Raw genomic sequence first — 56,793 nt, forward strand, 5'->3', positions numbered from 1 at the left:
AAGCCACCACAACAGCAACCCGCCGACGCTCCACAGCACCACACCCACAACCACCGCGCCCAAGCCCAAGCCCGCGCCCACGCCCGCGCCCAAGCCCGCGCCCAAGCCCAAGCCCACGCCCACGCCCACGCCCACGCCCAACCGCAGCGTGAACCGACCCCCGAAGACCGACCCGACGCTGCACCAGTAAGCCGATCGCGAGTTGCGCCGACACCACGTGAGTCGACTTCCGCGTCACCGCACACGTAGCGCCGGTGCGAGTCGTCGGATCGGCGGTGGCGAATCTCGCAGGCAGGTTACTGGACGGCGACCGGCACGGCCTCGGCCACGTCCACCCCTGCCTCCGGGGCGGGAGCCGCCTCCTTGACCCGCGGCTGCCACGCGCGGGCCACGCCGGCGGCGACCAGCATCGGCGCGGCGGCGACGGCGAAGCACCAGCCCAGCGGCAGCCGGGCGAGAGCGGTGCCCATGGCCGCGTAGCCGCCGGAGGAGCCGGCGTTGAAGGCGTTGTTGACCCACGCGCCGGCGGCGGTGCGGGCGTCCTCGGCGGCGAGTTCGTCGGCGACCAGGTAGGCGCAGGCCATCAGGGGTGACATGAACAGGCCGGTGACGGTCGTGGCGGTGGTCAGGGCCCAGACGTTCGGGGCCAGGCCCGTGGCGGCGACGCACAGGCCGAGGGCGGCGGTCAGGAGCGGAAGTCGTGTCCGGGCCGGCGCCGACCAGGTCACGGCTCCGTAGACCAGGCCGCCCACGATGCTGCCGACCGACATGCCCGCCTCGGCCCAGGCGATCGCCGACGTCTGGTGCCGCTGCACCGCGAAGGCCACGATCACCAGGTTCTGCGCCCCCAGGCCCAGGCCCACGCCGGTGGCGGCGACCACGGGCTCGAGGATGCGGGCGAGGGGGCGCTGGGAGGCGGTCCGGTCGGTGCGGAGGCCGCGCCTGCGGAACAGGCCGGCACGCGGCGCCGGGGCCGGCTGCTCCCGTCGTTCCTGCGGCTCTTGCGGCTCTTGCTGCTCGGCCGAGCCACGCGGCCGGCCCGCCGCCGCCGTCCCGACCACCGGCGACGCCATCATCGCGACCGTCCCGACCGCGACCAGTCCGGCGCTGAGCACCAGGCCCAGCGCCGGATCCACGACCAGCACCAGGAGGCCGACCAGCAGCGGACCGCTGACCCCGATCACCTCCTCGGCGACCGTGTCCAGGCTGAACGCCCGCTGCATCAGGGCCCGATCCCGGCCGCACATCGCGCGCCACAGAGTCCGCATCGTCGGCCCCAGCGGCGGGGCCGTCGCCCCCGCCGCCACCGCGGCCCCCTCCAGCACCCACAGTGGGGTCCCGGGCCGCCACGTCGCCGCCGCGAGGCCCAGCAGCGAACCGGAGTAGGCCAGCGACAGCGGGATCAGCACGCGGCGTGCGCCGTGCCGATCGATCAACCGTGCCCGCAGCGGCGCCAACCCGGCGATCACGAGCGCGAACACCGCGACCACCGCACCAGTCCGCCCCACCGAGCCGGTGGCGCTGGTCAACGCGAGGGTCAGGGACAGGAAGACGGTGCCGTACGACAGCCGCCCGACAAGAGCCGCGGCGAAAGTGCGCGCGGCGAAGGGAAGGCGGAGTACCGCCATATACGAAGACACGGGAGTTGTTCCTCACCATAAGAGGCCTGCGGGGACACCGATGGACCGTCACTCGGCCGACGGCCGGTGCGGTCAACGCTGTGTCCCTACGCAAGAGAGGTGACGAACATGGTGCTCAGGGTAGCGGTTCGAGAGGCACTGGGAAACTCCTGCGATAACAGGCCCCAGAGCATGCGATCATCGCCCCATGGACGAGCAGCAGCTGACCGGCGGTGTGAACACCGTGACGCGGATCGGAGACCGGGTCCACCGGCCGGCGGGAGAGTGGACCCCGGCCGTGCACGCGCTGCTGGAGCACCTTGAGGCGAAGGGCTTCGCGGGCGCCCCGCGTGTCCACGGCTTCGACGCCGAGGGCCGCGAGATCGTGGACTTCGTCGCGGGCGACGTCCCGGGCTCCGAGGCGCAGGTCTCGGACGAGGCCCTCACCGAAGTCGCCGTCCTGCTCCGCAACCTTCACGATGCGACCCTGGATTTCACGCCACCGCCGGCCGCCGTCTGGTACCTCCCGCCCCGCGCATCCGCCGAGGTGATCTGCCACGGCGACATCGCGCCCTACAACACCGTCTTCCGCGACGGCCGGCCAGTGGCGTTCATCGACTTCGACACCGCGCATCCCGCGCCGCGTGTCTGGGACGTCGCCTACGCCGCCTACCGCTTCGTGCAGCTCGTCGAGGACGGCGCGCCGGCCGGGGAACAGGCCCGGCGTCTTGCGCTGTTCGCCGACGGCTACGATCTCGCCACCGCCGACCGCGAAGCCCTGGTGGACACGGTGATCGCGCGTCTGCACCAGCTCGTGGACTTCATGCGGGCCCAGGCCGCCGCCGGGCACCCCGCCTTCTCCCGCCACGTCGCCGAAGGCCACGACGCCTATTACCTCCGCAACGCCGACCATGTCACGCGGCATCGGGCGCGGTTCGACGCCCTGATTCAGAGCCCGAAGTGAGCCGCGGCGAGCTTGGCGACGTCCTCCGGCTCCAGATGCGTGTTGTCGACGCGCAGATGGGTCTCGGGAGCGTGCGCGAAGTCGTCGATCGAGTTGAGGCGGTGCGCGGCGTCGGACTTCCGCAGGTTCTCGGCCGACCATTCCAGGTCGCGTTTGGAGGGCTTCTCGGCCAGCCGGGTGGCCCCGCCGTTGCGGATCAGGCGGACGTCCTGGTCGGCGGCGAGTTCCAGGAAGAGCACGCGGCCGCCGCGCTCGGCGAACGGACGCGAGTACTGCTCGACGAGCTTGCCGTCCTCGGGGTCGTCGAAGTCCCACACGAGGGTGAAGATCAGGCCCGGAAGATCGCTGCCCGCCGCCTCGCGCAGGATCTGCTCGCGGAATCCGTGGTTCAGACGCTGGAACTGCGGCGATTCGTAGGAGAACAGGCGTAGCAGGGGTTCGATCGTCATGTGGTTGTGCAGCAGCTTGAAGCCGGTGTGCGCGGCGAGCGCGGCGCCCACGGTCATCTTGCCGACGGCCGGGGGGCCGATGACGAACAGCAGCGTCGGCGCGGCGGGCGCGGCGGGATTCGGATCGGCGGCGGTCGGCTCGGTCATCGAGTCAGCTTAGGCCCGCGCGATCATCGTCGACGAGAGGGGGGCGAGGTGCGCCCCTGTACTCCCCGCTGCTCCCCGTGCTCCCCGTGTCTCGGTGTCTCAGTGTGGAGCTGTGGGCCTGGGTCGGCCTGGGCCGGCCTGGGTCGGCCTGGGTCGGCTGTGGCGGCCGACCGGCCCGCGCGACGTCGGCTCTCAGGCCGCGGCCTGGTCCGTCGGCCGGTGCGGCGCGATGGCGCGGCCGTCCGGGAGCAGCTCGCCGGTGTCGTCGAACAGGACGATCCCGTTGCAGAGCAGGGACCAGCCCTGCTCCGGGTGGGCGACCAGCACCAGCGCCGCGTCCCGGTCCGGGGCGGCGGCGCCCGGGCAACTGGGGTGGTGGTGGCAGCTGTGCGCGGAACTCGGCCGGAGAGCGGTCGTCGTCGTCATGGTCGTACTTCTTCGCGGTCGGGGCGGTCGCCCTTGCGTCCGCCGAGTGGTCTGAACCAGTGCTCCAAGTGTCGCGCGTCACACGCCCCGGCGCAGGGAATTCCGCTCATGTGACTCGGACATTCGGGGAAGGTAGTGCTCTGGTGCGTCGCCGGGGCCCCTTTTCGTAGTCACTACTGACTAGACGTGTCGCGGACAGTGTGGGTTCGTCGCTCAGAGTTCTACTAGGGATTACCCGGAGTCCGCGGCTCCTTAGGTGAGGCTTACCGGCTCGGGGGGCGAGCCGGCAAGCTCCAGCGTGCTCAGTGGTCCGTCAGCCGCCCGGCGAACCCGGCGATCACCGCGTTGCCGATGTCGGCCGGCGTCTCGGCGTGCAGGGCCTGGCCGTTGGCGGCGGCCGTGATCCTCGAGAGCGTCGACAGGTCCACGCCGCTGCCCAGCGCGACCACCATGACCCGGACGGTGTGCCCGGGGTTGGCCGCCTTGAGCGCGTTGAGCTTGCCGATCAGCGCGTCGGCGGACATGCTGTTCAGCCCGTCGTCCTTGCCGTCGGTGAACACGACGATCGCGTTGGACTTGTTCTCGGCCCAGCCGTTGAGCACCGTCTTGTACGCGTCCAGGATCGTGTCGTACAGCCCGTTGCGGCTGCCCGGCTGCACCGACAGCTGCTGCAGCGCGGCGTTCAGCGCGGCGCGCCGGTCGGGATACTGCCCGGTCGGGGCGGACAGCGGCCCCATCGGGACCACCTCCTGGTGCACCGTCCCCCCGCCGTCGGCCTTCGACTTGGTGGTGAACGTCCACAGCCCCAGCTCGGAGTTGTTGCCGAACAGCGGCAGACCGGCCAGGCACGCGGCCGAGGTGATCTGCAGCCGGGTGAGCGGGGTCTTGGTGGCCGGGTCGGTCTGGCCCGGCACGCTCAGCCCCATGGACCCGGACACGTCCATCACGACCAGGCCGCGGGTCTGCTCGCTGGTGGTGTTCCAGATCGCCAGCGACGTGCTGGCCGCGGTGTGCGTGGTGTCCGCGGGCGCCAGGGCCGGCAGCGCCGGGTTGACGCCGTCGGCGGGCGTGAGGATCCCGGCGGCGGCGCCCCTCGGGTCGCGGAACCCGGCCTTCTGCAGCGTGTTCACCGCCGAGGGGCTGTGCAGCAGCGTTTGGAAGTCGGCCGCGGCCTTGGCGTGCGCGGCGTCCAGACCCGAGCGGATCGAGAACGGGTAGTCCATCATCATCGTGCCCTCGGACGGGTAGAGCGCGACGAGCGGCGTGCTGGGGCTCGCGGTGTTGTACGCGGCGACCTTCTGCTCGGTGGCCGGGAACGCGGCGATGCCGCCGGAGGACGCCGCCGTGGCGCCCTTGCTCGGCAGATCGGTCAGCAGGGAGCTCATGCTGCTGGCCACCGTGTTGCTCATGACCCGGTAGACCAGCGTCAGGTTCTGCAGCGCCTGCTGCTGCTTGGCCTTGTCGGTGCCGGCCGGCGTGAGCACCGCCCCGCGCAGCATCGTGATCGCGGCCAGGCCCGGCCCGGAGTTGCTCGGATCCGGCACCGCGGTCTGCATCTTGTTGCTCTTGAAGTTCGCCAGCAGGTCGGCCCAGCCGAACGGCTTGCCCGGCCACCCGTTGGCGTCCGCCACCGGCTTCGGCACACCGATCACCAGAGGGCTGACGGCGACCGGTGTCGGATTGTCCACCAGGGTCTTGACGCCCTGGGCGCGGGCCAGGTCGAGCCACATGCCGGTGTCGGGTATCCAGACGTCCGGCGCGCTGGTGACGTCGCCGCCCTTGGCGGTGCCGGCCAGGAACGCCCCCACGGCCGCGGACTCCGCACTCGTGACGTTGACGTGCACACAGCCGGTCATCCCGTCGGCGACGGTCTTGACCGCGCTGTAGATGTCCGGGCTGGCGTCCACGTTGAGCGTCGTGCTCCCGCCGGGGCACGACGCGCTGTCCACGCTGGTCGAGCTCTGGCCGGTCGAGGCGGTGCCGGCCTCGTGTTTCTTGGTGTAGAACACGTAGCCGCCGCCGGCGGCCAGCACGAGGACGGCTCCCACGGCGACGAGTCCGGTGGGGAACGAGGAGCCGCTGGAGCCGCTGGTGTTGCGACGCGGAGTGTTGCTGGGTCCGTCATAGGACCGATGCCGGCCTGCCACGGTGGTCACGATCCCTTTCGTCGGTGAATGTCCGACAGTAATGTGAGTTGGAGTGTCGGCCCGGGGCCCGCGCCTCGTCCCCTGATCAGGGGTCGCAGGACCCGGGCCGCGGGTCGGTAGGGTCGGGCTTCCCGCGGATGGGCCGCGGGTGAGGATGAGGGGGCGCGCCTGTGGGCGAGCGTGTGGTCGCGACCGAGTTCACCGGGGCGGACCGGACGCGGTTCCGGGAACGGCTGCGCGCGGGGTTCGAGGTGTTCCGGCGGATGCTCGCCGAGGACCGGTTCGAGCGCGGTCGCACCCTGATGGGCGTGGAGCTGGAGCTGGACCTGGTGGGTCCGACGGGCCGCCCGGTCATGGTGAACCAGGACGTGCTGTCGCGGATCGCGAGCCGGGACTTCCAGACCGAGCTGGGCCAGTTCAACCTCGAGGTGAACATCGCCCCGCACAAGCTGGTCGGCACGGTGTTCTCCGAGCTCGCCGAGGAGCTGCGCACCTCGCTGGCCTACGCCGACCGGCAGGCTCGCGCGGCCGGGGCCCGGATCCTGATGATCGGGATCCTGCCGACGCTGGACGAGGAGCACATGGTCGTCGAGAACTTCTCGCACGAGGACCGCTACTTCCTGCTCAACGACGAGATCGCGCAGGTCCGCGGCGAGGACTTCCTGGTCGAGATCGACGGCGTTGAGCACCTGCGCACCACCTTCGGCTCGATCATGCCCGAGGCCTGCAACACCTCGGTGCAGTTCCACCTGCAGGTCTCCCCGGAGACCTTCGCGCCGGCCTGGAACGCCGCTCAGGCGGTGGCCGGGGTGCAGGTCGCCCTGGGCGCCAACTCGCCGTTCCTGTTCGGCCGGCAGCTGTGGGCCGAGACCCGGATCCCGCTGTTCGAGCAGGCCACCGACTTCCGGGTGCAGGAGCTGGCCGCGCAGGGCGTGCGCCCGCGGGTCTGGTTCGGCGAGCGCTGGATCGCCTCCCCGGTGGACCTGTTCGAGGAGAACCTGAAGTACTTCACGGCCCTGCTGCCGGTCTCCTCGGAGGAGGACCCGGAGAAGGTGCTGGCCGAGGGCGGTGTGCCGCACCTGCCGGAGCTGCGGCTGCACAACGGCACCGTCTACCGCTGGAACCGCCCGGTCTACGACGTGGCCCGCGGCAAGCCGCACCTGCGGGTGGAGAACCGGGTGCTGCCCGCCGGGCCCACGGTCGTCGACGTCCTGGCCAACGCGGCCTTCTTCTACGGCTGCGTGAAGTCGATGATGGACGACCCCGACCCGGTCTGGCGGCACCTGCTGTTCGCCGACGCGGCCCGCAACCTGCACACCGCGGCCCGGTTCGGCCTGCGGGCCGACCTGGCCTGGCGTGCGGACCGCCACCCCGGCCCGGTGCCGGTGCGCGACCTGGTGCTGCGGGACCTGCTGCCGGCCGCGCGCCGGGGCCTGGACGCCCTGGGCATCGACCCGCGTGACCGGGACGACTTCCTCGGCGTGATCGAGGGCCGCTGCGTGACCGGGCGCAACGGCTCGACCTGGCTGTCCGGGGCCTTCCACCGGCTGGTCGACGGCGAGGGCCTGGACCGCGCCGAGGCGCTGGAGCGGCTCACGGTCGAGTACGCGGACCTGATGCTCACCGGGGCGCCCGCGCACACCTGGCCGCAGGGCTGAGCCCGCGTCGGGGTGCCGGTTCATTCCTGGTGCCTCTCGTCGAACTGGTTGTCGGCAGAATTGACGTTCGCCGTGGTCGGGACTGGTCAAGGGGTGTGCGCGCGGGACCGCTGGCGCGACAGTAGTTCGCGGTGGATCGCCCCGACAAGAGACCACCGGGTTTGCCCGGGGGTCCGCGTCCAGTTTGTTACCGCATGGTAACTCAGGGTCCGTCCGTGGTGACGCCCGGTGGATCGATCATGGTGCCGCGGCCCTGTTCACAGGGAGGTCACAGGTGCGGCTGGAATGATGCGGTGCGGCGAGTGTGCCGAGCGCCGATCGACGTCCGGTTGACGACCGGTGCGCCGAGCGGTTGACGATCAGTGCGGCGAGGGTGAGGAGCCGGCGTGGCGGTGGTGGACGAGGGCGCGGTGCCGTCGGCGGGGGGACTGGGCGGCGATCCGGCCCGGTGGCGGACGCTGCTGCGGTTCGAGGTGCTGGTCGTGCTGGCGCTGTCGTTCGGGCAGTCCGCGGTGTACTCGTTCGTGTCGATCATCGCGAAGCTGACCGCGAAGCAGGCGCTGAGCAGCCAGAAGGCCGGGCTGAACGCGCCGCAGTCGGCGCGGCCCTGGCTGGACTTCACCTACCAGGTGCTGGACCTGGGCTTCAGCGTGGCGATCGTGGCGCTGGTGGCGTACCTGCTGCTGCGCGAGGGCGCCTCGCTGCGCACGATCGGGTTCGACTTCGCCGACCCGGCCCGGGACTGGATCCGCGGCGCGCTGCTGGCGGCCGGGATCGGGACGGCCGGGCTCGGGCTCTACCTGGCGGCGCACGCGCTCGGCGTCAACGCCACCGTGGTCCCGACGACCATGCCGCCCTCGTGGTACCGGGACGGGATCCTGCTGCTGGACGCCTTCCGCAACGGCGTCACCGAGGAGGTCGTGGTCCTCGGCTACCTGCTGCGGCGCTTCGACCAGCTCGGCCTGTCGCCGCTCAAGGCCGACCTCGCCTCCTCGCTGGTGCGCGGCTCCTACCACCTGTATCAGGGCTTCGGCGGCTTCGCCGGCAACTTCGTGATGGGCATGATCTTCTGCCGGGCCTACCGGCGCTGGGGCCGGGTGATGCCGCTGGTGGTGGCGCACGGGCTGATCGACGCCGTGACCTTCCTCGGCTGGATCCACATCGCCCAGCACCTGTCATGGGTACCGAAGTGAGCCGCGCCGCACTAATCTGACGCACCGTCAGATCAGGGGAGCGTGGAGGTCGCGATGACGGACGGCGAGAAGGCGTTGGGGCTGGCGGCGGTGTTCCCGACCGCGGACATGGGCGGCGGGGTGCGGTTCGTCTCGGCGGTGCTCGGACTCGAGCCCACCTTCGTGGACGGGGAGCGCTGGGCCCAGTTCGACCTGGGCGGCGCGCGCCTGGCGCTGGCCTCCGGGGCCGAGTCCTCCGGGGCGGCGCAGGTCATGGTGAAGGTCGCGGATCTCGCGGCGGCGGCCGGACGGCTCGCGGCGGCCGGCTATGACGTCGCCGGCCCGGTCACCGGTCCGCATGAGGTGCGGGTGTCGGTGGCCGGGCCGGATGGGTGGTCGGTGGTCTTGTACGAGCCCCGGTGAGCCCGTCGCCGGTTCTTCTTTCTCGCCCGGGGCTTCCCGGGTCTTCGGATGCTAAGCCGCCGGGATGGCTGGCGCTTGTACTACGGGGCCGGCCTCGACCGGCGCCCCGGCGGCCGTCTCCAGCACCGCCGTCGACTCCAGGTGCAGCGGCTGCACCAGGTGCGGGTCGACGCGCACCGGCTCCAGGGCGGGCTCCAAGGCGGCCATGGCGGCGCGGTCCAGGTAGCGCTGGAGCCGGGCCTCCAGGTTGGCCTTGGCGGCCGGCCACTCGGCGCGGACGATGGAGAACAGGGCGCTGTCCCGCACCCCGCCGTCGGCCGCCGGGAAGTGGGCGCGGCGGATGCCCTCGAACTGGGCCCCCAGCGCGCTGATCGCGGCGCGGCTGCGGGTGTTCCGCACGTCGGTCTTGAGGCTGACCCGGTGCACGTCCCACGCCTCGAAAGCGTAGGTCAGCATCATCAGCTTGGCCTCGGTGTTGATGCCGGTGCGCTGTGCCGACGGGTGCAGCCAGGTGGAGCCGATCTCGCAGGCGTCCGGGCGCCCGTCGGGGTTGAGGTGGCCGTGCCGCGGGGGCCAGACCCCGGCCCGCCAGTACTCGAGTTCGCGCAGGCGGCTGGTGCCCACGATGCGTTCCTCGCCGGTGACGGGGTCGATCATGATGGTGGTGAACGGGAGGGCGACGCCGGCGGCGTGATCCGAGGTCGCCAGGGCCACGTACCGGACCACCGCGTCGTAGTCCTTGGGCACGTAGGTGTAGTCGTAGGTGGACCGGTCGGCGGTGGCCGCGAACAGCAAACCGTCGAGGTGGTCCGGTCGCATGAGCTCCAGGCGGCACAGGCGGCCGTGGAGCGTGACGGGGGAACGCATGCGCATATCATCCACGACCTGAGGGTTTTGGGCGCGCGACACGGCGACTTGGCACTCTTGTGGGGAACAGCCGCAGGTCAGAGCCATGGTATCCGGGTGGCGCGCGACCGTCGGAGGGCTCGCGGCGGCCTCCCACGGCCCGTATTCACCCCCGATTCACCGGCGCTTCACCGCCGGGCGGCGGGTTTCAACACCCTCAACGCCGGAGAGGCGCTCACGAGACCTTCCACGGAGTGGTGACTGGCGTGCGGCGGGGGTGGTGCCGGATACTCCCGTTGTCGTCCGGTGTGATTTTCTTTGGTGGTTCCTCGGCGAGGGTCGTCGGGTGGGGATAGTGGCGCGGATTGGGAGAGGTTGGCGTGTCCGAGGGTGAGCAGCAGTTCGGCGGGCGTGATGAGGCCGGCGGGCTCGAGGTCGGCGGGGCCGACGCGGTGACGGAGCTGGAGACCAACAAGGGGCCGCAGGCGTCCTTCGACGCCGACCCCGAGGTCGCCGCGGGCTTCACCGCCTTCGAGGCCGGCGAGCTGGACGAGGCCGAGGCGGTCTTCACCCCCGCCGCGTCCGCCGGCAACCGCGCCGCGATGTTCGGCCTGGGCCTGGTCTACCAAGCCAAGGACGACTTCGACGCCGCGGTCCGCTGGTACGCCGCCGCCGCCGAACTCGGCGAGGCCGAGGCGGCGAACAACCTGGGCACCCTGCTCGCGGTCCGCGGCGAGACCGACGCCGCAGTGGCCTGGCTCACCCAGGCCGTGGCCCTCGGCTCCTCCGAGGCGGCCGTGAACCTCGGCCGCATGAACCACTGGGACAACCCGGCCGAAGCCGAGTTCTGGTACCGCCGCGGCGCCGAGGCCGAAGTGGGCTCGGCCATGGCCAACATCGGCGTCCTGGCCCAGCGCCGCGGCGACCTGGCCCAGGCCGCCGAGTGGTACCGCAAGGCGGTGGACGCCGGCGAGACCCGCGCGGTGAACAACCTCGGCAACGTCCTGCTCATGCAGGGCGAGGTCGAGGAAGCCATGACCTGCTTCAAGCGCGGCGCCGACGACGGCGACGGCCACGCCCAGGTCAACTACGCCCTCCTCTCCCTGGCCCGCGGCGAGGTCGACGAAGCCCTCCAGGCCGCCGAGAAGGGCCGCGAATCCGACGCCCCCGGCGCCGAGGTGGTCTACGGCCAGGTGCTGCTCGCCACCGGCGACCAGCAGGGCGCCGCCGAGGCCTTCCAGCGCGCGATGAACAACGGCGACCCTTCGGGGGCTTACGCCCTCGGCGTGGTGGCCGCCCAGACCGGCGCCCTGATCGACGCCGAGCGCCTGTTCCTGGCGGCGGCGACCGCCGGGCACGTGCCGGCGATGTGGAACACGGCGGTGCTGCTGCAGCAGAGCGGCCGGGCCGAGGACGCGCTGCCGTGGTTCGAGGCCGCGGCCGCCGCCGGGCACCCGGAGGCGCAGGCGGTGCTGTCGGGCGCGATAACGATTCAGCCGGGCGGGGACGCCGGGGGAGTGGCTACGGCCTGACGGGCCGACGGCCCCACGGGCTGACGACCTTTTCGAACGAGCGGGGCGGGCTTGATGCCCGCCCCGCTCGTTTGCGTGCCCGCCTCCTTCGGGAAGAAGAGTGCGATGCGGGAGTTCACATATGTCGGCCACCCCACGCGGGTCGTCTTCGGCACGCGGACGCTGAACCGGCTGCGCGACGAGGTGGAGCTCTTGGGGCGAAGTCGAGCCCTGATCCTCGGCACGGCGACGCGCACGGAGCTCACCGCGCGGGCCCGGGACGTCCTCGGCCCGCTGGCCGCCGCGGAGTTCGCCGGCGTCGTGCCCCACACCCCGGTCGAGGTCACCGAGGCGGCCTCGGAGGTGCTCCGGGAAGCCGGTGCCGACTGCCTGGTGGCCGTGGGCGGCAGCTCGGCGACCGGCCTGTCCAAGGCGCTCGCGCTGCGGACCGGACTGCCCCAGGTCGTCGTGCCGACCACGTACGCCGGCTCCGAGGCCACGCCAGTGCTGGGCCAGACCCGGGACGGCGTCAAGACGACGCTTCGCGACCCGAGGCTGCGGCCCCAGAGCGTCGTATACGACGTCGACCTGACGCTGAGCCTGCCGGTGGCGTTCTCCGTCACCAGCGGCGTCAACGCCCTGGCTCACGCGGTGGAGGCCCTGTACGCGCCGCAGACCGACCCGGTCACCGACCGGCTGGCCACCGGCGCCGTCGCGCTGCTGGCCTCCGCCCTGCCGCGGATCGCGGCCGACCCGGGGGACCGCGAGGCGCGCGCGGACGCGTTGCAGGCGGCGTGGCTGGCGGGCACATGTCTGGGCACCGTCGGGATGGGGCTGCACCACAAGCTGTGCCACACCCTCGGCGGAACCTTCGGCCTCGAGCACGCGGCGACGCACACCGTGATCCTGCCGCACGCCATGGCCTACAACGCGGCCGCGGCACCGGAGGCCATGGCAGCCGTCGCGCGGGCCCTGGGCGGCGCACCCGACGCCGCGACCGGCGTCCACGACCTGATCCGCTCACTCGGCGGCCCGCTGTCCCTGCGCGAGCTGGGCATGGCGGAGGAGGACCTGGCGCGCGCCGCCGAACTCGCCACCGCCGAACCGTATCCGAACCCGCGCCCGACGACCCGCGACGAAATCAGCGCCCTGCTGCACGACGCCTGGGCGGGACGCCGCCCGGCCCCGGCCGATCCGCTGCGGCAGCACCTGGCCGATCTCCGGGACGAGGTCGTGGCGAGCTTCGCCGGGACACCGGACGCGAGGCTCCGGCAGCTGCTGACGTCGCTGACGGAGCACGCCCACGCGTTCGTCGCGGACAACGGGCTGACCGAGGCCGAGTGGCGGGCGGCCGTCGACTTCCTGACCCGGGTCGGACAGATCAGCGACGCCACCCGCCAGGAAGCCGTGCTGCTGTCGGACACGCTGGGCATCAGCAGCGCGGTGGATCTGCTGACGAACTCACGCGCCGCTGGAGCCACCCCGTCAGCCGTGCTCGGCCCGTTCTTCGTCGAGGGCGCGCCCCGGGCGGAGAACGGCGCGGACCTGGCCGCCAGCCTGCCCGGCACGCCGCTGTACGCCGACCTGGCCGTCGCCGGCGAGCGGGGGGAGCCGTTGCCGGGCGCGTGGGTCGAAGTCTGGCAGGCGGACGACGACGGACTCTACGACGCCCAGGTCGAAGGGCTCGACACGACGCGGCTGCGGGCCCGGTTCACGGCCGACGCCCAGGGGCGCGTGAGGTTCCGGTCCATCGTTCCGCCGTCGTATCCGATCCCTGAGGACGGCCCGGTCGGCCGGTTCCTTCGGAGTGTCGGTCGCCATCCCTACCGGGCGCCGCATGTGCACTTCATGATCGGCGCGCCTGGCCATCGGCGGCTGGTCACGCAGCTGTTCGTCGCCGGCGGCGAGTGGATCGACGCGGACACGGTGTTCGGGGTCAAGGAGCCGCTGGTCGTGGAGTTCAGCCGGCACGAGGGCCCGACGCCGGATGGGCGGCCGGGCGAGGGGACGTGGTGCTCGCTCGATTACGTGTTCCGGTTGGTGAGAGACCGGTGACGGAGGCCCGTTGACGGCCTTCGGCCACGGCGTCGAGAGCCCAGAGGCCTTCCTCCGCAACCTCCTGCTACCGTGAACCGAATGCGTATCCTGATGGTCGGGGGCTCAGGCTATGTCGGCTCCCTGATGCTTCCCGGGCTGGCCGCCCGGCATGAGATCCGCGTCCTGGATCCGGTCGCGCCGCCGGGCGGTGACGGCCACGAGCCCGGCTACGAGCCCGGCTACGAGCCCGGCCACGCGCCCGAGCACGTCGCCGGCAGCGCCCTCGACGCGGCGGCGCTCGCCGTCGCCCTGGACGGCGTCGACGCCGTCGTGCACGCCGCGATGGGCCGCCGCTCCGACGTCGACTGGCCGCACCCGGACCTCGTCCGCTCGTTCGAGGTGAACGTCGCCTCGGTCTACGCCACGCTGGCCGCCGCGCACGAAGCCGGCGTCGATCGCGTGGTCTTGATCAGCAGCCTGTCCGTGTTCGCCGACGCCCCGGTTCCGCTGACCGACCGGTCGATCGACGAGACCAGTGAGCCCGACGCCGCTGACCTCTACGGCGTCACCAAGCGCTTGGCCGAGCAGGTCGCCCGGATCGCCGCCGACACCCACGGCATGACCGTCACCGCTCTGCGCCTGGCGTGGCCCACGCCGGACGACGTCTGGCCCCGCTGGGCCCTCCCGGAGGTCTTCGCCGACCCCGTCCAGATCACCCGCGCCGACGGTGCTCCCTACCCGGCGCTCGCGGCTTCCGACCTGGTCACCGCCGTGGACGCCGCCCTCTCGCGCACCGGCGGCTACGACGTCTTCCACATCCTCGGCGACGACGGCTCGGGACGCTGCCTCAGCACCGCGAAGGCCCGCGACCAGCTGGGCTGGGTGGCGCGGCACCGCTGAACGGCGGGAACGAGCGGCGGGAACGGCGAGAGCCCCGCCCGGGAGACTTCCCGGGCAGGGCTCTCAGACCGTGCCTCTTCTACTGTCCGCCAAGACCTCTACTGGTGCAGGTCGTAGCGGTCCAGCTCCATGACCTTGGCCCACGCCGCCACGAAGTCGCCCACGAACTTCGCCTTCGCGTCGTCGCCGGCGTACACCTCGGCCAGCGCGCGCAGCTCGGAGTTCGAGCCGAACACCAGGTCGGCGCGGGTGCCGGTCCACTTCACGGCGCCGGAGGCGTCGCGCGCCTCGAAGGTCGTGGCCTCCGGGGAGGTCGGCTTCCACTCCGTGCCCAGGTCGAGCAGGTTGACGAAGAAGTCGTTCGTCAGGGTGCCGACCCTGTCGGTGAACACGCCGTGCTCGCTGCCGCCGTGGTTGGCGCCGAGCACGCGCAGGCCGCCGAGCAGGACGGTCATCTCCGGGGCCGACAGGTTCAGCAGGTTGGCCTTGTCCACCAGCAGGAACTCGGCCGGCAGGCGCGAGTCCTTGGCCTCGTAGTTGCGGAAGCCGTCGGCCTTGGGCTCCAGGGCGGAGAACGACTCGATGTCGGTCATCTCCTGGGTGGCGTCGGTGCGGCCGGGGTGGAACGGCACGGTGACGTCGAAGCCGGCGTTCTTCGCCGCCTGCTCCACGCCGGCCGCGCCGGCCAGCACGATCACGTCGGCCAGCGAGACCTTCTTGCCGCCGGACGCCGCCGCGTTGAACGCCTCCTGGACGCCCTCCAGCGCGCGCAGCACCGGGGCGAGCTTGTCGGGCTCGTTGACCGCCCAGCCGGACTGCGGCTCCAGGCGCAGCCGGGCGCCGTTCACGCCGCCGCGCTTGTCGCTGCCGCGGAACGAGGAGGCCGCGGCCCACGCCGTGGACACCAGCTGCGGCACGGTCAGGCCGGCGGCCAGCACCCGGGCCTTGATGTCGGCGGCGTCGGCGGCGTCGATCAGCGGGTGGTCGACGGCCGGCACCGGGTCCTGCCACAGCAGCACCTCGCTGGGCACCTCCGGGCCCAGGTAGCGGGCCAGCGGACCCATGTCGCGGTGCGTCAGCTTGTACCAGGCCCGGGCGAAGGCGTCGGCGAACGCCGCCGGGTCCTCCAGGAAGCGGCGCGAGATCGGCTCGTAGACCGGGTCGAAGCGCAGCGACAGGTCGGTGGTCAGCATGGTCGGCTGGTGCTTCTTCGCCGCGTCGAAGGCGTCCGGCACGGTGCCCGCGCCGGCGTCGTCCTTCGGCTTCCACTGGTTCGCCCCGGCCGGGCTCTGCTCCAGCTCCCACTCGTAGCCGAACAGGATCTCGAAGAAGCTGTTGTCCCAGGCGGTCGGCGTGTTGGTCCAGATGCCCTCCAGCCCGGAGGTGATCGCGTCCTTGCCGACGCCGGTGCCGAAGCTGCTCTTCCAGCCCAGGCCCTGCTGCTCCAGCGGCGCCTGCTCCGGCTCCGGGCCGACGTTGTCCGCCGGGCCCGCGCCGTGCGTCTTGCCGAAGGTGTGGCCGCCGGCGATCAGCGCCACGGTCTCCTCGTCGTTCATCGCCATCCGGCCGAACGTCTCGCGGATGTCGCGCGCCGCCGCCACCGGGTCCGGGTTGCCGTTCGGGCCCTCGGGGTTGACGTAGATCAGGCCCATCTGGACCGCGCCCAGCGGGTCCTCCAGGTTGCGGTCGCCGGTGTAGCGCTCGTCGCCCAGCCAGGTGTGCTCCGGGCCCCAGTAGACGTCCTCGTCCGCCTCCCACACGTCGGGGCGGCCGCCGGCGAAGCCGAAGGTCTGGAAGCCCATCGTCTCCAGCGCCACGTTGCCGGCCAGGATCATCAGGTCGGCCCAGGACAGGGACTGGCCGTACTTCTTCTTCACCGGCCACAGCAGCCGCCGCGCCTTGTCCAGGCTGGCGTTGTCCGGCCAGGAGTTCAGCGGCGCGAACCGCTGCTGGCCGGTCCCGCCCCCGCCGCGGCCGTCGCTGATCCGGTAGGTGCCGGCGCTGTGCCAGGCCATGCGGATCATGAACGGGCCGTAGTTCCCGAAGTCGGCCGGCCACCAGGGCTGCGAGTCGGTCAGCACGGCCGCGATGTCGGCCTTGACCGCGGGCAGGTCCAGCGTGTTGAACGCGGCCGCGTAGTCGAAGTCCGCCCCGTTCGGGTTCGCCACCGCCGGGTTCTTCGCCAGGATCTTCAGGTTCAGGCGCTCGGGCCACCACTGCCGGTTGCCGCCGCCCTGGGTCGGGTGCGCGGCACGACCGTGCGCGACCGGGCATCCGGCGGCCGAGGCACCCTCCATGCCGGGGGCGCTCACGTTCGGATCTTCGCGGTGGTCGATGTCGACGTCGATGTCGCCGTGGTTCTCAGACATCTTCAGCTGTCCTTCCGGATCTGGCGGTTCTCGCGGCTCTGCGATGGGTGATCAGGAACTTGGCGGGCGGGTACTGCGGGCGGAACAGGCGGGGCACAGGCCCCAGTAGACGACCTCGGCCTCGTCGATGGTGAAGCCGTGGTCCTCGGACGGCTCCAGGCACGGGACGGCGCCGACCGCACAGTCGACGTCGACCACCGCACCGCAGCCGCGGCACACCAGGTGGTGGTGGTTGTCCCCGACCCGGCCCTCGTACCGGGCCGGGCTGCCGGCCGGTTCGATGCGCCGGACCAGCCGCGCGGCGGTCAGGGCGTGCAGGGCCTCGTAGACGGCCTGCAGCGAGACGTGGCCGACCCGCTCCCGAACGCCGGCCGCGACCGCGTCGGCGTCCAGGTGGTCACCGGCGCGCACGGTCTCCAGCAGCGCCACACGCGCCGCCGTGACTCGCAGGCCGGCGCCGCGGAGCTCCTCGGCGGGGGTCATGCGATCCAACCTATCCACGTAGACACGAATAGTTCAAGATAACGACTCCTGCAACTTTTCCGGGGTCGGCATCACCCGTCTGGGGGACTCCCACCCGTGTCGGCACGCGTCGGCATAGTGCGCGGACATGGAAGCGGGGATCCGTCACCTTCATCATCGGGCCGCCTTGGAGCACGTGCTCGGGCTGATCGCCGCCGCACCCTGGAGCGACGGGCTGGTCCTGCGGGGCAGCATGCTGATGACGGCGTGGTGCGGACCCGCGGCGCGGGAGCCGGCAGACCTGGACTTCATCGTCGTGGACGAGGGCCGTCCGGTGGACGCGCTGGATCCGTACCCCTATGTGGAGGTGGAGTTCGCCCAGCAGTGGCCCGAAGTGGCCCGAAGTGGCCGACGGGGCGGGGCATGAGATGTGGGCGTACGAGGTGCTCGGCGTCGAGCGGGAGTACGTCGTCTACGACGACCGGCCCGCCGTCGATGGCGGGATGGATCCTCCTTGAGTCCTAAGCCCCCGCCTCCAAGAACGCCAACACCGCCCGTACCCGCCGGTCCCCGGCCTCGTCCGGCGGCAGCCCCAGCTTCTGGAAGATGTTGGTGATGTGCTTGCTCACCGAACGCTCGGTGATCACCAGCGTCGTCGCGATCGTCGTGTTGTCCAGTCCCTGCGCCATCAGGGCCAGGACCTCGCGTTCACGCGGAGTCAGGGAGTCGAGCGGGTCGCGCCGGGTCAGCAGCTGCGACACGACCTCGGGGTCCAACGCCGTGCCCCCGGCGGCGACCCGCTCAAGCGCCTCCTGGAACTCCGATACCCGAGCCACGCGGTCCTTCAGCAGGTAACCGATGCCGGCGGCGCCGTCGCGCAGCAGCTCGGCGGCGTAGGTCTCCTCCACATACTGCGACAGCACCAGGATCGGCAGGCCCGGCAGCAGCTGCCGGGCCTGGATCGCGGCGCGGAGCCCTTCGTCGCGGAATCCCGGGGGGAGGCGCACGTCCAGGATCGCGGCGTCCGGCCGGTGCTCCAGGAGCGTGGGGACCACTTCCGGGCCGCTGCCGGCCACCGCCACGACCTCATGGCCGACCGTGGTCAGCAGCAGTTGCAGACCCTCGCGCAGCAGCACGTTGTCCTCAGCGATCACCAGCCGCACGGCAGCTCCACTCCCACGTTCACCCTGCTTCGCCTGCTCAAGCCGCTCCGCCTGCTCACGCCCCCGCCCCTCACACTCCGCACGGCAGCTCCACTTCCACCGTCGTCCCACTCCCGTCGCTCCGGCTGTCGATCCTCGTCACACCGTCCAGTGCGGCCACCCGCCGCCGGATCCCGGCCAGCCCGCTGCCCCGCGTCGGATCGGCACCGCCCCGCCCGTCGTCCCGAATCCGGATCGTCAAGTACGGCCCGCTGTGCCCCAGCGTCACGATCGCATGCCGGGCACCGCTGTGCTTCGCCACATTCGTCAGCGCCTCCGCGACCACGAAGTACGCCGCCGCCTCGACCGCGGCCGGACAACGCCGGTCCGGATCCGGGATCTCCACCGTCACCGGCATCGGCCGCCCCGCGGCCAGCGCCCGCACCGCGCCGGCCAGTCCCCGATCGCTGAGGATCGGCGGGTGGATGCCGCGGATCACCGTCCGCAGCTCCGACAGCGCGTCCTCGATACCGCTGCGCGCATCCAGGACCAGCTTGCGCGCGCCCTCCGGGTCGGCGTCGAAGGTCTGGTCGGCCAGCCCCAGCCGGAGCGCCGCGCCGACCAGCTGCGCCTGCGTCCCGTCGTGCAGGTCGCGCTCGATGCGGCGCAGCTCCGCCCCGTGGGCCTCCAGGGCCTGCGCACGGGTCTCCGTCAGGGACTCGACGCGCGCCGCGAGCTCGGTCCGCCGCGTCGGCCCCAGCAGACGCTCGGCGTACCAGGCCTGGAACCGGGCGAGCCTCGGCTGGAGCCAGAGCTGGACGACCGTGATCCCGGCGGCCGTCGCGACCGGGTAGACGATCGCCTGCGGCCATGTGTAGATCTGCGCGATCGCCCCGAGCGTGCCCGGCGGCAGCGTCCACCACCAGAACGGAAGCGCCAGATCCCACGGGATGGCGAGCCACATCTCCACCGAGACGATCGCGACGATCAGCCCGAAGAACGCGTGGAAGACCATCCAGGCGATGTCCCGCCACACCGCCGACGAACGCATCAGGGAGAAGTACTGCTGGTACGCGTTCAGCGGCCGCGGCATCGACGGCTCGCGGATCGGGTGGCCGAGCACCTGGGCGGCGCGGCGGCGCTCGATGTTGGTCAGCACCCGGATCCGGCCCGCCACCCACGGCAGCCCCGGCACCCCGAACGCCAGCAGCAGCGCCAGCGGCAGCAGACAGACACCGAGCAGCGCGGGCAGGACCGTGCGCAGGCCCGCGACCAGATACCAGGTCGCGCGCAGGGCTCGGACGAACGCGGCGCGGATCTTCATGACCCCCCAACTCTAAAGCCCAGGTGGTGGGGTGTCGGCCCGGTGGGCCCCACCTCGATGGTGGAGCGTGCTACACCCCCGAGAGGGGACTGCGGCCGCTGGGAGCGGCCGATCTCCGAAACTAGCGTCGAAGGCGTCCTGATCCACCGGATCCGAACCCGCTCGATCCCCCGACAGCAGGAGCGTTTATGACCGCCCCGCGCGCCTCGTCCGCGACACCCATCGCCGCCCGCGCCCACGGCGCCCACCACGGCGAGCACGGCGAGCACGCCGCCCGCACCGACCCCGGCGGCGCCGCCGTGACCCTCGAGCGCGTGACCAAGACCTACGGCCGCGTGACCGCTCTGGACAACGTCAGCTGGACCTTCCGCCGCGGCACCTTCACCGCGATCATGGGGACCTCCGGCTCCGGCAAGAGCACTTTCCTGCACTGTGCCTCCGGCCTGGACCGGCCCACCTCCGGCACCGTCCGCCTGGGCGACACCGAGCTCGGCACGCTGAAGGAGACCGACCTCACGCGCCTGCGCCGCGACCGCGTCGGCTTCGTCTTCCAGGGCTACAACCTCGTCCCGTCCATGGACGTCGAGCGCAACATCACGCTGCCGCTCTTCCTCGGCGGCCGTAAGGCCGACCGGCGCTGGCTGACCGAGGTGGTGCACCGCGTGGGCATGGCCGAGCGGATGGACCACAAGCCCTCCCAGCTCTCCGGCGGCCAGCAGCAGCGGGTCGCCGTCGCGCGGGCCCTGGTCACGCGGCCGGAGATCGTGTTCGCGGACGAGCCCACGGCCGCGCTCGACCCGCGCACCGCCGGCCACGTGCTGCGCCTCCTGCGCGAGGCCGTCGACCAGACCGGCCAGACCGTCGTGCTGGTCACCCACGACCCGGCGGCCGCCGCCTGGGCCGACACCGCCGTGTTCCTGTCCGAGGGCCGCATCGTCGACGAGCTCGCCGCTCCGACCGCCGCCGCGGTCCTGACCCGCTGGGAGACACTGTGAGGAAGGGCATCGCCTTCGGCGTCGCCACCGCGCTCGCGGTGGCGGCCATGGTCCTGGGCGCCTTCGGGGTGCTGATCGAGTCGGGCGCGCGTTCGCACGGCCGGCTGGACCGCTACGCCTCCGCCGCCGCGGTGGTCCACGGCAAGCAGAGCGTCACCGTCGTCAAGGGCAGCGGTGACAGCAAGCAGTCCGAGAGCCGGCCGCTCGTCGAGAAGAACCGGGTGCCGGTGGCCCAGGCCGCGGCGCTGAAGGCGGTGGCCGGGGTCGGGGACGCGGTCGCCGACTTCTCCGTCCCGGTGGTCGTCGCGGGGGGAACGCCCTCCACGCTGACCGGCCACGGCTGGGACTCGGCGAAGCTGACGCCGGCCACGCTCGCCGCGGGCACGGCCCCGGCGTCGGCGCACGACGTGGTGCTCGACACGGGCTCCGCGACCCGCCTCGGAGTGCACCCCGGTTCCGAGATCGCGCTCCAGATCGGTGGCGCGCCGGAGAACTACCGCGTCTGCGGCGTCAGCGACGGCGGCCCCACTTCGACGCTGTATTTCACCCAACAGCAGGCCGGAACGCTCTCGGGCCACCCCGACCGCGCCGACGCGCTCGTCGTCCTGCCCGCTCCCCACGCCCACGTCTCCATCTCCGCCCTGAAGCAGGCGGCACCCGGCCTGGCCGTCGCCACCGGCGCGGCGCGCGGCGACGTCGAGGACCCGCGGATCCAGACCGGCCGCGCGGACGAGCTGGCGATGTACGGCAGCCTCGGCGGCGCGGGGCTGCTGGTGGCGCTGCTCGTCGTCTCCGGGCTTCTGGACCTGTCGGTGCGGGACCGCACGCGGGAGCTGGCGGTGATGCGCGCCGTCGGCGCCACGCCGCGGCAGGTGCGGCGGGTCATCGTGCGCGAGATGGCCGCCATCGCGGTTCCGGCGGCGGCGCTCGGCGGTGTGGCCTCGCTCGGCCTCGGGGCGCTGCTGAAGTCCGTGATGACCGCCCAGGGCGTCCTGCCCGCCGGTTCCTCCTTGTCCCTGAGCCCGATCCCGGTGCTCGGCTCGGCACTGGTCACCGTGGCGGCGGCGGTCGGCACCGCCTGGCTGGCCACCCGGCGGGTGTCGAAGATCCGGCCGGTGCAGGCGCTCGGCGAGACCGCCGTCGAGCCCACCCGGCTCCCGCGGTGGCGGGTCGTCACCGGCCTGGTGTTCGTGGTGCTGGGCGCGGCGATGCTGGTGCTGACCTTCGCCGCCGGCGGCCAGGCGGCGCAGTCCTCGCTGTCCGGCCTGGTGATCTCGCTGATGTGGGCCGTGGCGCTGCTCGGGCCGTGGATCGCCCGCGCCGGCGTCCGGGTGCTGGGCGCGCCGCTGCGCCGCTTCTCGCCGGTCGCCGGCGGCCTGGCCGCCGCCTCGTCGCGCGCCGCCGCGGTGCGGATGGCCGCCGTCATCACGCCGATCGCGCTGGCGCTCTCCTTCGGCGCCGTGCAGCTGTTCGCGCAGACCACCAGCACGAAGGCCACGTCCGCCCAGGCCCGCGACGGGATGCGCGCCGACCGGGTGCTGATGTCCTCCGGCCCCGGCATCCCGCATGCCGCCTACGACGCCGCGAAGGCCGTCCCGGGGGTGCGCGACGTGACCGCGGTGAAGCGGACCACCGTGGTGATGCCGGTGTGGAACCTCGACACGTCCTTGCAGTCGCTGCAGGCTCAGGGCCTGGAGGGCGGGGCGGCCGGGACGCTGGATCCGAAGGTCACCGCCGGCTCGCTGGCCGGGCTGAACGAGCCGGGCACCGTGGCGCTGAGCTCGATGGTCGCGCACGACGTCGAGATCGGCGACACCCAGCAGCTGTGGCTGGGCGACGGTACGCCGGTCACGCTGAAGGTGGTGGCGCTGTACGACCACGGGTTCGGCTTCGGCGACGTGCTGCTGCCCCGCGCGCTGGTGGCGGCGCACGCCACCACCGCGCTGGACGACTACGTGCTCGTCAACGGCGACGGCGATCTCAGCTCCCTGAGCGAACGGTTCGCCGGGCTGCACGCCGCCACGGCGTCCGACTACGGCAGGACCCTGACCGAGCAGGCCCGGCACGACGGCCTGGTCGGCCTGATCGCGGTGGTGGCGATCGCCGGCTTCATCCTGGTCGGCGTGGTGACCACGCTGGGTGTGGCGACGGCCTCCCGCCGCCGCGAGCTGACCCTGCTGCGTCTCGTCGGCGCCACGCGCGGCCAGCTCCTGCGGGCCCTGCGCCTGGAGACCGTGATCATCCTCGGCACCGGCACCGTGGCCGGCGCGGCGGTCGCGGGCCTGACGCTGTTCGCCTTCGCCGCCGGCGTCACGGGCCTGCCGATGCTCTCGATCCCGCCGCTGGCCTGCGCCGCCCTCGTGGCCGCGGTCGCGGTGCCGGGCGCGGCGGCGGTGCTGGTGCCCGGGCGGCGTATCCTGGCCCGGCGCTCGCCTCGGATCGAGTGACGGCGCGGAGTATCACGTCGCAGGGTCCTCACGAATGAGCCCGGATGGAAGAGCCCGGACCGGGTAACGGAAAGCCGGTCCGGGCCGAGGGCGTCGATCACGAACCATCCGGACCCCGCGCCGCGTTACCCCGGTAGCCGCGCCGCGACGACGCGACCCCAGGACCGGCGTGCCCGTCGAGGAGTTCCAGGCTCCGTTTCCTCCCCGGAGGCGGGCACGCCGCCCGGGGACCGGAGGCCCGCGCGGGGCCCGGTGCGACCGGGCCGCGCGCGGGCCTGCCCCATGTCCGCGTCCCCAGCCCGTCAGTCCGGCTTCTTGAGCGTCGCGATCGCCTTCGCCACCGCACGCGGACAGGGGAGTGCGCCGGGGCCTTGACTACCCCGGCGCACTCTGGTGTGTGTGTTCGTCAGCTGCTTTTCAGTGGCCTTTCAGTGGCCTTTCCGCTGCCCGGCGGGTGCTCAGGCGCAGGTGCCGGTCCAGGACGGGTTGCCGTCGGAGACGTGCAGCGTCACGCTCACGGTGGTGCCCGGCACGCAGGTCAGCGTGAGCGCGTAGGGCTGGTAGAGGCTGACGCCGGAGTCGCCGGAGTGGCTCCAGGACTGGAACATCGAGAAGTCGATCAGGTCGTTGGAACAGGCGACCAGCGGCACGCCGGTGGCCGTGCTGCTGGTGCAGTAGATCTTCGTGGGGCCGGGCCAGGCCGACGCGCTGCCGGCCGGGACGGCGGCGACGGCGAGGCCGGCCGCCGCGGACGCGAGCAGGGCCGTGGTGCGCATGCCCTTGCGGCTGATGGACGGTCGCATAGATCTCCTCCTTGGCTCAGAGTGAGCGCGGGGACACCGCGCGTGTTCGAACTCTGTGATACCCAACGGCACCTCCGGGGCCTGCGGAGCCCGCCTTGAGGCCCGCTCCGGTCACCAGGTCGCCGCGGGCGCGCAGATGCCTCTTGAACCCTCACGCCGGCGCACCTACAGTGCAGCGACCTACCGTGATCGCGCGGCCCGGGCCGCGGGAGGGGAACGTCCCATGGCGCAGCGTTCGGTGGCCGGACAGGCCGACTACATCGTCGTCGGGGCCGGCAGCGCCGGCTGCGTGCTGGCCGCCCGGCTGGCCGCCACCGGCGCGCACGTGCTGCTGCTGGAGGCCGGCGGATCCGACCGCACCACGCTGGTGCGCAAACCCGGCCTGATCGCCGCCGTGCACAGCGTGCCGCAGCTGAAGAAGCGCTTGGACTGGGGCTACTACTCGGTGCCGCAGGACGACGCCCTCGGCCGCAGGATCCCGCAGACCCGCGGCAAGGTGCTCGGCGGCTCCGCATCGGTGAACGGGATGCTGTTCGTGCGCGGCAACGCCGCCAACTACGACTCCTGGGCCGCGGAGGGCTGCGACGGCTGGTCGTACGCCGACGTGCTGCCCAGCTTCAAGAAGCTGGAGAGCTGGGAGGAGGGCGACACGGAGTTCCGCGGCGGCTCCGGTCCCATCAAAGTGCGGCGCCAGACCGATGTCACCACCGCGACGCTGGGGTTCATGGAGGCGTTCGCCGACACCGCCGGCGTCAAAGTCCTCGACGACTACAACGCCGAGTCGCAGGAGGGCATCGCGATCGTCCAGCAGAGTGCTGACAGCGGCCTGCGCTACAGCTCCTCGGTCGGCTACCTGGACGACCACGGCATGGCGAACCTCGACGTCGCCATCGGGGTCACGGTCGCGCGCGTCGTGGTGGAGAAGGGCCGCGCGACCGGCGTCGAGATCATCACCGAGGGCGGGCGGCGGCAGGTGGTGCGGGCCGCCCGCGAGGTGGTCCTGTCCGCCGGCGCGTTCGGCTCGCCGCAGCTGCTCCAGCTCTCCGGCATCGGCCCCGCCGGGCACCTGCGTTCCCTGGGCATCGACGTCGTGGCGGACCTGCCGGTCGGCGACAACCTGCACGACCACCTGTTCGTCCCGATGTGCTTCCTGATGCCGGAGGCCCGGAACAAGGGGACGGCGCCCTATTTCGCCCGCGGTTTCGTGAAGGAGATGACGCGCGGCGGCACCTGGGTCGGCCGCACGGTGTTCGAGTCGGTGGGCTTCGTCCGGAGCCCGTCCGCCGACGCCGTGCCCGACCTCCAGATCCACGTGCTGCCGTGGTCCTACCCGGGGCCGAACCAGGACGCGCCGGTCCGGCACAAGGCCGACCCGCGCCGCACCCTGACCGTGATGCCGACCCTGATCTACCCCAAGAGCCGCGGCACGCTGCGCCTGGCGTCCGCGGATCCCACGGCCGCGCCGCTCATCGACCCCGCCTACCTGCGGGATCCCGCCGACACGGCGCTGCTGCTCGACGGCATGGAGCTGGTCCGCGAGGCGATGGCGCACCGCAGCCTGGCCAAGCGGGTCGCGGGGGAGTCGTCGCCGGGAAGGGAGCACGGCGACCGCGCCGCCCTGGCCGCCGAACTGCCCAACCGCGCGACGACGGTGTACCACCCGGTCGGGACGTGCCGCATGGGCGTCGACGAGCGCGCGGTCGTGGATCCGGCGCTGCGGGTGCGCGGGGTGGAGGGGCTGCGGGTGGCGGACGCGTCGGTCATGCCGAGCATCGTCGGGGGGAACACGAACGCCGCGGCGCTGATGATCGGGGAGCACGCGGCGGGAATCATGATCGAGGGCTGATACCCGCCGGGACCGGCCCGGGGCGATCCCGGACCGGTCCCGGCGGGGCCTGGTCAGCGCTTCCAGAACGGGCGCCGCTGCGGCTTGCGGAGCGACTTCAGGAAGCCGGCCGCGGCCTCGGCGCGCGTGGCCGCGTCGGTCTCCTCGGTCTCCAGCGTGCTGATCAGCGTGCTGAGCGCCGCGGTGCGGTCGGCGGGGACGCGCACGATGATCGGGCGCAGCGCCCGCAGCAGGTCGGCCAGCACCTTCTCCGGCTCGTCGGCGGCGGCCAGGCGGTCGAGCCAGGTGGCGGCGAAGGCGTCGAGCTCGTCCGCGGTCAAAGGCGCGGGCGGACGCGGGCCGGCCGAGCGCGGCGTCTCCGGTTCCGCGGCGGGCGCCGGACGCCCCGCCGGAGCCGAGCCCGGAGCCGAGCCCGGAGCCGCGGGCGGCATCGGTGCCCTCGGCGCGGGCTTCGGCGCCACCGCCCGGACGCTCCTCACCGAGTACGTGTCCATGTCCGGCGCGTCCTGCCGACGGGCCCGCTTGGCCATCTTCGGCGCGCTTTCCGCCATCGGGGACACCGGCGCCATCGGGGCCGGGGCGGCGACCGGGGCCGGCGGCGGCGCACCGAGCATCGACATGAGCGGCATCGCCGTGTCCTGCCGCGGCTCCCAGCCGGCCGGGAGGTCCACCGGTTGCGTGACGCGCTTGACCTCGCCGCCCTCGTTCACGACGACGGTGTCGACGGCCACGAAGGCGGTGAAACGGGACAGGACGTTGAAGCGGACCGACGTGTCGACGATGGTCTTCTCCAGGTCGTCCCGGCCGTGCGAGGCCGAGACGTAGCGGTCCTCCAGGTCCCTGATGCGGCCCCGGGCCCAGAACCGGGCGAGGTCGGCGTCGTCGGCCTCGACCGCGGCGACCTGCCGGGTCCATGCCGAGCCGTCGGCGGCGGTGCCGGTGACGGTGATCGCACCCGGCGCGGACCCCTTGGGAGCGGACCCGGCCGTGAACCGGCCGGCCACCACCAGCGGCGCGCCGACGAACAGGTCCGGCAGCCTGGAGGGCGTCACCGAGTCCCGATCGAGGGCGAGGCCGTCGCCGCCCGTCAGGCGCAGCCCGGTCACCAGCGGTGTGCCGATGCGGTGGTGCACCGCGTCCATCGCGTCGTCGAGCCGGTCTTCGGACTCCACCAGCTCGCAGTGCCCGCCGCCGGCGGTTGCCAGGCGCCGGAGGAAGCCGGCGTTCACGGCGGTGTCGATGCCGACGGTGTGCACGCGCAGCTCCGCCAGCGACGCCGACAGGTCCGACAGCAGCGCGTCCTCGTCGCCGACCTGGCCGTCGGTGACCAGGACCAGCACCCGGTCGCGCTCCCCGCCCGCGCCGCGCAGCAGGTCCGCCGCCCGCCTCAGCGGGTGGGCCATCTCGGTGCCGCCGCGTGCCTCGACCGCCGCCAGGTGCTGGACGGCGCGGAAGCGGTGCCGGTCGGTGGCGGAGGCGAGGACGTCGTCCGGGAGGTCCGGGGGAGTGGTGACTTCGTGGTCGAAGGTCAGCACCGCGAACCGGTCGGCCGCGGTCAGGGTGTCGACGATGCGCGCCGCCGCGCGCCGCGCCGCGGTCATCTTCCAGCCGCTCATGCTGCCCGAGCGGTCCAGGACCAGGACGACGTCGCGCGGGCGCACCGCGCCGGTGGGCTCCGGCGGCAGGACGGTGAGCAGGAAGGTGCCGTCCGCGGCATGCGCGGAACCCCGCGCGTCCCGCACCGCATCACGCCCGGCATCCCGTTCGGCGTCCCTCTCAGCGTCCCTTTCAGGGTCCTTCATCGCGTCCCGCGCCACCACCAGCGACGTCGCCGCCGCCTGCCCGCCGTACCCGAGCCGCAGCACGAAGTCCCGGTCGCACCGCGCGCCCGGGTCCAGCCGCACGACGTGCCGCCCGCCGTCCTCGGCCACCGACACCCCGTGCAGGCTCGACGTCAGCCCGCCCAGCGGCAGACCCGCGGCGTCCACCGCCACCTCGATCGACAGCCGGACCGGGTTCGGGAACCCGGGCAGCAGCACCGGCGGGCTGATCCGCGACGCGTCCGGGACCCGGTCGGTGTCCGCCGCGGTCCCGTCGCCCACCGCGTCCCCCGGCAGTGCGCCGCCCGGGATGTATCGGGGCGCGACGACCAGCGGGAAGCGGAACGTGGCCTGTCCGTCCTCGTACGGCAGCCGCCCGGACAGCGTCGTGCGCACCACCACCCGCTCGCCGGGCATGATGTTGCCGACCCGCAGCGTGAACACGCCCGGCCGCTCCTCCTCGGCGATCGAGGCCCGGCGGCCCTCGGCGATGGCCTGGTCGTAGTCGGCGCGCGCCGTCTCCCGTTCCTTGACCACGCCCTCCACCACGCGGTCGGCCGCCTCCATCCGCAGCCGCGTCACCGCTGCGCGGTCCGGCAGCGGGAAGATGTACGTGGCCTCCAACGGCTCGTCGTACGGGTTGCGGAAACCCTGTGCCACCTCGGTGCGCACGGCCAGCCCGACCACCGCCGCCCGCACCTCGACCAGCTCCAGCGGCAGGTTGCCGCGCTCGGTCCGCAGCGCTCCCAGGCCGCCGTCCGGCTCCGGGCGCGGCGCCTCCTCGACGACGTCGACGGCACCGGTTCGAACAGTCATGGTCGGTTCCCCCTCAAGGAAAGTCAGGCTTCGGACAGCCCGAGTCGGTGGAGCAGGTCCAGCAGCGGCCGCGCCGACTCGGCGATCGCGGCCCGGTCGGCGGCGTCCGGCACCCGGCCGGAGGAGGCCGACAACAGCAGCGTCACGTCGTCCGCGAGGCGGACACCGGCCACCAGCGGAGGCACGGCCGCCGCCGGCGGGTGGTCCGCCTCGGCTCCGGCGGCCTGGGCGGCCTCGGCGGAGAGCGGCGCCGGCCGGGCGGACCAGAAGCGCTGACGCCGGGCCGGTGTGCCGTTCACGCCGGCTTCCGCGCCGGCTTCCGCGCCGGAACCCGCGCCGGAACCCGCGCGCGAACCCGCGGTATCGGCAGGGCCGGAGGCCGGCTTCTCCGCCGGTCCGGACGACTCCTCCGAACGGTCGTCCAGTTCCTCCAGCGCGTCCACGTCCGGCGGCAGCAGCGCGATCCGCTCCACCGTCCCCGCGTCCGCCCCGAGCAGCCGCTGCTGCACCTCGGTCAGCGTCAGGCCGGCCGCCTGCAGCCGCTTGATCGCGACCAGCTGCGCCAGGTGCCGCCGCCCGTAGAGCGCCGTCCGCCCGCGCATCGCGGCCGGCCGGTCCAGCAGCCCGATCGAGGTGTAGTAGCGGATGGTCCGCACGTCGGGCACCTCCCTGATCCGGCCGTCGGGCTGCGGCGCGAGGGCCCCCGAGGCCAGCGCCGCCGCGGTCAGCCGCGCCAGCCGGTCGATGGTCCACTCCGCCGGTTCTCCGCTCACGGAGCCCATCGTGACACTGTCATATGACAGTGTCAACGTTGTTCGGGAAAGCCCTGTTGATCAGGGATCCAAAGCCCTGATACGGTCCCGCGTGTGGCGGTCAGCCTGAGCTTCCGTGCCCCCGTGTTCCGCGCCGCCGCCGTCGCCGCGGCCCTGGCCTTGGTCCCGGGGGTGCTCGGCGCGCCGCCCCGCGCGCTCGCCGCCGACAGCGTCCCGGCGCCCCCGGACGTGGACGTGGCCAGCTACGTCGTCGCCGACTACGACACCGGCCAGATCCTCGCCGAGCGGGCTCCGCACCGCGCCCTCTACCCGGCGAGCACCCTCAAGGTCCTGACCGCCGACACCCTCATCCCGCGACTGGCGGCCGACACGCGGGTCACCCCGAAGGCCTCCGACTTCGCCGCCGAGCCCGACGGCAGCGTCGTCGGCATGACCGCCGGCGTCACCTACACCGTGGCCGACCTGTGGCGCGCCACCTTCATCGACTCCGCCAACGACGCCGTCGCCGAACTCGCCCACCTGGCCGGCGGCCCGGACGCCACCGTCGCCCTGATGCGGGAACAGGCCCGCGCGCTCGGCGCCGACGACACGGTCGTCGCCGACGCGGACGGCTACGACGTCGACGGCCAGGTCACCAGCGCCTACGACCTCGCCCTGCTGGCGCGCGCCGGCCTGCGCATCCCGGCCTTCCGTTCCTACTGCGCCCTGCGTCAGGCCACCTTCCCCGGCCCCGGGGGCAAGGACATCGCGCTCAAGAGCCACGACCCGATGCTGATGACCTACCCGGGCATGATCGGCGTCAAGGGCGGCATCACGACGAAGGCCGGCCACACCTACGTCGGGGCCGCGACCCGCGACGGCCACACCGTCATCGAGACCCTGATGCTCGGCGGCACCGACATCTTCGACCAGGCCGCGCGGCTGATGGACTGGGGCTTCGCGGCCGACGGGCACGTGACGCCGGTGGGGACGCTCGGCGGGGCGCAGCCGAAGACCGCGAGCGGATCCCCGAGCCCGACGCCGACCTCGACACCGGCCCCGGCGTCGACGCCGACCTCGACACCGGCCCCGGCGTCGACTCCGACGACTCCCGCCACGCCGCCGGCAGCATCGGCGTCGTCACCGTCGCCGGTGGCGTCCTCGACGCCGATCACGGTCGACCCGGCCGCCTCGACGCCGCCGCCGACGGTGACGACGCCGTCCTCTGCTTCGCCCATCGTCTTGAAATTCGCCGTCACCCTCGCGGCGGGGCGGGGAGGACCTCCGGCCTCGGATCCCGCGGCACCGCACGCACTGTGGTGGGGTCTTCTCGCGGCTGCGGCGGCCTGCGCGATCCCCCTGGGTACCCTGATCGTCAACCGTTCAAAGGGACGCACGCATGCCGGACGACGCCGTTGACCGCTTCCTGGACCGTGTCGTCGAGGTTCTCCGCTCGGACCACCGGGTCCTGGGCGCCTGGCTGACCGGCAGCCACGCTCGCGGCACCGCCGACCGTCACAGCGACATCGACCTCTGGCTCGTGGTCCGTCCCGAGACCCGGGACGAGTTCGTGGCCGACTGGCCGCGGCTGTCCGACGAGATCGCGCCCTCAGTACTGCGGCAACGTGTTTTCGGCAGCACCTTTCTGCACATCACCGCGCAGTGGCGGCGCTGGGACGTCTCGATCGGTGTGCCCGACGACGTGCCCTCCCGTTCCGTCAGCACCCTGAAGCCGCTGCTCGACCGGGCCGGTCTGAACGACCGCGTCGGCCCGCCCGGCGAACCGCGGGCCCCGGACCCGGGCCGGATCTCAGCGCTCACGACGGAGTTCCTGCGGGTGATGGGCCTGCTTCCGGTGGTCCTCGGTCGCCGGGAGTACGTCGTGGGGGTCTCCGGTGCCGGGCTCCTGCGCGGCCTGATCATCCAGCTGTTCGTGGAGGATGCCGCCGTCGAGGACCGCGGCGGCGCGCTCCATCTGAACAGCCTGCTTCCGCCGGAGCGTCTTCGGTTGCTGACCGACCTGCCCACCCCGGCCGCGAACAGCGACAGTGTCACGGAGGCTCACCTGGCTTGCGCCGGTGTCTTCCTTCCGGCCGCCCGGGAGCTGGCTTCCAGAACCGGCGCGGAATGGCCCTCGGAACTGGAGACGGCACTCCGTCGCCGGCTGCGATCCGAACTCGGCATCGCCTTGCCCTGAAAGGAGAACGGGGTCCGGCCCGGAGGCCGGACGCCCGAACCCCGCTTTCTCATATCAGGTCTCTCAATTATTTCCCGTTCGCGTTGAAGGTCATCACGGCCTGGCCCGCGGTGTAGAAGACCCGGCCGTTGCCGGCCGTCAGGGTGATCGGCGACTGGCCGGCCAGCAGCGCGTTGGAGTAGACCCACTTCGTCGCGCCGGTCTTCGCGTCGACCGCGTACAGCGTGCCCTTGTAGTCCACGGCGTAGACGTTGCCGTCGGCGGTCGCGAACGGGTTGGAGATCGAGAACTGGTTCGGCGCCTTGCCCTGCCACAGCACCTTGCCGTTGCCGGCGTCCACCGCCGCCAGGTACTCGTCGGCGGTGACGAACACCCGGCCCTGCCCGTCGACGATGGGCCCGTTGCAGATGCTGGGCGTGCCGTCGGGGTCGCCGATCTTGGTCTGCCACGCCACCTGGCCGGTCGCCATGTCCAGGGCCCTGAGCTTCTCCCCGCCCACGATGACGTACTTGTCCGTGGTCGCGAAGTAGCTGTCGCCGGCCCCGCCGAGGGTGGCGTACTTCTGGTCGTAGTGCCACACCTCCTTGCCCTGCTGGGTGATGTCCAGGGCCGTGACGGTGCCGGAGTTGCTGTCGCCCTGGGTCTCGTGCCCGACGAAGATCAGGTTGCCCTTGGCCGGGACCGTCACCGACCCGATCTTGTTGGTGTTCGCCTTCCACAGGAGTTTGTGGGTGTTCTTGTCGATGGACATGACGCCGTCGCCCTGGACGTTGATGTCCACCGGGCAGATCACCTGGTTGCCCAGCACGCCGGCGGCGCCGCGCGCCGACCAGTTGCGGTCGATCTCCGGCAGCGTCCACAGCACCTTGCCCGAGGCCATGTCGATCGCGAACACCGGGTTGCCGCCCACGCCGTCCAGGCCGCTGCAGTAGACGGTGTTGCCGTCCAGCGCCGTCATGATGCCGACGGTGCCCGACCCGCATGCGATGTCCTGCCACTTGGACTTGCCCTGCATGTCCATGCTGTGGGTCTTCTCGGTGCCGATCAGCATCAGGGTGCCCGCCGCCAGCGCGGTGCCCCAGATCTGGTCCGAGGTCTGCCCGGTCCACGCCGTCGCCGGCTGGCTCCCGCCCAGCGTGACCTGCGCCGCGTTGTCCGGGTCCTGGAGCGGCGCGGAGTTCCCCGACGTGCTCGGGCCGCTGGTCGGGGCGCCGCCCGACGACGAGTTCGCCGAGGTGGGTCCGTCGCCGGAGGTGGTGGGGCCGCTGGACAGCGGCGAGTTCGAGGGCTGTCCGTTCGGCGTCTTCTTGTCGCCGCCGGACAGCGCTATCGCCGCCGCGGTGCCGCCGCCGAGCACCACGGCGCCGCCGCCGATCAGCCCGACCAGCGCCCGCCGGCTCATCCGGCCGGCGCCGGGGCCGCCCGGACCGCCCGGGCCCCCGGGGCCGCCCTGGCCCATCGGGTTCATGGCCATGGCGCCGCTCTGCGCGGTCGGCCCGTACTGCGGTGCGTACGCGCCGTGCGGCGGCGTGGTGGGGTTCTGCCCCGGACCGTAGCCCTGGTACTCCGGCTTGGTCTGGTTCAGGTGCCCGGCCGGCCCCGTGGCGCCGCCCATGTGCGTCATCACGTTGCTGGCGGCGACGATGGCGTCGGTGTAGGCGGGGGGCAGCCAGCCGCCGGTCGTGGGCGCCGGGGCGTTGTGCGCCAGGTAGTCGCTGATCTGCTGCGTCGTGGGGCGGCGCGCCGGCTCCTTGTGCAGGCAGGCGCTGATCATGTCCCGCAGCGAGTCCGGCACCCCGGTGATGTCCGGGTCGGTGCTCACCACGCGGTACAGCAGCGCCGGCGTCGGCCCGTCCCCGAACGGGCTCCGCCCGGTCGCCGCGAACACCAGCGTCGCGCCCAGCGAGAACATGTCGGTCTCGGGCCCGACCCGGATGCCCGAGGCCTGCTCCGGCGACATGAACCCGGGCGACCCCATGACGGTCCCGGCCGTGGTCAGCGCGGTGCCCTCGGTGGCGCGCGTGATGCCGAAGTCGATGACGTACGGTCCGTCCAGGGCCAGCAGCACGTTGGCGGGCTTCAGGTCCCGGTGGATGATCCCGGTCCGGTGGATGGCCGCGATGGCCTCGGTCAGACCGGCGGACAGCGTCCGCAGCGCCGGCTCCGGCAGCGGCCCGTGCCGCGTGACCGCGTCGCCCAGCGAGATGCCCGCGATGAACGCGGTGGCGAACCACGGCACCGGCGCCTCGGTGTCGGCGTCGACCACCGCCGCGGTGAACGCCCCCGACACCGACTTGGCGGCCTCCACCTCGTTCCGGAACCGCACCCGGAACCCGGCGTCGTCGGCCAGCTCCGGCCGCACGGCCTTCACCGCCACCGTCCGGCCGCCGGTCGACCGGCCCAGATACACCTTGCCCATGCCGCCGCTGCCGAGCACGCCGAGTATGGCGTACGGCCCGATCCGCGTCGGATCCCCCGCGTCCAGCGGTTGCATTGCTGACCCCCACTTTGAATCGATGTCGATGCCCGAACCGGGACAGCAGGATAGGGGTTCCGCCTGGAAGGAATCACCCCAACCCCCCGTTTAAACCTAGCCGGTCGAGTTGGTCGAACATCAAGATATTGCAGAATCGAGACCTGACGGCGGGTGTCGCAGCCGGTGTGAGAAGAAGTGCGGACGGCGCGGCGGGCGTGGAAGAAGCCGGCGTGGAGCAAGGCGGCCCCCGCGGGCCATAATCCGTATCGGCGGCGGTAACGCCGCGTCACGCCGGCTCAGTCATGCGCAAGACAGTCCGCGTCGACTCGTCGCAGCCTCCAGGCGCCCTGATGGGTGTCAATGTTCGGATGCCGCCGTTTCAACCGTTGTTACATGGGTCTGGCATCGTGGGCGCCGCGCACATCCCTCATGCACATCCCCATGGAAGGAGCACGATGGCCACCCGTCGCCCCCATGCTCTGCTGCTCGTGATCGCGCCCGCGCTCACGGCTTTCGCCGCCGTGACGACCACGGTGCCCGCCCCGGCCGCTTCGCACGCCACCCAGGCGGCACCCGCGACCTGCAGCAGTTCGACCGACTGGAACACCATGGTCCCCGAGGGCCAGTGCCCGGCCTACCGGTCCTGAACGGTCGCCCGCACCTCGTCGAGTTCCTCGAGCAGCAGACGCACCGCACGCTGGTCCGCGGTGCGTCCCTCGGCCTCGAAGCCGGCCAGCGCGGCGTGCGCATGCTCACGGGCCTGATCATGCGCACCCGCCGTGTGCAGCGCCTTGGCCTGCTGGAACCGTGCCCGTGCGGCCCGGTCGACCACGCCTTGAGCGCTCCAGTCCGCGGCCGCGGCCTCGAAGCGCTCGGCGGCCGGACCTGGGCGATCCAGCGCGACCAGCGCCAGACCGCTCACATACAGGGTCTGTGCCCCGGCGTCCGCCCCGGCCCCCTCGGCCAGCATCGCGTCGCAGTCCGCCAGGACCTCCGCGGCCCGGCCCGCCCGCAGTCGTGACACCGCCATGTTCAGCAGCGACGCGGTCTCCCCGGTGCGGTGGCCCAGCTTCCGCGCGAGCTCCACGGCCTCGCCGAACAGCTCGGCGGCCTCCTCGTAAGCGCCCCGTGCGTGGGCGATCACTCCCAGATCGTTGAGGACCTGCCGGACGATGACGAGGTCCTGCTCGGCCCGGCACACCCCCAGCGCCCGCCGTCCGAACCGCTCGGCCTCGTCGAGGCGCCCCGCCGCCAACGCGACGTTCCCGGCCAGGAACCACGCCCGCCCCCGAGCCCGCCCATCTCCGACCAGCTCGGCGGCCCGTCCCAGGTCCCGCACCGCCACGCTGGTCTTCGGCGCCCACGGCCCCGCGCCGAAGGGGCTCATCGCTATCAAAAGGTCGATCGCTCCCGGGACCAGCGCGGCATGGCTCTCCGCCTCCGCCGCGATCCGTCCCGCCAAGCCCGCAACCGTCCCCATCTCAGTCCGTGCCCATTGCCGGGCATCGGCCGAAGACCCGAACACGAACCCGGGCCCGGACCCGGAAGCGGACCCGACCCCCGGCCCCAGACTCTCGCGGATCGGGTCCCCCGGCACGGCCACCTCGAAAGCAGCGCACGCACCTTCCAACAAGAACCCCAGCAACCTCTGCCGCGCCCCGACCCGCTCCTCGGCCGACTCCTCGGCACTGATCCCCGTCCCGACCCCCGTCTGCGCGAAATCCCGCAGCAGGCTGTGATGCCGATACCGTCCCTCGCCCGGCGACTCGACCATCGCCACATCGACCAGCGACTCCAGCACCGCCTCCGCCTCACCCGAAGGCAGCCCCACCACCGCGGCCGCGGCCGCCAACCCGATCTCCGCCGCCTCGACGACGCCCAGACGCCGGAACGCCGTCCGCTGCGCTTCCGTCAACTGCTGATATCCGACCTCGAAGGCCGGCGCCACGGCCAGTTCCCCGATGCGCAGTTCCCTCAGCCGCACGCGCTCGTCCGCCAACCGCCCCGCCAGCGACGCCACCGTCCACGCGGGCCGGGCCGCCAGCCGCGCCGCGACGATCCGCACCGCCAACGGCAGCCGCCCGCACGCGCCGACCAAGGCCCGCGCCGCGTCCGGCTCGGTCTGCGGCCGCTCCGGCCCGGCGACCCTCGCCAGCAATCCCAGCGCCTCGGCGTCGTCGAACACGTCCACCCACACCTGCGCCGTCTTCGGCAGCGCCACCAGCCGCGCCCGGCTCGTCACCACCACCGCGCAGCCGATCACGCCTGGCAGCAGCGGCCGCACCTGCGCGGCGTTGGCCGCGTCGTCGAGCACGACCAGCACCCGGCGTCCTTCCAACCGCTCGCGGAACGACGAGGCGCGCGCCGCCGTGCCCTCCGGGACCTCCTCGGCCGGCACGCCGAGCGCCACGAGGAAGTCCTCCAGCACGGCCTGGGGCGGCACAGGCGCTCCGCCTGTGCCGCGCAGGTCGGCGTACAGCTGGCCGTCTGGGAAGTCGGAACGTGCGCGATGGGCGACGTGCAGCGCCAGCGTGCTCTTGCCGACGCCGCCCATGCCGGCCAGTGCCAGGACGGTCGGCGGCGTCCGCTCGGCGGCGGCCAGCTCGGCGCCGAGCCGTTCGACCAACGCGGCACGGCCGACGAAGTCCGGCTCGGCCGGTGGAAGCTGCATCGGTTTCATGCCCGGGGCGGCCTCGCGGACTCCATCCACCGGCGTCGCCCTGCGGATGGCCGGATGCGCCCCACCCAACACCTCGGCATGGAGCGACCGCAGCTCGGCTCCCGGCTCGACCCCGAGCTGTCCGATCAACAAGCGCCGGGCCGCCCCGAAGGTCGCCAGGGCCTCGGCCTGCCGGCCCGACTGTGACAACGCCTTCATCAACAGCGCGTAGAGCCGTTCGCGCAGCGGATGTTCATCACTGAGCGCGCGCAGCTCCGGCACGCACGACTCGCCGCGCCCCAGCGCGACGTCCAGCGCGATCCGCCGCTCCACCAGGCTCAGGCGCAGCTCGGCGAACCTGCGCCGCTGTCGTTCGGCGAACGGCCCCGGTACTCCCGCCAACGGCACGCCGTACCAGAGGTCCACCGCGCGACTCAGCAGCTCCCGCGCCTGTTCCGGCCGCCCCGCCGTCTGCTCGAGATCCGCTTTCGAAGCCCACCACTCGGCCTGGTCGGCGTCGACTCGGGCGACCTCCGCCGCGACGGTCGCCGTCTCGTCGCCCCCAGCCATCACCAACCGATACCCGCCGGCCAGCGACACCAGCGTCCCGGCCCCGGCCCCGGCGGTGTCCTCCTCCGGCTCCAGCACCTGCCGCAACCGCCACGCGTAGGTCCGCAGGATCGACCGGGCCCGGCTCGGCGGCGCGTCGCCCCACAAGGCGTCGATCAGCTCCGCCGAACTCGCCGTCCGCCCCGGCAGCAGCAACAACGCGGCCAGCATCGCCTGTTGTTGCGGGCTGCCGGTGGCCAGCTCCCGAGCGCCTCGGTGGCCGCGGAGCGGACCCAGGACCTGAAACCGGAGCGTGTTCACGTTCTGACCAGTTCCTGTGTCTCTCTCGATCCGGCGTGGCGCGCTCAGGCTAAGAGCGGCGGCCCGGACCGGGCAAGAGCGGGCACCGGCCGTGGTGGCCGACCGGTGTGAGGCAGGTCAAACGCCTGTCATCCCGGGGCGCCCGGGCCCGGCAGCCCATGTCCCTGAGCGCCCTGGGCGCCTTGAGCGCCTTGAGTACCCTGCGCGCCCATGGCGGCCAGCACACCCGGCGCCGCCATCGCCGTCGGCTCCGCATCCCCCGCCTCCTCTTCCACCACCGGCGGCCGTAATAACTCCGTATACCGATCCAGAGCCGCGAAAAGCACCCTCAGCGGCACGTCAGGCCGCACCGCGCGGTCGATGAGCTCTTCGAGTTCGGCCCGCCCCATGGCGGCGATCTCGGCTTCCTGGATGTCCACGTCTGGCAAACGCCCCGCGCGGCTCGGCGTCACGCGCGGGCGCAGGGTTTGTTCGGAGCGACAAACCGCGCCCGCTCCGGTTGGCGGACGGCACCGGCCGCGCCGCGGGGAGCCGGTCCGCTCACGCTGTGTAAGGTCCCTGTTGTTCCCACTCACGGATGGTCAGATAATCGTGCTCGACCCGGGCCGGGTCGGAGGCGCTGAGGTAGACGAAGCCCGGGGAGGTGGCCGCGTCCCGCGTGACCGGCAGCTCCACCCCGGCCCCGGCCACCGCCGCCACCGCGATCGCGGTGGGCAGCGCCTCCAGGGCGCCGGCCCAGTGCGCCGACGGCCGCACCGTCCCCGGGCGCCGGTTGACCAGGGACACGTGCCGGATCGGCTCGGGCCAGGCCACGGGCATCCGCCCCGCGCGCTGGAGGGCGTCGCGCGGCTGCACGATGCTCTCGGCGAGCAGGCCGACGGGCGAATACCCGAGGAACTTCTCCGCCACCCAGGGCAGGACGCCGTCGCCCAGGCCGGAGCCGGGGTCGATCAGGATCGGGCCGCGCGCGGTCAGCACCACCCGGCTGTGCGCGGCGCCGTGCCGGACGCCGAGCGCGTCCAGGGCCCGCAGCACGTAGCCGTGGATCGCCGCCACCTCCGGCGCGGACGGGTCGGCGGGTTCGGCGTAGTCGTCCAGGGGCGTGCCCGACGCCGTGATCTGGTGGGTGCGGCACCAGGTGTCGGCGATGAGCCGGACGCCGTCGATCGACACGGTGTCGACGTGGTACTCGGGACCGACGAGCGTCTCCTCGACCACCGCGGCCCGGGCAGGACCGCCGAACATGGTCGCGGAACCCGGCAGCCCCGTGGCGCCGAGCACGGCGGTGACGGCCGCGTGCACCTGGGCCGCTGTCGTGCAGAACTGAACACGGTCGACTCCGGTTCCGGCTCCGAGTCCGGTCCCGAGTCCGGTCCCGAGTCCGGTCCCGAGTCCGGTGCCGGCTCCCGGGGGAGCCCCGGTCCCGGACCCCGCCCCGGTGCCGTCGGCCGGCCGCACCACCGCCCCGCCGGCGCCGAGATCCGCGGAGGCGAACCAGGCCACCGCCTCCTCGGCGGACGTCACCCGCGTCCCGGCCGGCGCGTCCAGGCCCGCCTCGTACAGCCGGCGCGCCATCGCCTGCCGGTCGCGGCGGGCGTCGGCCGCCTCCGGCGCGTCGCCCGGCAGGCCGGCCAGCCGCGCCAGGGTCTCGGCGGTCGCCACCCCGGAGGCGTGGCCGGCGGCGATCCAGGCCACGCCCAGGTTCGCCAGCCGGGTGGCCAGGCGCCCGACGTCGTGGTCGTAGCCGAGGTCGAGCGCGTACTCGTCGGGCCGGAACGACGTCTCCAGGTGCGGTTCCAGCGTCGGCCGGCTCTTGACGTGGACGCACTCCGCGCCCCGGTCGGCCAGCTCGCGTGTGAGCCACCGGCCGCTGCCGACGCCGTCCACGACGGCCACCCGCACGTTCATGCCACCCCCCTGGGATCCGCACCGCGTGGCGCGCGCCTCCGTAGCAGGACTCTAGGCACAATCGCAGAGTCCTCATACCCACCCGTTCGGGTAGGTGATCACTCCCGGCGCTCCGGACGGCCGCCGCGCCGCCGCCTACCCCAACGGGCAGTTGTGGCGGCCCCGCCCCGCCGCGAGGCTGAAGCTCATGAGTCGACTCGTCATCGGCAACCGGTCCTCCGGGGCACAGGCCCACCGCATGGTGTGGTTCGCCCGGGAGGGCGACGTGGTGGTGTTGCCGTCGTACCCGACGGGGGAGTTCCTGGACCTCCTCCGGCGGCTCGCCGCCCTGCCGGCCGGCGAGCCCCGGATCGCGGTCCCCCCAGCGGGACGTCAGGGTGCCGAGTCACTCGACGACGGCCGGCTCGCCGTCCCGGGCTTCGTGGGGGAGCTTCGGAAGCTGGCGGGCGGACGCGGGGTGGACCGACTGCTTGCGGTCCGCCACGACGCGGCGGTCCTGCGCCTGGCCCGTGAGGCGGGTCTGGACGGACCGCGCGGCGTTCCCGCGTTCCTCGCCCAGCATGGCGGCGGGCTGGTCGGCGACTTGGCGGTGTTCCGGGCGCTCGCGTCCGGGAACGCCGTCCCCGTTCCCGAGGGCCGGGTCTGCACCGGTCCTCGGGAGGCCGAGGAGTTCGTCTGGCCGCTGCTGGCCGGCGGCCGGGCGGCGCTGGTGCGGCCGGCGCGCCCGGCCCTCCCGGCCGGCGCCGCCGACGAGCTCATCGTGCCGGTCGGCGGCCCGCCCGGGGCCGACGCCGACACCACGATCGCCGTCGCCGACCGGGAGACCCTCGGCGAGTACCTGGCGAAGAGCTGGGAGCGCTACTCGCGCGACGGCGCGTTCCCGGTGGTGGTCGAGCACTACACCTACGACGGTGAGCGACTCCGCATCGAGTTCCTCGTCGAGGCCGGCGCCGTCACCGTGCTCTACCACGGCCGGCTGCGCACGACGCCGATCCGCAACGGCCTGGTGATCCCGCCGCCCCCGACGGCGGACGCCGCGAAGGCCCCGGACCTCGGCGCCTTCGTCGCCCACGCGACCCGCGTCATGGAGGTGGTTCGTGCCCTCGGCTACCGGGGCTACGCGGGTCTGGACGCCGTCGTCGGACCGGACGGCGACGTTCTCTTCCGCACCCTGCACGGCGGCGTGACCGACACGACGCACCTCGCCGTGGTGGCCCGGTACGCGATCGGAGAAGACTGTCCGCCTGCCAGAGTCCTGATCTCGCGGGACCGTGTCCCGTGGCCCTCCTTCGCCACGGCGCAGGCGCTGCTCGACCGGTCCGGTCTGGCGTTCGATCCGGACACCCGGACGGGCGTCCTGCTGACCGGGGACGATCTGAGCGGTTCCGCCGGACCGGCGGACGGCCCGGGCGGCGGTTCCCCCGTCCCGTCCGGGCAGTTCCTCGCCGTCGGACGGGACCACGCGCACGCGGGCGAACTCGAAGCCGGCGCCCTCGCGGCGCTGGACCGGACCTCGTCGTCCGCGGTCTGAGCCCCGTGGACGACGAGGGGCTGGCCGGCCGGGTGGCCCTGGTCACCGGCGGCGGGTCGGGCATCGGCCGGGCGGTGGCGGTGGCGTTGGCCGCCGCCGGCGCCCGCGTGGTGGTGGCCGGCCGGACCGCCGAGCGACTGGTGGGAACCGTCGAGCTGGCCGACAAGGCGGCCGCCGTGGCAGGTGGCGGGTCGCAGGATGGCGGCCGAGCCCGGGCGCCGGTTGGTGGGACCGGCGCCCGGGCGCATGTCGTCGACGTCACGGACCCGGCCGCGGTGGCCGGCCTGTTCGCGGCGCTGGAACGCGACCACGGCCGCCTGGACATCGCGGTCAACAACGCCGGGCGCCCGTCCTGGGGCCCGGTCGCCGACACCCCGCGGCACGAGTGGGACGCGGTGCTCGGCGTGAACCTCACCGGCGTGTGGCTCTGCCTGAAGCACGAGATCGATCTCATGCGGCGCGGCGGGGGCGGCGCGGTGGTCAACATCGCCTCGCGGGTAGGTATGCCGATGCGCGAGCCGTATCAGGGCGTCTACGCCGCCAGCAAAGCCGCGCTCAGCGTCCTGACCCGCACCGCAGCACGGGAGTGCGCCGGCTCCGGGATCCGGATCAACGCGGTCAGCCCCGGGCCCACCGAGACCGGGGCGGGGCAGGGCGGCCGGGAGACGCCGGGCGGCCGAGAGGCGTCGGAGGAGCGCGACCTGCGGGACGCGCGAGACGTGCGGTCGGCGCACACCGGGCCGATCGGCCGTCTGGCGTCTCCCGCCGAGATCGCCGCGGCGGTGCGCTGGCTGGTCTCCAGCCACGCCTCCTACGTGATCGGCCACGATCTGGTGGTGGACGGCGGGCTCAGCGCTTGACGCGGCGCCGCCGAACGGGACGGAGATGACGATGACGCTCGAGCAGCGGCAGGAGGCTGGACGGCGGCAGGCGGTCCGACGGGGCACCGGCGATGATCCGATGGCGGCCGGCGCCGCCCTGCGCCGGGCGCACGGCGCGGTGCAGGGGCGTCCCGGCGAGTTCGCCCTGGGCGGCCGGACCTGGACCCTGCTGCCCGGCGTGTTCGCACCGGTGCACACCATGTCCACCAGGCTCTTCACCGGCTGGCTGCCCTATCCGGCGGGCGGCTCGTTCCTGGAGATCGGCTCCGGGGCCGGGGTGACGGCGGTGACGGCCGCGCTCAGCGGGTGCGCACACGTCACGGCGGTGGACATCGCGGTGGCCGCGGTGGCGAACACGGAGGTGAACGCGCAGCGGCACGGCGTGGCCGGCCGAGTGCGGGTGCTCAAGGGCGACCTGTTCGACGAGATCGGACCCGACGAGCGCTTCGACCTCATCTACTGGAACTCCAACGTCATCGACGCGCCGGCCGAGTTCGAGTACCTCGACGAGCTCCAGTGGGCTTTCTTCGACCGCGACTACGCCGCACACCGCCGGTATCTGAGCCAGGGCCCGGAGCTGCTCGCGCCCGGCGGCCGGATGTTCCTCGGGTTCAACACCCTGGGCAACCGGGACCGGCTGTTGGTGATGGCCGACGAGCTGGGCCTCGAAGTGCGCACGTACCGGCGCCAGAGCGGCGCGCTGAGCGGGATCGGCGTGGAGTTGAGCCTGCTGGAGATCACAGCCGGCTGACGCCGCCGCTCGCCGGGCTCACATCGACCCTCCGGGGGAGAGCACGAACCGTGCGATCTCCACCCGCGACCCGATGTCCAGCTTCCGGAAGATGTTCCGCAGGTGGAACTTCACCGTCTCCGGCGAGCAGCGGATCCGCTTGGCGATCTGCTGGTTGGTCAGGCCCTGCACCACCAGGCGGGCCACGGTCTGCTCGCGGTGGCTCAGGCTCGCCCAGTCCGCGGACGGGGCCGTCCCCCGGTCCGCGGCCGAGGCGGTGTCGTCGTCACGATCGTCCTCCGCCGGCAGCGGGCACCGGCCCAGGGTCTCCTTCAGATCAGCCCATAACGACAGGTACTTCTCCCAGGACGCGTTGTCGCCGTGGATCATCGCGACGTCGGCCAGGTTCCGGTACCCGGCGGCCTCCCCTTCGCGCCAGCCCGAGGCCAGACCGAACTCGACGGTGCGGTGGAAGTGGTCCTCGGCCTCGTAGACGCGCTCCGCGGCGCACTCGGCCATGCCGAGGCTCAGATGCATGGCGGCCTGGGCGCGCAGGTCGCCGGCGTAACGCGCGGCGGCCAGGCCGATGCCCGCCATGCGGCCCCACTCCCGCAGGTGCCGGCGGGCGAAGAAGTAGCCGCGCAGCGCGTCCGGGACCGTCCAGCACACCGCCGGGTCGCCGGTGCGGCGGTGGCGCCGGACCAGGGCGAGCAGGTTGTGGCGTTCGGCGTCCAGCCAGGCGAGCGCGCTCTCGCGGTCGAACGGGGTGCCGAGCTCGGCCGCCGGCTCCTCGCGGGGCAGGCGCACCAGGCACGGGTTCACCACCTCCGCGGCGGCGTGCAGCCGGGCCAGCACCCACCGCACGTGCCGGTCCCCGGCCGCCCGGACGGTCTCGGAGTCCTCGTCCGCCAGGCGGTCGGCGGCGAACAGCCGGGCCAGGGAGTGCAGGCTGTAGCGGCCGGGCGGCGACTCGGCGCGCACCACGCTGCGGTCGGCGAGCCGGTCCAGCGCCTCCTGCGCCTCCTCGCGGACGATGCCCGCGGTCAGCGCGGCGGCCTCGGTGCAGAAGTCGAAGCCCGGCAGCAGCGCGAGGCGGCGGAAGACGGTCTGGTCACCGGGTTCCAGCGCCTCGTAGGAGGAGGTCAGCACGCCGTGGACGGTGATGTCGCCGGCGGTGAGCCGTTTCAGCCGGCGGCCCTCGTCGCGCAGCTGGTCGCAGAGGTCTTCGACGGTCATCTGGGGCCGGGACAGCAGCCGGGCGGCGGCGATCCGGACGGCCAGCGGCAGGTGCCCGCACAGCGCCAGCAGGTCGCCGGCGTCCTCCTGGCCGGTCCAGCGCGGGCCCAGCATCCGGGCCAGCATCGCCTCGGCCTCGGCCTCCGGCAGCGGGCCGAGCCGCAGCGGCACCGCCCCGGCCAGGCCGCCGAGCCAGTTCCGGCTGGTGACGATGGCCAGCGCGTCCGGACCGGTCGGCAGCAGCGGGCGGACCTGCGCCTCGTCGGCGGCGTCGTCGAGCACCACCAGGGCGCGCTGCCCGGCCAGCGCGGTGCGGAACATGCCGACGAGCTCGTCCGGATCCGGGGGCAGCGGACCGTCGGCGCCGAGCGCGCGCAGGAAGCGGCGCAGCACGTCGGGGACGGGCACCGGGGCGCCGGTGTAGCCGCCGAGGTCGGCGTACAGGTGGGCGTCCGGAAAGGTCGGGCCCACCAGGCGGGCGGCCCGCACGGCCAGCGCCGTCTTGCCGGTGCCGCCGGCCCCGGTGACCGCGAACAGCGCCGCGGCGTGCGGCGGGAGGGCCGCCGGGTCGGTGAGCGCGGCCAGCTCGGCCGCACGCCCGGTGAAGTCGGTGATGTCCGGCGGAAGCAGCCGGGCCCGCGTGGGCGCGCGACCGAGAGCTCCCCGCATGCTCCCCCCTGGATCAGAGGCCTGATTCCGTCGGGCACGGCGGCGCGCGGCAGACCCACATCGTGTGAACCAATGTTCAGTTCTTGTGAAGACTATCGCACGGAGGGTCACGGCGGCTACTCAGGATGACGTAGGAATCGCTGAGGGTGTCCGACCAGTGCGGACGATCATGCCTCGCGGAGGGCGCCCGGCCGCGCTCCCACCGCGGTTGCTCCCTCATGAGCGGGGAGGATCCCCGGCCGCGGAAGTCGTTCGTGGCCTTGGCCCGCGCGATGTAGTACACGTAGCCCCGATGTCCGTCCCGTACCCGAGCGAGATGCGCGGCAGCAGGTCGTTGTAAGCCTTCTGAAGGGCTCACGAGCTCCGTCTCACCCGATCGCGATGAGCGCCGGAATCACCGCCCGATCCTCGCCCGGCCCCATGTTCCGGTTCACCGCCCCGCTCGGCGGGCGCGGCGCCGAGAACGTGAACCCCAACGCCGCCAGGAACTTCCGGCCCGGGACCCAGCCCTCCACCACATGCGTGTTGACCTGAGCGAAGTCGGCGTCGCTCGCGGCGGCGAACAGCGCCCGCGCAACCGCGCGGCCGATGCCGTGGCGGCGGTACTCCGGGCGGATCAGGAAGGTGCCGATGGCGACCGCGGCGATGTGGGGAGTGCGGCGGACGGCGTCGACGAAGCCGACGACCTCGCCGGCGGTCTCGATCACCAGGAGGACCTTGTCGTCGAAGTCTGAGCCTTCGGGGAGGGAGTAGAAGGAGCTCTGGACGTCACCGGGGGCGGAGGGTTGCCCGGTCGCGGCGAGGAACCAGTCCTCGGAGGCGGTGAAGACCGCCAGCACGCCTTCTTCGTCGGCGGGTTCCAGGTCGCGGACGATGACGGGGTGGCCGTCGACTTCGAGCTCGATGCGCATGGGGCCAGTGAATCATCCTCGGGGCGGCGGGGTGCCGGGGATCACCGCGCCTCACTCTCCGGGAAGCTGCGGGCGACGAAGGAGCTGATGTGGCCGCGCATCAGGTCCCTGACCTGGTCGGCCTGGCCGGCTCGGCAGGCGCGGAGGATGGCGCGGTGCTCGGCCGCCTCCTGTTCCCAGGAGGGCAGCGTGTTCCACACCATGCTCGACACCAGGGCGGTCTGGTCCTGCAGCTCGTCGAGCACCTTCACGAGGATCGGGTTGCCGCAGCCGGCGTACACGGCGCGGTGGAAGGCGCGGTTGGCCACAGAGCGCTGCGCCCCGTCGGCCGCTGCGTCGGCGCGGTCCAGAGCCGCGGCGGCCGCCGCCCAGTCGCCGCCGCCCGACGCCGCGGTGCGGGCCGTCGCCACCGGCTCCACCAGCAGCCGCATGTCGTAGACGGCGCGCGCCAGGTCGCGGTCGACCACGCGCACCGCCACGCCCTTGTAGGGGCTGATCGTCACGAGCCCGGATCCGGCGAGCGTCCGCAGTGCCTCCCGCACCGGGGTCTTCGACACGCCCAGCCGCTCCGCCAGGTCGGTCTCCACCAGCTGCGCGCCGGAGCGCAGGTCGCCGACCAGGATCAGGTGCTTGATCGCCTCCAGGACCGACTCCGACCGGGACGGCAGAGCACCGGGACGCACCGGCGCGGACGGCGGACTGACGGACTCCGGCACGGCGGCCCCCCAAGGACTTGCGGCGACACCGGCGTCGCCGGGTGGGCTCGACGCCGGTGTCGCTGAGATCTGATATACGATGCGTCGCTGAGATTACGAGCGGTCGTCAGCCGTGGTCAAGCGGCGCCGCGACCTGAGCGGGATCACCCCGCCGAGCTGGTCGCCAAGCAGTCCGGCTCGACCGGCCACAGGTCCGTCCCGCCCGGCGCCGGCGTCTGCCCCACGGCCTCCTTCGCCGCGCCGTCGTGCGCCTCGGACGCCGCCGCGTGCAGCTCGTAGACCGCCAGTGTCTGGTCGAACGTTCCCAGCTCCTGGTGCGGCCAGGCGCTCGCGCCGTGCTCCGCCGCCGGGATCAGGTAGTCCACGGCCTTGCTGAGAGTGCCGCCGCCCGGCGCCGTGTACGACCACAGATCCACCCCTACGTGCCGCCCCACCTCCGCCAGCCGGCACAGCGCGGTGACGTTGAAGTTGCTGTAGTGCCACGACCGCGTTCGCGACAGCTCCAGCGGCTGGCTCCCGTCGCCCTGGATCTGCACCGCGATCCGGTTCGCCTTCGCCGACTCCACGATCGACGCCGCCTCCGACCGCTGCCCCACGTACAGCGCGATCGCCGCGTCCTGCTGGTCCTTCCACGATCCGTGGTTGTTGGTCGCTGCCTCCTCGTCCTGGCCGTTGGCGCTCGTCCGCATCCACGTCAGGTACGTCGTCATCCACGTCTGCAACTGCGCGCGGTCCGTGTGCGTCCACCCCGGCGCGCCGGCGTCCAACAGCGCGAGCGCGTCGAGCACGTCCACGATCTGGTCGGAGGACTCGATGATCCCGATGCCGCGCCCCGGCGTCTGGCACGGGATCCCCTGGGCGTAGGCCAGCGTCGGGTTCATCGCGGTGGCCGGGTCCGTGAACCAGGTGCGGATGTCCAATTCGGCCCGCTTCGCGTAGTCGGCGCGCCCGGTGTAGTACCAGGCCAGCGTCAGGTCGCGGATCGCGTTCCACGCCTGACCGCGCTCGTCGTGGTCGGTGATCGCGTCCGCCCCGGGGTAGCGCTGCCCGTCCTTCTGGATGTACGGGCAGCCCAGCGGGTTGTCGGGTGTCATCGGCTTGCTCGGCCACCAGTAAGGGGCCTGGCTCATGTAGTCGTGCTTGTCGCCGCTCGGCGGGACCTGCGGCTTGTCCATGACGGACCACGGCCCCGCGGTCAGCTCGGAATCCGCGGTGCGCACCAGAGCGGCCACCGCGGCCTTCTCGGCGGCGGTGCCGTGGCCGACGGATATCCGGGTCCGGATATGCGCGATGGTGGGGCCGTCGAGCAGGACCGTCCTCGGTACGGCCAGCGGCGGCAGCTTCGGGGGCGCCGCCGAAGCGGTGACGGCCTGCGGGCCGAGGGCGAGCAGGACGCTCGCCGCGGCGGCGGAGGCGGCCAGGAGGAGACGGCGTTTCGTCATGAAGGGGCTCCTGAGCTCAGGGGTCGGGGACGGGATCGGACTCTGTTAACTTTCTTTACTTGTCGCTGGTGGTCATCCCGTGTTTCACGGTGTTTCATCGGGGTGTGACGCCATGGCGGAGGCCATGACAAGGGCGGAGGGAGGCACCGATGGCGGCGACGATCCGAGAAGTGGCGCGGCAGGCGGAGGTGTCGATCGCGACCGTTTCGCGGGCCCTGAACAACCCGCACCTGGTCGCCGAGCCGACCCGGAGCCGGGTGGTGGACACCGCCCGGCGCCTCGGCTACGCCTCGCGGCGGCCGCGAACCGGCCCTGGCCGCGGCGGCGAGGGCGCCGATCCCGGGCGCACCGGCTTCGTCGGCGCGGTGGTCCCGGACCTGGCCAACCCCTTCTTCCCGGCGGTCCTGCGCGGGATGCGCAGCGCGCCGCCGGCCGAAGGGCGGCACGTGCTGTCCCTGGACGCCGTCGAGGACCCGGCCGTGGAGGCCGATCTGGTGCGGATGATCGCCCGCCAGGTGGACTCCCTGGTGCTGCTCTCGCCCCGGCTGCCGAGCGATCGGCTCAGGGCCCTGACGATCCCGGGCCGCACGGTCCTGTTCAACAGGCTGATCCCCGGGCTCCCCGGCGTCGTCGTGGACTGCGTCGACGGCATGCGGCGCCTCGTCGCGCACCTCGCGGCGCTGGGCCACCGGCACGTCGGCTACGCCGGGGGGCCGCGCACGTCTTTCGGCGACGCCGAGCGGCGCCGGGGCCTGGCCCTGTGCGGCCCGGCCGGCGGCCTGCGCGTCGTGGACCTCGGCGCCTTCCCACCGTACTTCGCCTCGGGCGCGCAGATCGCGGACCGCGCGCTGCGCGAGGGCGTCACCGCGGTCATCGCCTTCAACGACCTCATGGCGCTGGGCACCATCGTGCGGTTGCGCGAGCGGCAGGTCGACGTCCCGGCGCGGATCAGCGTGACCGGCTTCGACGGCATCCCGCTGGCCGCGGCGAGCACCCCGCGGCTGACGACCGTCGCCCCGCCGCTGGGCCGGGCCGGGCAGACCACGATGGCGCTGCTGGACGCCGAGGTCGGCCAGGGCGCGCCGGGCGCGCCGCGCTGGCGGGTGCTGCCGGTGCGGCTGGTGGTCGGCGGCTCCACGGCGCCCCCGCCGGGCTCCGGGAAATCGGTTCCGTCCGCCGGCGCCGTCCGCTAGCCTCGCTGCGACGCGTCCGCGATCGAGCGTGGGCGCGGCCAAGGGCTCATCACCGGCATCGAGGACGGGGAGGGATCATGACACGCGGCGGCTCCGCCATCGTCGCCTCCCGGCACCCCTTCGAGGTGATCCTCGTGTCTTCGCCGGCTCGGTGCCGGCTGCGCGGCCTGCGCTGAGACCCTCCCGGAAGCTGCTCGACCCCTGATTCCCGCTTTCTCACCGCTTCCGGGCATCGCGCTGTCCTGATCCGCCGCGAGCACACCTCGCGGATCTCACAGCGAGTTCTCGAAGGACCGATCCATCATGCGTTCCCACCTGACCCGGCAATCCCTCGCCCTCGTCCGCAACCTGGGCATCCTGGCCCACGTCGACGCGGGCAAGACCACCGTCACCGAGCGCGTGCTGTTCCTGACCGGCGCCGTCCACAAACGCGGCGAGGTCCATGACGGCACCACCGTCACCGACTACGACCCCCAGGAGCGGGCCCGCGGCATCACCATCTTCGCCGCGGCCGTCAGCTGCCGGTGGGACGGCCACCGGGTGAACCTCATCGACACCCCCGGCCACGTCGACTTCTCCGCCGAGGTCGAGCGCTCCCTGCGCGTCCTCGACGGCGCGGTCGCCGTGTTCGACGCGGTGGCCGGCGTGGAGCCGCAGAGCGAGTCGGTCTGGCGGCTGGCCGACCGGTACGGCGTCCCGCGCGTCGCGTTCGTCAACAAGATGGACCGGGCCGGTGCCGACCTGGACGCGGCCGTCGACTCCATCCGCGAGCGGCTGCACCCGGTGCCGGCGGTCGTCCAGCTGCCGATCGGGAGCGAGGGCGCCTTCACGGGCGTCGTGGACCTGGTCGGTATGCGGGCCCTGACATGGACCGACGGCGGCGGCGAGATGGTCGTCTCCGAGGTTCCCGCCGAGCTGCGCGACGAAGTCGTCCGGCGCCGGCGGGTGCTGGAGGAGACGGTGGCCGAGCGGCACGCGGCGGCCCTGGAGGAGTTCGTCGACCGGTCGCGGCTCTCCGCCGAGACGCTCAGGGCCGCGCTGCGCGACCTGACCGCCTCCGGGGACATCGTCGTCGTGCTCTGCGGCGCGGCGTACAAGAACCGCGGCATCGAGCCGTTGCTGGACGCGGTGGTGGCGTACCTGCCCTCGCCGCTGGACCGGCCCGCGCTGACCGGGGTCGCGGGCGAGGGTCGGCGGGCCGCCGATCCGGACCAGCCGTTGGCGGCGCTGGTGTTCAAGGTGCAGGCGACCGGCACGGGCCGGCTGACCTACGTGCGCCTGTACTCCGGCACGCTGAGCAAGGGCGACGCGGTGCTCGACGTCACCGGGCGCCGGACCGAGCGCGTCGGCCGGATCCTGCGGGTGCAGGCCGACCGGCACACCGAGGTCGAGCAGGCGGTGGCCGGCGACATCGTGGCGCTGGTCGGCCTCAAGGGCGCCGGCACGGGGGCGACGCTGAGCGCGCCGGACGCCCCGATCCTGCTGGAGGCCCCGGTCTCGGCCGAGCCGGTGGTCTCGGTGGCGGTCGAGGCCGAACGCAACGCCGACACCGAGCGGCTGGCCAGGGCCCTGGCCCGGGCAGCCGAGGAGGATCCGTCGCTGGTGGTCCGGACCGACCGCGAGACCGGGCAGACGCTGCTGTCCGGACTGGGCGAACTGCATTTGGAGGTGGCGATAGAGAAGATCCGCCGCGACAAGGGCGTCGCGGTGGCGGTGGGGCGTCCGCAGGTCGCCTACCGCGAGACCGTCGTGCGCGGCGTGACCGGCTTCGTGTACCGGCACGTCAAGCAGGAGGGCGGCTCCGGGCAGTTCGCCCACGTCGTGCTGGAGGTCCACGCGCTGACCGGCCACCTCGGCGACACCGGGTTCGTCTTCGAGTCCGCGGTCGTCGGCGGCCGCGTCCCGCGCGAGTACGTCCGCGCGGTCGAGGCCGGATGCCGCGACGCGCTGGCCGCCGGTCCGCTGGGCGGGCACCCGGTGACCGGGCTGCGCGTCGTGCTCACCGACGGGGCGACACACGTGAAGGACTCGTCGGAGCAGGCGTTCCGCACCGCGGGCAAGCTCGCCCTCCGCGACGCCCTGCGCGCGAGCGTGATGGCGCTGCTGGAGCCGGTCGTCGAGCTGACGGTGACGGCACCGGAGGACTCGGTCGGCGCGGTCCTCGGCGATCTGGCGGCGCGGCGCGGCCGGGTCACCGACTCGACGGCGCGCGGCGCCACAGTCGTGGTCACGGCCACGGTGCCGCTGGCCGAGGTGTTCGGCTACGCGACCCGGCTGCGCAGCCGGACGCAGGGGCGCGGCACGTTCACGACCCGGGCGGCCGGATACGCGGCCGCGCCGGCGTCGGCCTCGGCGCAGTGAGGTGACGTGATCCGGCCGGCCCGCTCTTCGAAGCGGGCCGGCCGGATCACACTCCCGTCGTCAGTCATGCTGCGGCCGACCTGAGGGCTGATGACGGCGACCCGCGCGCAGCGGCCGCCGATCAGCCGCTCCCACAGCTCTGGGTCGGGGTCCAGGTCGAAATCGGGGTCGGGTACCACGAGCACGCAGCCTAATATCCGGTGCGGCGCCTCAGCTCCCGATCCCCTCCCAGCCCCGCCGCGTCGGACGCTCGGCCAAGCCCCGCGGGTCGCGGCTCCGATACACGATGTACGGCCGGAACAAGTACTGCACCGGCGCACTGAACATATGCACCAGCCTGGTGAACGGCAGCAGTGCGAACAGCAGCAGGCCGATGACGGCGTGGATCTGGAACAGAACCGGGACGTCGGCCATCAGGGACACCTTCGGGTTCAGCGTGAACAGGCTGCGGCACCAGGGGGCGATGGTCGAGCGGTAGTCGTAGCCCTCGTGGATGCCCGCGTGGGTGAGCTTCGCGACCAGGCCCATGATGATCGCGGCGAACAGGACCACGTACATCAGCTTGTCGTTGCGGGTGGTGGCGCGGAAGACGGCCGGGGTGGTGCGGCGGCGGTAGATCAGCATGCCGATGCCGACCACCGCCAGGACGCCCGCCGCGGTGCCGGCGAACAGCGACAGCAGGTTGTACCACTGCTCGCTGAAGCCGATCGCGTCGGTCCAGGACGCCGGGACGAACAGCCCTATCAGGTGGCCGACCAGCACGAAGAGGATCCCGTAGTGGAACATCGGCGAGGCGATGTTCAGCACCTTCCGTTCGTAGCTCTCCGAGGACCGGGTGGTCCACCCGAACTTGTCGTACCGGTAGCGCCACACCAGGCCGGTGACCAGGATCGCGGCCGAGATGTAGGGGAGCGCGCCCCACAGGAACGTCGTCACAGCCTCACTCCGTTCAGCGGTCGGGGGTCAGGAGGGGCAACAGGTCGAGATGGCCGTACGGCCGCAGCGCCGCGGTGTCCGGGTCCAGCCCGACCGTCTCGCGCGCGGGACCGGAGGCGGCCAGCGCCCGGGCGGCCGCGCGGTCCTTCGGCGACGGCCCCGGCAGCGTCGAGCACACCGCCGCGAGCACCAGGGCGTACGGCGTCCCGCGCTCGGCGAGCGCCAGCCGCAGCAGTTCGAGCCCGGGACGGTGCCGCAGCAGCAGCGCGTGATCCCCGGTCGCCGCGCAGAACTCCAGAACCACCGGCAGATAGTCGGGGAGCTCCGTGTCGGCGAACGCGAAACCCGCCTCGCGGTACACCGCCTTCAGCTCCACCAGCGAAGCCCCGCGCCGCCGCGTGTCCCCGTCGAGCCACCACGTCAGATACAGGCTGTGCTTGTTCTTGAAATCGAACACCTCGACGTAGTGCGCATCGATCTCCCCGCGTGTCATCGACGCCATCCGGTCCAGGAACCGCACCAGCTGCCGCGCCCCTGCGCCCCCGACCGCCTCCAAAGCCGAACGCACGAGCGGCATCCGCTCCCGCCACGCCGCGTCCGGATAGTCGAGCAGATGCGCCGCCGCCTGGTGCACCACCCGATCCCGGTGAGAGAGCCGAGGGGGGAGCCCCCGAGAAAGCCCGGCCATCACAGTTCCTCCTGCCGGTCCGCCGTCTGGCGCCGCCGCATGCCGTGGAAGTCCTCCAGGCTGATCAACGGCAGGTTCTTCGATCCCGAGTCGTCGCCGAACGGCCCGCTCGGGTCGATGGCGGAGACGTCGTAGTCGTCCACGCTGCACCCCGAGGCCAGCGCCGCCTCCTCCATCGCGTGCGCGTCCGCCATCGCCGCGGTCGGGATCACGTACCGCTCCTCGTACTTGGCGATCGCCAGCAGCTGGTACAGCTCCTCGATCTCCACCGAGGGCTCCTCGGGCACCTCGCCGAGGTTCACCTCCCGCATGTACGCGCGCATCGCGGCCAGCCGCCCCAGCGCCGCCCGCACGGGCACCACGTCCCCGGCCGTGAACAGCTCCGCCAGGTACTCCACCGGGATCCGCAGCGCGTCGATCGCCCCGAACAGGTTCCCGGCGTCCTCTCCGTCGTGCCCGGACTCCGCCACCGCCTCCACCACCGGCGACAGCGGCGGCACGTACCAGACCATCGGCAGCGTCCGGAACTCCGGATGCAGCGGCAGCGCCACCCGGTAGTCGCAGATCAGCCTGTGCACCGGCGACCGCTTCGCCGCCTCGATCCAGTCGTGCGGGATCCCCGCGGCCTCCGCGGCGCGTACCACCGCGGGATCCGCGGGGTCCAGGAACACACCGAGCTGAGCTTCGTACAAGTCCCGGTCGTCCTCGGTTCGCGCGGCGTCGGCCACCTTGTCCGCGTCGTACAACATCACGCCGAGGTACCGCAGCCGTCCCGGGCAGGTCTCCGAGCACACCGTCGGCAGCCCCACCTCGACCCGCGGATAGCAGAACGTGCACTTCTCCGCCTTGCCGGTGCGGTGGTTGAAGTACATCTTCTTGTACGGGCACGCCGTCACGCACTGCCGCCAGCCACGGCACCGGTCCTGGTCGACCAGCACGATGCCGTCCTCGGACCGCTTGTACAACGCCCCCGACGGGCACGACGCCACACACGCCGGATTGAGACAGTGCTCGCAGATCCGCGGCAGGTAGAACATGAACGCCTGCTCGAACGCGAACTTCACCTTCTCGCCGACGTCCGCCGCCTGCGCGCGCATCCGCTGTACGATCGGATCCTCCGGCCCGTACTCCGGCGCGCCGCCCAGATTGTCGTCCCAGTTCGCGCTCCACCGCACGGTGTCCATCGGCTTGCCGGTCAGCAGCGACCGCGGCCGCGCCACCGGAAAGTCGTTCCCCAGCGGCGCCTGCTGCAGGCTCCCGTAGTCGTACGTCCAGGGCTCGTAGTAGTCCTCGATGGTCGGCAGCACCGGGTTGGCGAAGATCTCCGCCAGCTTCTTGAACCGCCCGCCCTGCTTCAGCTTCAGCCGTCCGCGACGGTCGAGCTCCCAGCCGCCCTTCCACTTCTCCTGGTCGGCGAACCGTCGCGGATATCCCAGGCCGGGCCGGGTCTCCACGTTGTTGAACCAGACGTACTCCACGCCGCGGCGGTTGGTCCACGTCTGCTTGCACGTCACCGAGCACGCGTGGCAGCCGATGCACTTGTCGAGGTTCATCACCATCGCGATCTGCGCCATGACCCGCATCAGAACCGCACCTCCTGCGAGCGGCGGCGGATCACGGTGACCTCGTCGCGCTGGTTGCCCGTCGGGCCGAGGTAGTTGAACGCCCACGACAGCTGTCCGTAGCCGCCGATCAGGTGCGTCGGCTTGAGCATCACCCGGGTCAGCGAGTTGTGGATCCCGCCGCGCTTGCCGGTGGCCTCGGTCTTCGGCACCCCGATCGTGCGATCCTGCGCGTGGTGCATGTACACCGTCCCCTTCGGCATCCGGTGCGAGACGACGGCGCGCGCCACCACGACCCCGTTGCGGTTCACCGCCTCGATCCAGTCGTTGTCCGCGACCCCGATCGCGGCGGCGTCCTGCGACGACATCCAGATGGTCTGCCCGCCTCGGGACAGCGAGAGCATGAACAGGTTGTCCTGGTATTCGGAGTGGATCGACCACTTGTTGTGGGGCGTGAGGTACCGGACGGTGACTTCCTTCTGTCCTTCGGGCCCCAGCCGCGGCTCTCCGAACAGCCGGTTCATGTCCAGCGGCGGCCGGTACACCGGCAGCGCCTCGCCGAACTCGTGGATCCAGTCGTGGTCCAGGAAGAAGTGCTGGCGGCCGGTGAGGGTGTGCCAGGGCTTGAGGTGCTCGGTGTTGAGGGTGAACGGCGCGTAGCGGCGCCCGCCGGACTCGCTGCCGGACCACTCCGGCGAGGTGATCACCGGCACCGGCGCGGCCTGGGTGTCCGCGTAGCTGATCTTCTTGCCCTCGTGCTCGGCGGCGAGCTGTGCGAAGCGGGTGCCGACCCGTTCCTCGAGCTCGTGGAAGCCCTGCACGGCCAGCCGGCCGTTGCTGGTCCCGGACAGGTGCAGGATCGCGTCGCACGCCTTCACCGCCGTGTCGAGCCGCGGACGGCCGTCGGCCGGGCCGCCGTGCACGACGCCGTTCAGCGCCTTCAACGCCGCGACCTCTTCGTCGGGCACGAACTTCAGGCCCTTGACCGGCAGCCCGAGCTTCTCCACGTTCGGCCCGAGGGAGGCCATCTTCGCCGCGACCGCCGGGTAGTCCCGCTCGACCACGGCCAGCGCGGGCATCGTCTGACCCGGCACCGGCTCGCACTCGCCGGACTTCCAGTCCAGGACCACGCCGCCGGGCTGCGCGATCTCCCCGGGGGTGTCGTGCTGCAGCGGCGCGGCGACCACGTCGTGCCGCGTGCCCAGGTGCCCGACGGCCAGCTCGCTGAAACGCCGCGCGATGGTGTGGAAGGCGTCGAAGTCGGTGCGGGCCTGCCACGGAGGGTCGACCGCCGGGCTGAAGGAGTGGATGAACGGATGCATGTCCGTGGACGACAGGTCGTGCTTCTCGTACCACGTCGCCGCCGGGAGCACGATGTCGGACAGCAGAGCCGAGGACGTCATGCGGAAGTCCAGCGACAGGAGCAGGTCGAGCTTGCCCTCCGGGGCCGCATCACGCCATTTCACGTCGCGCGGCCGGACGTCTTCGGCGGCCTCCTCGGCGGTCAGCGAGGACTGCGTGCCCAGCAGGTGCTTGGTGAAGTACTCCGCGCCCTTGGCCGAGGATCCCAGGAGGTTGGCCCGCCACAGCGTCAGCACCCGCGGCCAGTTCTGGGGCGCGTCCGGATCCTCGCAGGCGAACCCGAGCCGGCCGGCTTCGAGCTCGTCGACGACGTGGGCGGCCGGGTCCTTCCCCGCGGCCTTCGCCTCGTCCGCCAGGTCCAGGGGGTTGCGGTCGAAGGTGGGGTAGGACGGCATCCAGCCCAGGCGCGCGGCGCGCGCCAGGCAGTCGGCGCCGGTCATGCCGGCCAGCGCGCCCGAGGCCAGCGGCGAAGTCAGCACTTCGGAGCGGAACCGGTCGTAGCGCCACTGGTCGGTGTTCAGATAGAAGAACCCGGCGCCGATCATCTGCCGGGGCGGCCGTGACCAGTCGTTGGCGGAGGCGAGCATCGCCCAGCCGGTGAAGGGGCGGCACTTCTCCTGGCCGACGTAGTGGGCCCAGCCGCCGCCGTTGCGGCCCTGGCAGCCGGTCATCGTCAGCAGGGCCAGGAACGAGCGGTAGATCGTCTCGGAGTGGAACCAGTGGTTGGTGCCGGCGCCCATCAGGATCATGCAGCGGCCCCGGGAACGCACCGCGGTGTCGGCGAACTCGCGGGCGATCTTGATCGCCAGGCGGCCGGGGACCGAGGTCTGCGCCTCCGCCCAGGCCGGGGTGCCGGGCTGGGCGGCGTCGTCGTAGCCCTCGGGCCAGACGCCGGGCAGGTCGTCGCGGGCCACGCCGTACTGCGCGAGCAAGAGGTCGAAGACGGTCGTGACCAGCGGGCCGTCGGGCCGCAGCCGGATCGCGGGGACGCCGCGGGTGTGGATCTCGCCGCGCCCCTGGCCGTGCTCGCCGCCGTCGGTGTCGAAGCGGGGGAGCAGGACCTCCGCGCCGATCGCGTGGGGGAGGCCGAGCACGGTCAGGCGGGGTTCGACGCCTTGCAGATCCAGGTTCCAGCGGCCCTTGCCGGACTCGGTCCAGCGGAAGCCGAGCGAGCCGTTGGGGACGGTCGGGCGGCCGGTGGCGGCGTCGAGCAGGACGGTCTTCCAGGCTGAGCCCTCGGCGTGCGGGGCGTCGTTCTCGAGGGTTTCTTCCAAGTCGGCGGCACGGACGAACTTGTCGGGCACGTAGTAGCCGCCCACGTCGTGTTCGGCGAGTGTCACCAGGAACGGCAGGTCGGTGAACTGTTTGACGTAGGTGTCGAAGAACTCGG

44 protein-coding genes are annotated in these 56,793 nt (G+C 72.9%); 20 read left to right on the forward strand and 24 right to left on the reverse strand.

What is annotated here, in order from left to right:
* On the forward strand, nucleotides 1-190 hold a 190-nt coding region (locus ABD466_RS37995; protein ID WP_344662125.1), incomplete at its 5' end, for a hypothetical protein.
* A 106-nt stretch (nucleotides 191-296) separates the two neighbouring features.
* Here ABD466_RS37995 and ABD466_RS38000 read toward each other — a convergent pair.
* Nucleotides 297-1,640: an MFS transporter gene (locus tag ABD466_RS38000; RefSeq protein WP_344662126.1), complete on the reverse strand. Its 1,344-nt coding sequence runs from the start codon at nucleotides 1,638-1,640 to the stop codon at nucleotides 297-299.
* A gap of 187 nt (nucleotides 1,641-1,827) precedes the next feature.
* Between ABD466_RS38000 and ABD466_RS38005 the strand changes: the two genes are divergently transcribed.
* Complete coding sequence (locus tag ABD466_RS38005) at nucleotides 1,828-2,583, forward strand: phosphotransferase enzyme family protein (protein WP_344662127.1); 756 nt, start codon at nucleotides 1,828-1,830, stop codon at nucleotides 2,581-2,583.
* Here ABD466_RS38005 and ABD466_RS38010 read toward each other — a convergent pair.
* From ABD466_RS38010 to ABD466_RS38020, 3 genes are all read right to left on the reverse strand, one after another.
* The gene (locus tag ABD466_RS38010; protein WP_344662128.1) at nucleotides 2,568-3,179 is read right to left on the reverse strand and encodes a DEAD/DEAH box helicase family protein; all 612 of its coding nucleotides are present in this window, start codon (nucleotides 3,177-3,179) and stop codon (nucleotides 2,568-2,570) included. The genes ABD466_RS38005 and ABD466_RS38010 overlap by 16 nt on opposite strands.
* 192 nt (nucleotides 3,180-3,371) lie before the next feature.
* Complete coding sequence (locus tag ABD466_RS38015) at nucleotides 3,372-3,605, reverse strand: DUF5999 family protein (protein ID WP_344662129.1); 234 nt, start codon at nucleotides 3,603-3,605, stop codon at nucleotides 3,372-3,374.
* Between the two features lie 302 nt (nucleotides 3,606-3,907).
* Nucleotides 3,908-5,761 (reverse strand): substrate-binding and VWA domain-containing protein, encoded by a 1,854-nt coding sequence (locus ABD466_RS38020; RefSeq protein ID WP_344662130.1) that lies wholly within the window; start codon nucleotides 5,759-5,761, stop codon nucleotides 3,908-3,910.
* Between the two features lie 161 nt (nucleotides 5,762-5,922).
* Here ABD466_RS38020 and ABD466_RS38025 point away from each other — a divergent pair, with 161 nt between their 5' ends.
* From ABD466_RS38025 to ABD466_RS38035, 3 genes are all read left to right on the forward strand, one after another.
* Nucleotides 5,923-7,410 (forward strand): glutamate-cysteine ligase family protein, encoded by a 1,488-nt coding sequence (locus ABD466_RS38025; RefSeq protein ID WP_344662131.1) that lies wholly within the window; start codon nucleotides 5,923-5,925, stop codon nucleotides 7,408-7,410.
* 386 nt (nucleotides 7,411-7,796) lie between these two features.
* A complete protein-coding gene (locus tag ABD466_RS38030; RefSeq protein WP_425558843.1) occupies nucleotides 7,797-8,603 on the forward strand; it encodes a CPBP family intramembrane glutamic endopeptidase in 807 nt (268 codons plus the stop codon).
* A 54-nt stretch (nucleotides 8,604-8,657) separates the two neighbouring features.
* The gene (locus ABD466_RS38035) at nucleotides 8,658-9,005 is read left to right on the forward strand and encodes a VOC family protein (RefSeq protein ID WP_344662132.1); all 348 of its coding nucleotides are present in this window, start codon (nucleotides 8,658-8,660) and stop codon (nucleotides 9,003-9,005) included.
* Nucleotides 9,006-9,056: 51 nt separating this feature from the next.
* Here the strand turns inward: ABD466_RS38035 and ABD466_RS38040 are convergent, their stop codons facing one another.
* Nucleotides 9,057-9,872, reverse strand: a complete 816-nt coding sequence (locus ABD466_RS38040) for a GNAT family N-acetyltransferase (protein ID WP_344662133.1) — start codon at nucleotides 9,870-9,872, stop codon at nucleotides 9,057-9,059.
* Nucleotides 9,873-10,231: 359 nt separating this feature from the next.
* On the opposite strand from ABD466_RS38040, the gene ABD466_RS38045 reads away from it, so the two are divergent.
* The 3 genes from ABD466_RS38045 (at nucleotide 10,232) to ABD466_RS38055 (ending at nucleotide 14,299) form a co-directional block, all read left to right on the forward strand.
* Nucleotides 10,232-11,383 carry a tetratricopeptide repeat protein gene (locus ABD466_RS38045; protein WP_344662134.1) on the forward strand — a complete coding sequence of 384 codons (1,152 nt, stop codon included), beginning with the start codon at nucleotides 10,232-10,234 and terminating at the stop codon, nucleotides 11,381-11,383.
* Between the two features lie 105 nt (nucleotides 11,384-11,488).
* Nucleotides 11,489-13,417: a maleylacetate reductase and hydroxyquinol 1,2-dioxygenase domain-containing protein gene (locus ABD466_RS38050; RefSeq protein WP_344662135.1), complete on the forward strand. Its 1,929-nt coding sequence runs from the start codon at nucleotides 11,489-11,491 to the stop codon at nucleotides 13,415-13,417.
* An 81-nt stretch (nucleotides 13,418-13,498) separates the two neighbouring features.
* Nucleotides 13,499-14,299, forward strand: a complete 801-nt coding sequence (locus tag ABD466_RS38055) for an NAD-dependent epimerase/dehydratase family protein (protein ID WP_344662136.1) — start codon at nucleotides 13,499-13,501, stop codon at nucleotides 14,297-14,299.
* A 98-nt stretch (nucleotides 14,300-14,397) separates the two neighbouring features.
* Here ABD466_RS38055 and katG read toward each other — a convergent pair whose 3' ends face one another.
* Nucleotides 14,398-16,668, reverse strand: coding sequence for a catalase/peroxidase HPI (gene katG, locus ABD466_RS38060; RefSeq protein ID WP_425558844.1), 2,271 nt, complete (start codon nucleotides 16,666-16,668; stop codon nucleotides 14,398-14,400).
* A gap of 51 nt (nucleotides 16,669-16,719) precedes the next feature.
* Entirely contained in the window at nucleotides 16,720-17,151 is a 432-nt protein-coding gene (locus ABD466_RS38065; RefSeq protein WP_344662137.1) for a Fur family transcriptional regulator, read from the reverse strand.
* A gap of 127 nt (nucleotides 17,152-17,278) precedes the next feature.
* On the opposite strand from ABD466_RS38065, the gene ABD466_RS38070 reads away from it, so the two are divergent.
* A complete protein-coding gene (locus tag ABD466_RS38070; RefSeq protein WP_344662138.1) occupies nucleotides 17,279-17,557 on the forward strand; it encodes a hypothetical protein in 279 nt (92 codons plus the stop codon).
* A 94-nt stretch (nucleotides 17,558-17,651) separates the two neighbouring features.
* Here ABD466_RS38070 and ABD466_RS38075 read toward each other — a convergent pair whose 3' ends face one another.
* Both ABD466_RS38075 and ABD466_RS38080 read right to left on the reverse strand, forming a co-directional pair.
* Nucleotides 17,652-18,293 carry a LuxR C-terminal-related transcriptional regulator gene (locus ABD466_RS38075; protein WP_344662139.1) on the reverse strand — a complete coding sequence of 214 codons (642 nt, stop codon included), beginning with the start codon at nucleotides 18,291-18,293 and terminating at the stop codon, nucleotides 17,652-17,654.
* Between the two features lie 70 nt (nucleotides 18,294-18,363).
* Nucleotides 18,364-19,596, reverse strand: coding sequence for a sensor histidine kinase (locus ABD466_RS38080; RefSeq protein WP_344662140.1), 1,233 nt, complete (start codon nucleotides 19,594-19,596; stop codon nucleotides 18,364-18,366).
* A gap of 188 nt (nucleotides 19,597-19,784) precedes the next feature.
* Here ABD466_RS38080 and ABD466_RS38085 point away from each other — a divergent pair, with 188 nt between their 5' ends.
* Both ABD466_RS38085 and ABD466_RS38090 read left to right on the forward strand, forming a co-directional pair.
* Nucleotides 19,785-20,591, forward strand: a complete 807-nt coding sequence (locus ABD466_RS38085) for an ABC transporter ATP-binding protein (protein ID WP_344662141.1) — start codon at nucleotides 19,785-19,787, stop codon at nucleotides 20,589-20,591.
* A complete protein-coding gene (locus ABD466_RS38090) occupies nucleotides 20,588-23,038 on the forward strand; it encodes an ABC transporter permease (RefSeq protein ID WP_344662142.1) in 2,451 nt (816 codons plus the stop codon). The genes ABD466_RS38085 and ABD466_RS38090 overlap by 4 nt, the downstream gene beginning before the upstream one ends.
* Nucleotides 23,039-23,496: 458 nt before the next feature.
* On the opposite strand, the gene ABD466_RS38095 is transcribed toward ABD466_RS38090, so the two are convergent.
* Nucleotides 23,497-23,841 carry a hypothetical protein gene (locus ABD466_RS38095; protein WP_344662143.1) on the reverse strand — a complete coding sequence of 115 codons (345 nt, stop codon included), beginning with the start codon at nucleotides 23,839-23,841 and terminating at the stop codon, nucleotides 23,497-23,499.
* A gap of 223 nt (nucleotides 23,842-24,064) precedes the next feature.
* Between ABD466_RS38095 and ABD466_RS38100 the strand changes: the two genes are divergently transcribed.
* Nucleotides 24,065-25,687 (forward strand): GMC family oxidoreductase, encoded by a 1,623-nt coding sequence (locus ABD466_RS38100; RefSeq protein ID WP_344662144.1) that lies wholly within the window; start codon nucleotides 24,065-24,067, stop codon nucleotides 25,685-25,687.
* A 53-nt stretch (nucleotides 25,688-25,740) separates the two neighbouring features.
* Here ABD466_RS38100 and ABD466_RS38105 read toward each other — a convergent pair whose 3' ends face one another.
* Both ABD466_RS38105 and ABD466_RS38110 read right to left on the reverse strand, forming a co-directional pair.
* Nucleotides 25,741-28,323, reverse strand: a complete 2,583-nt coding sequence (locus ABD466_RS38105) for a VIT domain-containing protein (RefSeq protein ID WP_344662145.1) — start codon at nucleotides 28,321-28,323, stop codon at nucleotides 25,741-25,743.
* Between the two features lie 23 nt (nucleotides 28,324-28,346).
* Entirely contained in the window at nucleotides 28,347-29,105 is a 759-nt protein-coding gene (locus ABD466_RS38110) for a helix-turn-helix domain-containing protein (protein ID WP_425558845.1), read from the reverse strand.
* An 84-nt stretch (nucleotides 29,106-29,189) separates the two neighbouring features.
* On the opposite strand from ABD466_RS38110, the gene ABD466_RS38115 reads away from it, so the two are divergent.
* Both ABD466_RS38115 and ABD466_RS38120 read left to right on the forward strand, forming a co-directional pair.
* On the forward strand, nucleotides 29,190-30,494 hold the full coding sequence (locus ABD466_RS38115) for a D-alanyl-D-alanine carboxypeptidase family protein (RefSeq protein ID WP_344662147.1): 1,305 nt from the start codon (nucleotides 29,190-29,192) through the stop codon (nucleotides 30,492-30,494).
* Nucleotides 30,475-31,272 (forward strand): nucleotidyltransferase domain-containing protein, encoded by a 798-nt coding sequence (locus tag ABD466_RS38120; protein ID WP_344662148.1) that lies wholly within the window; start codon nucleotides 30,475-30,477, stop codon nucleotides 31,270-31,272. The genes ABD466_RS38115 and ABD466_RS38120 overlap by 20 nt, the downstream gene beginning before the upstream one ends.
* 67 nt (nucleotides 31,273-31,339) lie before the next feature.
* Here the strand turns inward: ABD466_RS38120 and ABD466_RS38125 are convergent, their stop codons facing one another.
* A complete protein-coding gene (locus ABD466_RS38125) occupies nucleotides 31,340-33,766 on the reverse strand; it encodes a protein kinase domain-containing protein (RefSeq protein WP_344662149.1) in 2,427 nt (808 codons plus the stop codon).
* Nucleotides 33,767-34,203: 437 nt separating this feature from the next.
* Here ABD466_RS38125 and ABD466_RS38130 point away from each other — a divergent pair, with 437 nt between their 5' ends.
* Nucleotides 34,204-34,395, forward strand: coding sequence for a hypothetical protein (locus tag ABD466_RS38130; protein WP_344662150.1), 192 nt, complete (start codon nucleotides 34,204-34,206; stop codon nucleotides 34,393-34,395).
* Here the strand turns inward: ABD466_RS38130 and ABD466_RS38135 are convergent.
* From ABD466_RS38135 to ABD466_RS38145, 3 genes are all read right to left on the reverse strand, one after another.
* Complete coding sequence (locus ABD466_RS38135) at nucleotides 34,383-37,277, reverse strand: AfsR/SARP family transcriptional regulator (RefSeq protein WP_344662151.1); 2,895 nt, start codon at nucleotides 37,275-37,277, stop codon at nucleotides 34,383-34,385. The genes ABD466_RS38130 and ABD466_RS38135 overlap by 13 nt on opposite strands.
* Before the next feature lie 128 nt (nucleotides 37,278-37,405).
* Nucleotides 37,406-37,696 carry a hypothetical protein gene (locus tag ABD466_RS38140; RefSeq protein WP_344662152.1) on the reverse strand — a complete coding sequence of 97 codons (291 nt, stop codon included), beginning with the start codon at nucleotides 37,694-37,696 and terminating at the stop codon, nucleotides 37,406-37,408.
* 121 nt (nucleotides 37,697-37,817) lie between these two features.
* Nucleotides 37,818-39,185 carry a hypothetical protein gene (locus tag ABD466_RS38145; RefSeq protein WP_344662153.1) on the reverse strand — a complete coding sequence of 456 codons (1,368 nt, stop codon included), beginning with the start codon at nucleotides 39,183-39,185 and terminating at the stop codon, nucleotides 37,818-37,820.
* A 187-nt stretch (nucleotides 39,186-39,372) separates the two neighbouring features.
* Here ABD466_RS38145 and ABD466_RS38150 point away from each other — a divergent pair, with 187 nt between their 5' ends.
* Genes ABD466_RS38150 through ABD466_RS38160 form a run of 3 tightly spaced genes read left to right on the forward strand, consistent with a single transcriptional unit; the run spans nucleotide 39,373 to nucleotide 42,348 of the window.
* A complete protein-coding gene (locus tag ABD466_RS38150; protein WP_344662154.1) occupies nucleotides 39,373-40,716 on the forward strand; it encodes a preATP grasp domain-containing protein in 1,344 nt (447 codons plus the stop codon).
* Nucleotides 40,717-40,721: 5 nt separating this feature from the next.
* On the forward strand, nucleotides 40,722-41,576 hold the full coding sequence (locus ABD466_RS38155; protein ID WP_344662155.1) for an SDR family NAD(P)-dependent oxidoreductase: 855 nt from the start codon (nucleotides 40,722-40,724) through the stop codon (nucleotides 41,574-41,576).
* A gap of 31 nt (nucleotides 41,577-41,607) precedes the next feature.
* A complete protein-coding gene (locus tag ABD466_RS38160; protein ID WP_344662156.1) occupies nucleotides 41,608-42,348 on the forward strand; it encodes a methyltransferase in 741 nt (246 codons plus the stop codon).
* 18 nt (nucleotides 42,349-42,366) lie between these two features.
* Here ABD466_RS38160 and ABD466_RS38165 read toward each other — a convergent pair whose 3' ends face one another.
* The 4 genes from ABD466_RS38165 to ABD466_RS38180 form a co-directional block, all read right to left on the reverse strand.
* Nucleotides 42,367-44,232 carry a LuxR C-terminal-related transcriptional regulator gene (locus tag ABD466_RS38165; RefSeq protein ID WP_344662157.1) on the reverse strand — a complete coding sequence of 622 codons (1,866 nt, stop codon included), beginning with the start codon at nucleotides 44,230-44,232 and terminating at the stop codon, nucleotides 42,367-42,369.
* A 368-nt stretch (nucleotides 44,233-44,600) separates the two neighbouring features.
* Complete coding sequence (locus ABD466_RS38170; RefSeq protein WP_344662158.1) at nucleotides 44,601-45,143, reverse strand: GNAT family N-acetyltransferase; 543 nt, start codon at nucleotides 45,141-45,143, stop codon at nucleotides 44,601-44,603.
* Nucleotides 45,144-45,184: 41 nt separating this feature from the next.
* Nucleotides 45,185-45,859, reverse strand: coding sequence for a GntR family transcriptional regulator (locus ABD466_RS38175; protein ID WP_344662159.1), 675 nt, complete (start codon nucleotides 45,857-45,859; stop codon nucleotides 45,185-45,187).
* 143 nt (nucleotides 45,860-46,002) lie between these two features.
* Nucleotides 46,003-47,301: an alginate lyase family protein gene (locus tag ABD466_RS38180; RefSeq protein WP_344662160.1), complete on the reverse strand. Its 1,299-nt coding sequence runs from the start codon at nucleotides 47,299-47,301 to the stop codon at nucleotides 46,003-46,005.
* Between the two features lie 149 nt (nucleotides 47,302-47,450).
* Here ABD466_RS38180 and ABD466_RS38185 point away from each other — a divergent pair, with 149 nt between their 5' ends.
* Together ABD466_RS38185 and fusA are read left to right on the forward strand one after the other, a co-directional pair.
* Entirely contained in the window at nucleotides 47,451-48,494 is a 1,044-nt protein-coding gene (locus ABD466_RS38185) for a LacI family DNA-binding transcriptional regulator (protein WP_344662161.1), read from the forward strand.
* 303 nt (nucleotides 48,495-48,797) lie between these two features.
* The gene (gene fusA / locus ABD466_RS38190; RefSeq protein WP_344662162.1) at nucleotides 48,798-50,855 is read left to right on the forward strand and encodes an elongation factor G; all 2,058 of its coding nucleotides are present in this window, start codon (nucleotides 48,798-48,800) and stop codon (nucleotides 50,853-50,855) included.
* A gap of 210 nt (nucleotides 50,856-51,065) precedes the next feature.
* On the opposite strand, the gene narI is transcribed toward fusA, so the two are convergent.
* The 4 genes from narI to ABD466_RS38210 form a co-directional block, all read right to left on the reverse strand.
* The gene (narI, locus tag ABD466_RS38195; protein ID WP_344662163.1) at nucleotides 51,066-51,791 is read right to left on the reverse strand and encodes a respiratory nitrate reductase subunit gamma; all 726 of its coding nucleotides are present in this window, start codon (nucleotides 51,789-51,791) and stop codon (nucleotides 51,066-51,068) included.
* 13 nt (nucleotides 51,792-51,804) lie between these two features.
* Nucleotides 51,805-52,479, reverse strand: coding sequence for a nitrate reductase molybdenum cofactor assembly chaperone (gene narJ, locus ABD466_RS38200; RefSeq protein ID WP_344662164.1), 675 nt, complete (start codon nucleotides 52,477-52,479; stop codon nucleotides 51,805-51,807).
* Nucleotides 52,479-54,062, reverse strand: coding sequence for a nitrate reductase subunit beta (narH, locus tag ABD466_RS38205; protein ID WP_344662165.1), 1,584 nt, complete (start codon nucleotides 54,060-54,062; stop codon nucleotides 52,479-52,481). The genes narJ and narH overlap by 1 nt, the downstream gene beginning before the upstream one ends.
* On the reverse strand, nucleotides 54,062-56,793 hold a 2,732-nt coding region (locus ABD466_RS38210), incomplete at its 5' end, for a nitrate reductase subunit alpha (RefSeq protein ID WP_344662166.1). The genes narH and ABD466_RS38210, both read right to left, overlap by 1 nt.

Source organism: Catenulispora subtropica (assembly GCF_039531675.1).
In the GTDB taxonomy this organism is placed as follows: Bacteria; Actinomycetota; Actinomycetes; order Streptomycetales; family Catenulisporaceae; genus Catenulispora; species Catenulispora subtropica.

Coding starts and splice junctions, on each gene's coding strand:
- ABD466_RS38100 (WP_344662144.1), top strand. CDS start 24,065: ATGGCGCAGCGTTCGGTGGCCGGACAGGCCGACTACATCGTCGTCGGG.
- narJ (WP_344662164.1), bottom strand. CDS start 52,479: ATGGCCGGGCTTTCTCGGGGGCTCCCCCCTCGGCTCTCTCACCGGGAT.
- ABD466_RS38160 (WP_344662156.1), top strand. CDS start 41,608: ATGACGCTCGAGCAGCGGCAGGAGGCTGGACGGCGGCAGGCGGTCCGA.
- ABD466_RS38125 (WP_344662149.1), bottom strand. CDS start 33,766: ATGCAACCGCTGGACGCGGGGGATCCGACGCGGATCGGGCCGTACGCC.
- ABD466_RS38080 (WP_344662140.1), bottom strand. CDS start 19,596: ATGAAGATCCGCGCCGCGTTCGTCCGAGCCCTGCGCGCGACCTGGTAT.
- ABD466_RS38145 (WP_344662153.1), bottom strand. CDS start 39,185: ATGAACGTGCGGGTGGCCGTCGTGGACGGCGTCGGCAGCGGCCGGTGG.
- ABD466_RS38015 (WP_344662129.1), bottom strand. CDS start 3,605: ATGACGACGACGACCGCTCTCCGGCCGAGTTCCGCGCACAGCTGCCAC.
- ABD466_RS38065 (WP_344662137.1), bottom strand. CDS start 17,151: ATGACCCCCGCCGAGGAGCTCCGCGGCGCCGGCCTGCGAGTCACGGCG.
- ABD466_RS38085 (WP_344662141.1), top strand. CDS start 19,785: ATGACCGCCCCGCGCGCCTCGTCCGCGACACCCATCGCCGCCCGCGCC.
- ABD466_RS38165 (WP_344662157.1), bottom strand. CDS start 44,232: ATGCGGGGAGCTCTCGGTCGCGCGCCCACGCGGGCCCGGCTGCTTCCG.
- ABD466_RS38180 (WP_344662160.1), bottom strand. CDS start 47,301: ATGACGAAACGCCGTCTCCTCCTGGCCGCCTCCGCCGCCGCGGCGAGC.
- katG (WP_425558844.1), bottom strand. CDS start 16,668: ATGTCTGAGAACCACGGCGACATCGACGTCGACATCGACCACCGCGAA.
- ABD466_RS38040 (WP_344662133.1), bottom strand. CDS start 9,872: ATGCGTTCCCCCGTCACGCTCCACGGCCGCCTGTGCCGCCTGGAGCTC.
- ABD466_RS38110 (WP_425558845.1), bottom strand. CDS start 29,105: ATGGGCTCCGTGAGCGGAGAACCGGCGGAGTGGACCATCGACCGGCTG.
- fusA (WP_344662162.1), top strand. CDS start 48,798: ATGCGTTCCCACCTGACCCGGCAATCCCTCGCCCTCGTCCGCAACCTG.
- ABD466_RS38170 (WP_344662158.1), bottom strand. CDS start 45,143: ATGCGCATCGAGCTCGAAGTCGACGGCCACCCCGTCATCGTCCGCGAC.
- ABD466_RS38185 (WP_344662161.1), top strand. CDS start 47,451: ATGGCGGCGACGATCCGAGAAGTGGCGCGGCAGGCGGAGGTGTCGATC.
- narH (WP_344662165.1), bottom strand. CDS start 54,062: ATGCGGGTCATGGCGCAGATCGCGATGGTGATGAACCTCGACAAGTGC.
- ABD466_RS38150 (WP_344662154.1), top strand. CDS start 39,373: ATGAGTCGACTCGTCATCGGCAACCGGTCCTCCGGGGCACAGGCCCAC.
- ABD466_RS38055 (WP_344662136.1), top strand. CDS start 13,499: ATGCGTATCCTGATGGTCGGGGGCTCAGGCTATGTCGGCTCCCTGATG.
- ABD466_RS38010 (WP_344662128.1), bottom strand. CDS start 3,179: ATGACCGAGCCGACCGCCGCCGATCCGAATCCCGCCGCGCCCGCCGCG.
- ABD466_RS38005 (WP_344662127.1), top strand. CDS start 1,828: ATGGACGAGCAGCAGCTGACCGGCGGTGTGAACACCGTGACGCGGATC.
- ABD466_RS38050 (WP_344662135.1), top strand. CDS start 11,489: ATGCGGGAGTTCACATATGTCGGCCACCCCACGCGGGTCGTCTTCGGC.
- ABD466_RS38095 (WP_344662143.1), bottom strand. CDS start 23,841: ATGCGACCGTCCATCAGCCGCAAGGGCATGCGCACCACGGCCCTGCTC.
- ABD466_RS38120 (WP_344662148.1), top strand. CDS start 30,475: ATGCCGGACGACGCCGTTGACCGCTTCCTGGACCGTGTCGTCGAGGTT.
- ABD466_RS38105 (WP_344662145.1), bottom strand. CDS start 28,323: ATGACTGTTCGAACCGGTGCCGTCGACGTCGTCGAGGAGGCGCCGCGC.
- ABD466_RS38035 (WP_344662132.1), top strand. CDS start 8,658: ATGACGGACGGCGAGAAGGCGTTGGGGCTGGCGGCGGTGTTCCCGACC.
- ABD466_RS38070 (WP_344662138.1), top strand. CDS start 17,279: ATGGAAGCGGGGATCCGTCACCTTCATCATCGGGCCGCCTTGGAGCAC.
- ABD466_RS38130 (WP_344662150.1), top strand. CDS start 34,204: ATGGCCACCCGTCGCCCCCATGCTCTGCTGCTCGTGATCGCGCCCGCG.